This is a genomic window from Mesorhizobium sp. M4B.F.Ca.ET.143.01.1.1 (assembly GCF_004792275.1).
Taxonomy (GTDB): domain Bacteria; phylum Pseudomonadota; class Alphaproteobacteria; order Rhizobiales; family Rhizobiaceae; genus Mesorhizobium; species Mesorhizobium abyssinicae.
This window is the reverse complement of sequence record NZ_SRSR01000001.1, coordinates 785,789-837,074: the sequence shown is the minus strand read 5'-3', so window position 1 is coordinate 837,074 and position 51,286 is coordinate 785,789. Positions and strand designations below refer to the sequence as shown.

52 protein-coding genes, 1 tRNA gene and 1 pseudogene (1 of these 54 only partly in view) are annotated in these 51,286 nt (G+C 65.9%); 22 read left to right on the top strand and 32 right to left on the bottom strand.

The annotated features are described in order from the left end of the window. Nucleotides 1-157 precede the first annotated feature (157 nt). Nucleotides 158-234: transfer RNA gene (locus tag EN786_RS04060), tRNA-Met, on the top strand. Here EN786_RS04060 and EN786_RS04055 read toward each other — a convergent pair. Then, nucleotides 205-471, bottom strand: coding sequence for a hypothetical protein (locus tag EN786_RS04055; protein WP_127309405.1), 267 nt, complete (start codon nucleotides 469-471; stop codon nucleotides 205-207). The two genes, EN786_RS04060 and EN786_RS04055, sit on opposite strands and share 30 nt — an antisense overlap. Before the next feature lie 123 nt (nucleotides 472-594). On the opposite strand from EN786_RS04055, the pseudogene EN786_RS39425 reads away from it, so the two are divergent. Both EN786_RS39425 and EN786_RS39420 read left to right on the top strand, forming a co-directional pair. Continuing rightward, nucleotides 595-1,131 (top strand): annotated as a pseudogene (locus EN786_RS39425) (DUF763 domain-containing protein). 66 nt (nucleotides 1,132-1,197) lie between these two features. Then, nucleotides 1,198-1,785: a DUF763 domain-containing protein gene (locus EN786_RS39420; protein WP_348627058.1), complete on the top strand. Its 588-nt coding sequence runs from the start codon at nucleotides 1,198-1,200 to the stop codon at nucleotides 1,783-1,785. Nucleotides 1,786-1,791: 6 nt separating this feature from the next. On the opposite strand, the gene EN786_RS04045 is transcribed toward EN786_RS39420, so the two are convergent. Both EN786_RS04045 and EN786_RS04040 read right to left on the bottom strand, forming a co-directional pair. Continuing rightward, nucleotides 1,792-2,235, bottom strand: a complete 444-nt coding sequence (locus tag EN786_RS04045; protein WP_127283188.1) for a PPC domain-containing DNA-binding protein — start codon at nucleotides 2,233-2,235, stop codon at nucleotides 1,792-1,794. Between the two features lie 82 nt (nucleotides 2,236-2,317). After that, nucleotides 2,318-4,030: an HAD family hydrolase gene (locus EN786_RS04040; RefSeq protein WP_127309404.1), complete on the bottom strand. Its 1,713-nt coding sequence runs from the start codon at nucleotides 4,028-4,030 to the stop codon at nucleotides 2,318-2,320. 158 nt (nucleotides 4,031-4,188) lie between these two features. On the opposite strand from EN786_RS04040, the gene EN786_RS04035 reads away from it, so the two are divergent. Further along, nucleotides 4,189-4,596: a DUF427 domain-containing protein gene (locus EN786_RS04035; protein WP_127309403.1), complete on the top strand. Its 408-nt coding sequence runs from the start codon at nucleotides 4,189-4,191 to the stop codon at nucleotides 4,594-4,596. A 23-nt stretch (nucleotides 4,597-4,619) separates the two neighbouring features. On the opposite strand, the gene EN786_RS04030 is transcribed toward EN786_RS04035, so the two are convergent. The 3 genes from EN786_RS04030 to ftsZ all read right to left on the bottom strand — a co-directional run bounded on the left by EN786_RS04030 (nucleotide 4,620) and on the right by ftsZ (nucleotide 7,242). After that, nucleotides 4,620-5,837 carry an FAD-binding oxidoreductase gene (locus EN786_RS04030; RefSeq protein WP_127283185.1) on the bottom strand — a complete coding sequence of 406 codons (1,218 nt, stop codon included), beginning with the start codon at nucleotides 5,835-5,837 and terminating at the stop codon, nucleotides 4,620-4,622. A gap of 94 nt (nucleotides 5,838-5,931) precedes the next feature. Continuing rightward, nucleotides 5,932-6,096 carry a DUF3309 family protein gene (locus EN786_RS04025; RefSeq protein ID WP_127283184.1) on the bottom strand — a complete coding sequence of 55 codons (165 nt, stop codon included), beginning with the start codon at nucleotides 6,094-6,096 and terminating at the stop codon, nucleotides 5,932-5,934. 165 nt (nucleotides 6,097-6,261) lie between these two features. After that, on the bottom strand, nucleotides 6,262-7,242 hold the full coding sequence (ftsZ, locus tag EN786_RS04020; protein ID WP_135907987.1) for a cell division protein FtsZ: 981 nt from the start codon (nucleotides 7,240-7,242) through the stop codon (nucleotides 6,262-6,264). Between the two features lie 268 nt (nucleotides 7,243-7,510). Here ftsZ and EN786_RS04015 point away from each other — a divergent pair, with 268 nt between their 5' ends. Continuing rightward, nucleotides 7,511-8,152, top strand: coding sequence for a ThuA domain-containing protein (locus EN786_RS04015; protein WP_127311162.1), 642 nt, complete (start codon nucleotides 7,511-7,513; stop codon nucleotides 8,150-8,152). A 120-nt stretch (nucleotides 8,153-8,272) separates the two neighbouring features. On the opposite strand, the gene EN786_RS04010 is transcribed toward EN786_RS04015, so the two are convergent. After that, nucleotides 8,273-8,623 (bottom strand): hypothetical protein, encoded by a 351-nt coding sequence (locus tag EN786_RS04010; protein ID WP_127311161.1) that lies wholly within the window; start codon nucleotides 8,621-8,623, stop codon nucleotides 8,273-8,275. A gap of 291 nt (nucleotides 8,624-8,914) precedes the next feature. Next, entirely contained in the window at nucleotides 8,915-9,784 is an 870-nt protein-coding gene (locus EN786_RS04005; RefSeq protein WP_127311160.1) for an aldose 1-epimerase, read from the bottom strand. Nucleotides 9,785-9,882: 98 nt separating this feature from the next. Between EN786_RS04005 and EN786_RS04000 the strand changes: the two genes are divergently transcribed. The 6 genes from EN786_RS04000 to EN786_RS03975 all read left to right on the top strand — a co-directional run bounded on the left by EN786_RS04000 (nucleotide 9,883) and on the right by EN786_RS03975 (nucleotide 16,301). Continuing rightward, a complete protein-coding gene (locus EN786_RS04000) occupies nucleotides 9,883-10,626 on the top strand; it encodes a FadR/GntR family transcriptional regulator (RefSeq protein ID WP_127311159.1) in 744 nt (247 codons plus the stop codon). Between the two features lie 89 nt (nucleotides 10,627-10,715). Continuing rightward, on the top strand, nucleotides 10,716-11,879 hold the full coding sequence (gene dgoD, locus EN786_RS03995; RefSeq protein ID WP_245478386.1) for a galactonate dehydratase: 1,164 nt from the start codon (nucleotides 10,716-10,718) through the stop codon (nucleotides 11,877-11,879). 2 nt (nucleotides 11,880-11,881) lie between these two features. Further along, complete coding sequence (locus tag EN786_RS03990) at nucleotides 11,882-12,658, top strand: SDR family oxidoreductase (protein ID WP_127287215.1); 777 nt, start codon at nucleotides 11,882-11,884, stop codon at nucleotides 12,656-12,658. A gap of 82 nt (nucleotides 12,659-12,740) precedes the next feature. Next, nucleotides 12,741-13,733, top strand: coding sequence for a substrate-binding domain-containing protein (locus tag EN786_RS03985; protein ID WP_245478385.1), 993 nt, complete (start codon nucleotides 12,741-12,743; stop codon nucleotides 13,731-13,733). 61 nt (nucleotides 13,734-13,794) lie between these two features. Continuing rightward, nucleotides 13,795-15,315: a sugar ABC transporter ATP-binding protein gene (locus EN786_RS03980; protein WP_135907985.1), complete on the top strand. Its 1,521-nt coding sequence runs from the start codon at nucleotides 13,795-13,797 to the stop codon at nucleotides 15,313-15,315. Then, on the top strand, nucleotides 15,312-16,301 hold the full coding sequence (locus tag EN786_RS03975; RefSeq protein WP_245478376.1) for an ABC transporter permease: 990 nt from the start codon (nucleotides 15,312-15,314) through the stop codon (nucleotides 16,299-16,301). The genes EN786_RS03980 and EN786_RS03975 overlap by 4 nt, the downstream gene beginning before the upstream one ends. Before the next feature lie 131 nt (nucleotides 16,302-16,432). Here the strand turns inward: EN786_RS03975 and EN786_RS03970 are convergent, their stop codons facing one another. From EN786_RS03970 to EN786_RS03960, 3 genes are all read right to left on the bottom strand, one after another. Then, the gene (locus EN786_RS03970; protein WP_127286170.1) at nucleotides 16,433-17,788 is read right to left on the bottom strand and encodes a glutamine synthetase family protein; all 1,356 of its coding nucleotides are present in this window, start codon (nucleotides 17,786-17,788) and stop codon (nucleotides 16,433-16,435) included. A 255-nt stretch (nucleotides 17,789-18,043) separates the two neighbouring features. Then, nucleotides 18,044-18,742, bottom strand: coding sequence for a GntR family transcriptional regulator (locus tag EN786_RS03965; protein WP_127286171.1), 699 nt, complete (start codon nucleotides 18,740-18,742; stop codon nucleotides 18,044-18,046). A 154-nt stretch (nucleotides 18,743-18,896) separates the two neighbouring features. Continuing rightward, complete coding sequence (locus tag EN786_RS03960) at nucleotides 18,897-19,679, bottom strand: SDR family oxidoreductase (RefSeq protein WP_127311059.1); 783 nt, start codon at nucleotides 19,677-19,679, stop codon at nucleotides 18,897-18,899. Between the two features lie 176 nt (nucleotides 19,680-19,855). Here EN786_RS03960 and uxuA point away from each other — a divergent pair, with 176 nt between their 5' ends. Continuing rightward, entirely contained in the window at nucleotides 19,856-21,040 is a 1,185-nt protein-coding gene (gene uxuA, locus EN786_RS03955; RefSeq protein WP_127311058.1) for a mannonate dehydratase, read from the top strand. 66 nt (nucleotides 21,041-21,106) lie between these two features. On the opposite strand, the gene atzF is transcribed toward uxuA, so the two are convergent. From atzF to EN786_RS03915, 8 genes are all read right to left on the bottom strand, one after another. Further along, nucleotides 21,107-22,939 carry an allophanate hydrolase gene (gene atzF, locus EN786_RS03950; protein ID WP_127311057.1) on the bottom strand — a complete coding sequence of 611 codons (1,833 nt, stop codon included), beginning with the start codon at nucleotides 22,937-22,939 and terminating at the stop codon, nucleotides 21,107-21,109. Then, nucleotides 22,936-23,286 (bottom strand): cupin domain-containing protein, encoded by a 351-nt coding sequence (locus EN786_RS03945; RefSeq protein WP_127311056.1) that lies wholly within the window; start codon nucleotides 23,284-23,286, stop codon nucleotides 22,936-22,938. Before EN786_RS03945 ends, atzF begins: the two co-directional genes overlap by 4 nt. Then, complete coding sequence (locus EN786_RS03940) at nucleotides 23,279-23,947, bottom strand: isochorismatase family cysteine hydrolase (protein WP_127392737.1); 669 nt, start codon at nucleotides 23,945-23,947, stop codon at nucleotides 23,279-23,281. Before EN786_RS03940 ends, EN786_RS03945 begins: the two co-directional genes overlap by 8 nt. Then, the gene (locus EN786_RS03935; RefSeq protein WP_128347026.1) at nucleotides 23,947-25,476 is read right to left on the bottom strand and encodes an ABC transporter ATP-binding protein; all 1,530 of its coding nucleotides are present in this window, start codon (nucleotides 25,474-25,476) and stop codon (nucleotides 23,947-23,949) included. The genes EN786_RS03940 and EN786_RS03935 overlap by 1 nt, the downstream gene beginning before the upstream one ends. Nucleotides 25,477-25,486: 10 nt before the next feature. Continuing rightward, on the bottom strand, nucleotides 25,487-26,188 hold the full coding sequence (locus EN786_RS03930) for an isochorismatase family cysteine hydrolase (RefSeq protein ID WP_127285559.1): 702 nt from the start codon (nucleotides 26,186-26,188) through the stop codon (nucleotides 25,487-25,489). A 40-nt stretch (nucleotides 26,189-26,228) separates the two neighbouring features. After that, nucleotides 26,229-27,155: an ABC transporter permease gene (locus EN786_RS03925; protein ID WP_127310458.1), complete on the bottom strand. Its 927-nt coding sequence runs from the start codon at nucleotides 27,153-27,155 to the stop codon at nucleotides 26,229-26,231. Then, nucleotides 27,155-28,279 (bottom strand): ABC transporter permease, encoded by a 1,125-nt coding sequence (locus tag EN786_RS03920; RefSeq protein WP_127285557.1) that lies wholly within the window; start codon nucleotides 28,277-28,279, stop codon nucleotides 27,155-27,157. The genes EN786_RS03925 and EN786_RS03920 overlap by 1 nt, the downstream gene beginning before the upstream one ends. 77 nt (nucleotides 28,280-28,356) lie before the next feature. Continuing rightward, nucleotides 28,357-29,484 carry a BMP family ABC transporter substrate-binding protein gene (locus EN786_RS03915; protein WP_127310460.1) on the bottom strand — a complete coding sequence of 376 codons (1,128 nt, stop codon included), beginning with the start codon at nucleotides 29,482-29,484 and terminating at the stop codon, nucleotides 28,357-28,359. A gap of 337 nt (nucleotides 29,485-29,821) precedes the next feature. Here EN786_RS03915 and EN786_RS03910 point away from each other — a divergent pair, with 337 nt between their 5' ends. Then, entirely contained in the window at nucleotides 29,822-30,475 is a 654-nt protein-coding gene (locus tag EN786_RS03910) for a GntR family transcriptional regulator (protein WP_245478297.1), read from the top strand. On the opposite strand, the gene EN786_RS03905 is transcribed toward EN786_RS03910, so the two are convergent. Then, entirely contained in the window at nucleotides 30,453-31,265 is an 813-nt protein-coding gene (locus EN786_RS03905; protein WP_127310461.1) for a LuxR C-terminal-related transcriptional regulator, read from the bottom strand. The two genes, EN786_RS03910 and EN786_RS03905, sit on opposite strands and share 23 nt — an antisense overlap. 110 nt (nucleotides 31,266-31,375) lie before the next feature. Here EN786_RS03905 and EN786_RS03900 point away from each other — a divergent pair, with 110 nt between their 5' ends. The 5 genes from EN786_RS03900 to EN786_RS03880 all read left to right on the top strand — a co-directional run bounded on the left by EN786_RS03900 (nucleotide 31,376) and on the right by EN786_RS03880 (nucleotide 36,175). Continuing rightward, nucleotides 31,376-32,512 carry an ABC transporter ATP-binding protein gene (locus EN786_RS03900; RefSeq protein WP_127310462.1) on the top strand — a complete coding sequence of 379 codons (1,137 nt, stop codon included), beginning with the start codon at nucleotides 31,376-31,378 and terminating at the stop codon, nucleotides 32,510-32,512. Next, nucleotides 32,493-33,656 carry a spermidine/putrescine ABC transporter substrate-binding protein gene (locus EN786_RS03895; RefSeq protein WP_135907983.1) on the top strand — a complete coding sequence of 388 codons (1,164 nt, stop codon included), beginning with the start codon at nucleotides 32,493-32,495 and terminating at the stop codon, nucleotides 33,654-33,656. Before EN786_RS03900 ends, EN786_RS03895 begins: the two co-directional genes overlap by 20 nt. A 77-nt stretch (nucleotides 33,657-33,733) precedes the next feature. Beyond that, nucleotides 33,734-34,597, top strand: a complete 864-nt coding sequence (locus tag EN786_RS03890; protein ID WP_127310467.1) for an ABC transporter permease — start codon at nucleotides 33,734-33,736, stop codon at nucleotides 34,595-34,597. Then, on the top strand, nucleotides 34,597-35,403 hold the full coding sequence (locus tag EN786_RS03885) for an ABC transporter permease (RefSeq protein WP_127310464.1): 807 nt from the start codon (nucleotides 34,597-34,599) through the stop codon (nucleotides 35,401-35,403). Before EN786_RS03890 ends, EN786_RS03885 begins: the two co-directional genes overlap by 1 nt. A gap of 10 nt (nucleotides 35,404-35,413) precedes the next feature. After that, on the top strand, nucleotides 35,414-36,175 hold the full coding sequence (locus EN786_RS03880) for a glucose 1-dehydrogenase (protein WP_127310465.1): 762 nt from the start codon (nucleotides 35,414-35,416) through the stop codon (nucleotides 36,173-36,175). Between the two features lie 24 nt (nucleotides 36,176-36,199). On the opposite strand, the gene EN786_RS03875 is transcribed toward EN786_RS03880, so the two are convergent. From EN786_RS03875 to EN786_RS03830, 9 genes are all read right to left on the bottom strand, one after another. Continuing rightward, nucleotides 36,200-37,708, bottom strand: coding sequence for an aldehyde dehydrogenase family protein (locus tag EN786_RS03875; protein WP_128275806.1), 1,509 nt, complete (start codon nucleotides 37,706-37,708; stop codon nucleotides 36,200-36,202). Nucleotides 37,709-37,864: 156 nt separating this feature from the next. Continuing rightward, complete coding sequence (locus EN786_RS03870) at nucleotides 37,865-38,209, bottom strand: cupin domain-containing protein (RefSeq protein WP_127285932.1); 345 nt, start codon at nucleotides 38,207-38,209, stop codon at nucleotides 37,865-37,867. A 28-nt stretch (nucleotides 38,210-38,237) separates the two neighbouring features. Further along, nucleotides 38,238-38,579 carry a cupin domain-containing protein gene (locus EN786_RS03865; protein WP_127312211.1) on the bottom strand — a complete coding sequence of 114 codons (342 nt, stop codon included), beginning with the start codon at nucleotides 38,577-38,579 and terminating at the stop codon, nucleotides 38,238-38,240. Between the two features lie 14 nt (nucleotides 38,580-38,593). After that, complete coding sequence (locus tag EN786_RS03860; protein ID WP_127312210.1) at nucleotides 38,594-38,944, bottom strand: cupin domain-containing protein; 351 nt, start codon at nucleotides 38,942-38,944, stop codon at nucleotides 38,594-38,596. Continuing rightward, nucleotides 38,941-40,215 (bottom strand): glycosyltransferase, encoded by a 1,275-nt coding sequence (locus tag EN786_RS03855; RefSeq protein ID WP_128275805.1) that lies wholly within the window; start codon nucleotides 40,213-40,215, stop codon nucleotides 38,941-38,943. The genes EN786_RS03860 and EN786_RS03855 overlap by 4 nt, the downstream gene beginning before the upstream one ends. Before the next feature lie 14 nt (nucleotides 40,216-40,229). After that, nucleotides 40,230-41,303, bottom strand: coding sequence for an ABC transporter ATP-binding protein (locus tag EN786_RS03850; protein ID WP_127312111.1), 1,074 nt, complete (start codon nucleotides 41,301-41,303; stop codon nucleotides 40,230-40,232). Further along, a complete protein-coding gene (locus tag EN786_RS03845; RefSeq protein ID WP_127394250.1) occupies nucleotides 41,300-42,091 on the bottom strand; it encodes an ABC transporter permease in 792 nt (263 codons plus the stop codon). Before EN786_RS03845 ends, EN786_RS03850 begins: the two co-directional genes overlap by 4 nt. 183 nt (nucleotides 42,092-42,274) lie before the next feature. Then, on the bottom strand, nucleotides 42,275-43,117 hold the full coding sequence (locus EN786_RS03835) for an ABC transporter permease (RefSeq protein WP_127312151.1): 843 nt from the start codon (nucleotides 43,115-43,117) through the stop codon (nucleotides 42,275-42,277). A 101-nt stretch (nucleotides 43,118-43,218) separates the two neighbouring features. Further along, nucleotides 43,219-44,280, bottom strand: a complete 1,062-nt coding sequence (locus tag EN786_RS03830) for a spermidine/putrescine ABC transporter substrate-binding protein (protein ID WP_127285925.1) — start codon at nucleotides 44,278-44,280, stop codon at nucleotides 43,219-43,221. Between the two features lie 228 nt (nucleotides 44,281-44,508). On the opposite strand from EN786_RS03830, the gene EN786_RS03825 reads away from it, so the two are divergent. From EN786_RS03825 to EN786_RS03810, 4 genes are read left to right on the top strand one after another with little or no spacing between them, the layout of a single operon-like run. After that, nucleotides 44,509-45,447: a GntR family transcriptional regulator gene (locus EN786_RS03825; protein ID WP_135907981.1), complete on the top strand. Its 939-nt coding sequence runs from the start codon at nucleotides 44,509-44,511 to the stop codon at nucleotides 45,445-45,447. Between the two features lie 12 nt (nucleotides 45,448-45,459). Next, entirely contained in the window at nucleotides 45,460-46,743 is a 1,284-nt protein-coding gene (locus tag EN786_RS03820; protein WP_128274198.1) for a glycosyltransferase, read from the top strand. A gap of 4 nt (nucleotides 46,744-46,747) precedes the next feature. Continuing rightward, on the top strand, nucleotides 46,748-48,133 hold the full coding sequence (locus EN786_RS03815; RefSeq protein WP_127311873.1) for a glutamine synthetase family protein: 1,386 nt from the start codon (nucleotides 46,748-46,750) through the stop codon (nucleotides 48,131-48,133). A 2-nt stretch (nucleotides 48,134-48,135) separates the two neighbouring features. Continuing rightward, entirely contained in the window at nucleotides 48,136-49,437 is a 1,302-nt protein-coding gene (locus tag EN786_RS03810) for an FAD-binding oxidoreductase (RefSeq protein ID WP_127311874.1), read from the top strand. Nucleotides 49,438-49,461: 24 nt separating this feature from the next. Here the strand turns inward: EN786_RS03810 and EN786_RS03805 are convergent, their stop codons facing one another. The 3 genes in view from EN786_RS03805 to EN786_RS03795 are tightly spaced (each overlapping or abutting the next) and all read right to left on the bottom strand, a layout consistent with a single transcriptional unit that may run on beyond the window. Continuing rightward, entirely contained in the window at nucleotides 49,462-49,968 is a 507-nt protein-coding gene (locus tag EN786_RS03805) for an L-2-amino-thiazoline-4-carboxylic acid hydrolase (RefSeq protein ID WP_127393018.1), read from the bottom strand. After that, nucleotides 49,965-50,744 carry an ATP-binding cassette domain-containing protein gene (locus tag EN786_RS03800; RefSeq protein WP_127312005.1) on the bottom strand — a complete coding sequence of 260 codons (780 nt, stop codon included), beginning with the start codon at nucleotides 50,742-50,744 and terminating at the stop codon, nucleotides 49,965-49,967. Before EN786_RS03800 ends, EN786_RS03805 begins: the two co-directional genes overlap by 4 nt. Continuing rightward, nucleotides 50,741-51,286, bottom strand: partial view of an ABC transporter ATP-binding protein gene (locus EN786_RS03795; protein ID WP_187331320.1) — the 3' portion only. 462 nt of this gene lie beyond the right edge of the window; 546 of the gene's 1,008 nt are visible here — the last part of the coding sequence; its start codon lies beyond the right edge, outside the window; the stop codon is at nucleotides 50,741-50,743. Before EN786_RS03795 ends, EN786_RS03800 begins: the two co-directional genes overlap by 4 nt.

Genomic DNA, 51,286 nt, shown 5'->3' with positions numbered 1-51,286 from the left:
TGAGCGACATGCATGAGGCCCGCCAAACGGGAGCCCGGGCCGCGCAAGCGGCCCTTTCATTTGGCAGACCTCTTGATTCCGGTAAGCTAAAACTTACCTCTAAGGACGCAAGCCAACGCTTGCTCGTAGTCGCAAGCAAACGCTTGCTCGTAGTTGACGCGGGGTGGAGCAGCCCGGTAGCTCGTCAGGCTCATAACCTGAAGGTCACAGGTTCAAATCCTGTCCCCGCAACCAAATCAAAAGGCCCGCTTGGCTCCTCGCCAGCGGGCCTTTTGCTTTGGCAGCCAACCATGGTCGCCCTACCCGCCAACCCGCTGGCTGCGGCGTCAAGAAAGTCGAGCGCTGAACGGCGCCGATGATCTTGACGCCGCGGGCTACCGAACCGATCTTCACAAAGCCCTTTTGGGCTACGGCCGTCGTCAGTTTTGCCGTCCCTTGCGTGATGATCGAACCGGCGGCCGCCGTATGCATTCCTGACCGGAGCGAAGGCGCAGAAGCCTGCCGCGTATCTGGAGAAACTTGGTGGCCCAGCGATCGGGAAGTGCGGATCTTCCGCTGCACGGCGGGCGCGTGCCGAAATGGCTCGGCGATCGCATGACCCGGCTTGGCGCCGTCATGTGCGAGGCGATCGTCCATCACTACGGCCGCGACGAATTGCTGCGCCGCCTGGCGCATCCGTTCTGGTTCCAGTCCTTCGGCGCCGTCATGGGCATGGACTGGCATTCGTCCGGGATCACCACCAGCGTTGTCGGCGCCCTGAAGCGCGGTCTGTCGCCGCTTTCCGGCGAGCTCGGCATCCACGTCTGTGGCGGCCGTGGCGCGCACTCGCGCAAGACCCCGCAGGAGCTTGCCAGCATCGGCGAGCGCGTCGGCTTCGATGGCCACAGGCTGGCGACCGCCAGCCGGCTGGTCGCCAAGGTCGACAGCGCCGCGGTGCAGGACGGATTCGATCTCTACCTGCACGGCTCATCGTTACCGATGACGGCAACTGGGTCGTCGTGCAACAGGGCATGAACGGCGATAGCCGGGTGGCGCGCCGCTATCACTGGCTGTCCGAAGGCCTGAAAAGCTTCGTCGACCAGCCGCATGCCGCGATCGAGGGCGCCAACCAAGGGGAGATCGTCAACCTGACCGACCGGCGGGCCGATGCCTCGCGACAGCGGCAACTGGAGCTTCTGCACAATCTCGGACCGGATCGTGAGCGAGCTTTCGGCGCTGGAGCGTGGCGCGCCGCCGCCGCCAGCGCAGCCGCTGCTGCCGCATCTGGTGATGCCGGCGCACCATGATGTGCGCGAAAGCGATGTCGTCATGCGCCGCCTGCACGGCAACATCGCGGCGGCGGCCGATCGCGGTCCGGAGGATTTTGCCGGGCTGCTGCTGGTGCCCGGCGTCGGCGCCCGCACGGTGCGGGCCCTTGCGCTGGTGGCCGAGGTTCTGCACGGCGCGCCATGCCGGTTTTCCGATCCCGGACGCTTTTCCCTGGCGCATGGCGGCAAGGATCGGCACCCGTTCCCGGTGCCGCTCAAGGTCTATGATGAAACGATCGGCGTGCTGAAGTCGGCGATGCAAAAGGCGAGGCTGGGTCGGGAGGAGGAGATCGGCGCCCTGAAGCGGCTGGACGACCAGTCCCGTCAGGTCGAACGCTACGTCACCGGTCCCAGTTTGAAAGAGATCGTCGCCGGCGAGTTCGACCAGTCGCACCTGCTTGGCGGCCGCAGCGTGTTCGGCTGGGAGAAACCGCCAGAGGCGACGACCGGCAAGCCCGCCAAGGAAGAACAGGGCTGAAAGTCCTCATGCGTCAAGGTCGATGAGGGCGATGCCAAGTTCCGGGCGTGTCCTGCGCCGCAAGTGGCCAGGCGTTTCGACCAGCGTGACCTCCAGCGTCGGCCGCACGAACCCGTTCAGCAGATGTCCGCCGCGCGTCGTGCCGTCCGCCAGGCCGAGCACGGCGTGGACGTGGAGGCTTGGCCTGCCGTCGTCGCCCTGAGCGATATCGCCGATTGCGCTCAGCACTTCGCACTGTTCCAGCACCGGAATCCTGCGGTATTCGGTCTTTTCAAAGTCGAACCATCCGACGGTCGCCCTTTCGAAGGCGCCGATGGCGGTCAGCGAGGCGCTGCCGATATCGTGATCGGCGGCAAACGCCGTCAGTGCCGAGAAGGCCTCTTCACCCATGTCCAGGACCACGATGAAGGTCCTCTGTTCGGCACTTTCGGCAACGAGTTGGGATTTCATCCTGAGCCTCCTGGCGGCTTTCTTTTTCTGTTGGTCGACCGTGTATGACCGTTGGCGGCAACTCGGCGGTCGCGCCCCCGCGCTACTGTACCGGAGCGGTGGCGGGGGCCGTGTAGCGCCGGCGCACCGCGTCGAGCACGCGCTTGCGGCTTTCCTGCGCCGACAGCGTCTTGTCCTTCTCCGCGGTCTCGGTTTCGCGGGCGAGGTCCTTGTCCCTGATCTGATGGCGGAACCATTCCGAGTAGTCGCCGGCGCGCAGATGATGCTCCCAGGTCTTGTCGTCGATGCCCTCGGCCATCTGGGCGAAGATAATCAGATTGTGCGCCCTGAGGTTCATGGCATCGTCCGGGCCCCTGAAATAGAAGCTGCCGGCCTCGTCGAGTTGCCCCTCGGCATATTTGCGGCTGTGCCGTTTGAGCGACTGGCGCGGCTCGATCGCCTTGACCGACATCGGCTTCTTGCCATTGCGCGGCCGCCAGAACAGCACGCGGTCACCCTTTTGCGACGACATCGCGCCCGGCTCTTCAACGCCGGTCTCGTGACAGAATGTCCGCACGACGCTCTTCGCCTTTGGGCCAAGCGCGATGACCGCTGTCACCAGGCGCAAGGCATCGGTCGAGATCGCTTCCGGATGGACGGTGATGAGCACCGTGCCCGGCAATTCCAGCGACAGCACGGCGCGCGTGTCGTCGCGGCGTTTCGGCAGGAGATGATGGGCTTCGTCGATGACCAGCCAGTGCGGCCTCGCCGTGCGGTAGCGGAAGCTGCCGAGGCCTGGCAGCAGGTCGGCGAAGAAGTCGGGCCGTTCGTTGACCCGCAACGCCAGCCCATTGACCACCACATTGGTGTCCGGCTTCTCGATCAGGTCGAGCAGCTGTTCCTTCGTCGGCACACTCGACCCGTCGCCGAGCTTGACCGCACCTTGCAGGCCGTCATAGTCGCCTTCCGGGTCGAAGATGCAGAACTGATAGCCGGTCTCGACGAAGCGCTCGGTCAGGGCGGTGGCCAGCGTGGATTTGCCGATGCCGGAACTGCCGGCGATCAGGACAGTGTCGGTCGGCGACAGATAGACGTCCTTGCCGCCGGACGTACCAAGCAGGATGCCGTCGCGGGGCCTTTTGACGAGCCCGCGATCGTGCTTGATCAATTTGCCGATCAGTTCCTCCACGCCCTTGCCGCGTGCGCCGCGCGTGACGAGATCGGCGGTGTTCTTGACCGCCGGCAGCGCATTGTCGACAGCAACGCTGCAGCCACAGGCCTGCAGGAAGGCATGATCGTTTTCCGCGTCGCCGACCCCCACCGCGTTGCGCGGCGACAGGCGAAGATCGCCAAGCGCGGCGGCGAGCCCGGTCGCCTTGTTGATGCCGCTCGGCAGGATCATCACCGCGCCCTTGTTGAAGATGATCTCCAGTTCCAGCCCGAGTTCCTTGATGACGTCGAGCACCGTGGCCTGGTGCGGCTCCCAGGTGGCGACGATGGAGCGCCCGACGGAAAGCGGTTTCACGCCGCGCTTCTTCAGCCCGGCGACGAGATCGGCCGACGGCGATGGCGATATCGTGCGCTCCTCCTCGCTGGCGGGCGTGTAGACCAGCGCTCCGTTTTCGGCGACGACCTTGTCGAACAATGCGAGTTCCGGAAAAACCCGCTTGAGGTCGGGCAACTCGCGTCCCGTCACCAGGATCAGTTTGCGGCCGGTCTTCTTCAACTGCTCGAGCGCCGACAGCGTCTTTTTGGTGACGATGCCATCGTGCGCCAGTGTGCCGTCATAGTCCGTCGCCAGGGCAATGAAATACATCCTCTGAGCCTCCATTGCTCGACGTGGATGGCTGTCTGTTAGCCTGAAGAAGGAACAACGCCTGTGGGACGAAAAGGTTTTGCGCCAATTGCGCGCGGAGCCGGAACTGCCGTGGCTGAGCGACGTTTCCAACGCACATCAGGTCAAGGAGTTCGACAATGCAAACCCCTGTCGCCAGTCCAACCTATCCTGCCGCCGCGCTTGCCATCATGCCCTTTGACGGCACGGTGACAGTCAGGTTCTCGGACGCCGTGGTGGCGTCCAGCGAGCGGGCGAAGGTGCTCCATGAAGGCGGAGGCGATCCGGTCTTCTACATACCGTTCGAAGACATCTATTTCGAACTTTTCGAGAAGACGAACACCACCACAAGCTCGCCCTTGGGCACGGCAAGTTACTGGCGCGTCCATGCCGTCGGCGGATCGGCCGACGATTTCATGTGGGCCTATGAGACGCCCGAAACAGCCGCTTTGGCCATCGCCCGTCACGGCGCCTTCGACCCGGACAAGGCGCGCATCGATGCCGACCCGGCAGAGGACGTACGGCATACGCCGCGCATCCCCGGATAATCTCCAGACGGGTCCGATGGGGCCTATCCGTGCGCCGGGAATGCAAACAGATCTGTATCGATGTCCTCGAGGCCGTCAATCGCCGATGAAACCATCTCGGAAGCGAGCTGCGAGAAGGTGATGCCATTGCCGCCATAGCCCATCACGGCGTGAATGCGCGGGTGGCGGGGCAGGGCGCCGATATAGGGCAGGCCGGAGGTTGTGGTTCCGAAGGAGCCGGTCCACGAGAATTCCGGCCTGGTGTCCAGCTTCGGCAACAAGCGGCCCAGTTTTGCCGCCAGGCGCTTGGACTTTTTGGCGATCAACGCATCGCGATGCTCCTCATCGGTGAAATCCTCGTCCTCGCCGCCGCAGATGACGCGGCCATCCGCCGTCGTGCGGATGTAAAGGTAAGGCTCCGACGCCTCCCAAAGCAAAGCGGCGCCTGGCCATATGTCTTTTGGCTGGCGCGCTGTGGCGATTGCCCAGGTCGAAACGATGCTGTGCGCGGTGGCCGGGATGATGTCGGTCAACTCATAGCCGGTGGCGAGCACCAGATGTCGCGCGGTGATCGTCGGACCACCGCCGGTTTTGACAACGACCTCGTCGCGATCGCTCCTGATCTCGTCCGCCTCCACAGGGGCATAAAGGCGCGCCTTGCGCCCCACCGCGCTGAGCAGGAGCCCGGCGGTTAGCTTGCGCGGGTCGAGCGCAATGTTGTCGTGGCTGAGGATGGCAGCCGCGCGATCGATGCCGAAACTATCCGACAGAGCCCTGCGGGTAAGATAGGTCGCGGCGATCCCGGCCTGCCGGCGGGCATCGCTTTCGTCGCGCAGCTGCGCCGGCGCGAGCAGATTGCCGGCAAGATAGAGTGACGGCAAGCGTGCCGGGTTGCAGGTTATGCCGAGTTCGGCAATCCGCCCGCGAAGATTGACCACGGCCAGGCGCGAGCGCCGCCACGCGCGCACGGCGTCGATCTTGCCCTTGATCGCGGCAAGTTTGATCAGCGGTTGATCAAGTTCAAATTGCACCAGCGCCGTCGTCGCCGAGGTCGATCCCAGAAGCGGGCCGCGCCGATCGATGCAGACCACGCCATGGCCCGCGCGCGCCAGTGCGTCCGCCATCATGGCGCCGCTGATGCCCATGCCGACGACCAGCACCTCGGCCTTTATGTCTCGCGTCAACTTTCCTGTGGGCACCGGCGGCGCGCGATAGGCGAACCAGACCGGCCGGCCGCTTCTGAGGTCGAGTTTGCGGACCAATGCTCCCTCCGCGCTATCCGACGGCGGCTCGCCACAGACAAAAGCCCGCCGATCGCTGCTCGATCAGCGGGCAATGCCAGGTCTGCCGGCGTCGCTACAGACGGCCGAGGACAACCAGGATGATGACGATCAGCAAGACCAGCCCAAGGCCGCCGCCGCCGTAGTAGCCGGTGCCGTAAAACGGTCCGCCGCCAAGGCCACTGAAGCCGCCAAGCAAGATGAGAATCAGTAGAATGATAAGAATTGTGCCGAGACCCATGGGAGTTTCCTCTCCTGTTTGCGCTGCGGTGCATCCCGCAACGCCGACTGTTGATCAGAGTATCAACTCGAAGAGGGCTTTCCTGTTCCGGCAAACGCCGCCGGACGTATCGCTTGGGTAGGGCCGGGCAATAGGCCTGTTGTGACAAAAATCGGCGTGAAGCCCCTACATCGGCAGCTCAGGTCCCTGTCGCAATCCCGTTGCGACGACCGAGACCCTGAATTTCCCGGCGAGCGCCCGGTCGAATATGGCGCCGACGATGATATCGGCATCAGCGTCGACCTCTTCGCGGATGCGGGTGGCGGCCTCGTCGACCTCGAACAGCGTCATGTCCGTGCCGCCCGAGATCGAGACAAGGACGCCCCTGGCACCGATCATGGACGCTTCGTCGAGCAGCGGGTTTGCAATCGCCGCCTCCGCGGCGTTCTTGGCCCGCCCTTCACCCGTGGCTTCCCCGGTCCCCATCATTGCGCGGCCCATGTCGCGCATCACCGACTTCACATCGGCGAAGTCGAGATTGATCAGGCCCTCCTTGACGATGAGGTCGGTGATGCAGCCGACGCCCGAGTAAAGGACCCGATCCGCCATGGCAAAAGCGTCGGCGAACGTCGTCTTGGCGTCGGCGACCCTGAACAGGTTCTGGTTCGGGATGACGATTACCGTATCGGCGCATTCGCGAAGCCGCTCGATGCCTTCCTGGGCCGATTGCATCCGCCGCTTGCCCTGGAAGCTGAACGGTTTGGTGACGACCGCCACCGTCAGGATGCCGGCCGCGCGCGCGGCATTCGCGATGACGGGAGCAGCGCCGGTGCCGGTTCCGCCTCCCATGCCCGCGGTCACAAAGCACATATGCGTTCCCGCAAGGTGATCCATGATTTCGTCGATCGATTCTTCAGCGGCGGCACGGCCGACTTCGGGCAGCGAACCGGCGCCCAGGCCCTCTGTGATACGGGCTCCCAACTGGATCAGCCTCGGTGCCTTGGACATGGTGAGCGCCTGCGCATCGGTATTGGCGACGATGAACTCGGCGCCCTGCAGGTTCTCGGCAATCATGTTGTTGATCGCGTTTCCGCCGCCGCCGCCAACACCGACGACCGTTATCTTCGGCCTCATTTCCGAGATTGCTGGCCTTGTCGCGGTGTTCATCGCCGTATCTCCTTGAAATGCACCTGGCGCTTGGATCGACGAAAAATCTTCCAGTCGGCGCGACGTTTGAGCGCGCCAATGTGCAAGAATCAGGTTCTATCGCTCCGGCAAATGGAATCAGAGCGTGGACTTGGCCGCAAGACAAATGCGCCTATGGTCGTCGCTCACCCGCGGGCTCTGCCGTGCGCATGTGGCCTGCGGATCACTGTGCGGTCATATTACCCGGATCCGGGGACACCCGGGCAGATTGCGAAGACAGGAGTGAAGGATGCGGCAGGCACTGATCGTTTGGGGCGGCTGGGAAGGCCACGAGCCGGAACTCGGCGCGCGCGCCGTCAAGGCCATGCTCGAGGAAGAGGGATTTGCCGTTCGCGTCGAGACCTCGACCGCGGCATTCGCCGATCCCGCAATCGCCCACCTCAGCCTGATCGTGCCGATCTACACCATGTCCAAGCTGAGCAAGGCCGAGGAGTCCAACCTCGTCAGCGCAATCGCGGGAGGCGTCGGCCTTGGCGGTTACCATGGCGGCATGGGCGATGCGTTCCGCGAATCGACCGATTACCAATTCATGTGCGGCGGCCAGTGGGTCGCCCATCCCGGCAACATCATCGACTACCAGGTCGACATCGTCCGCCGCGACGATCCGATCATGAGCGGCATCGACGATTTCCCCTACCGCTCCGAGCAGTACTACATGCATGTCGACCCGTCGAACGAGGTGCTGGCGACCACCACGTTCACGGGCGCGCACGCCCCTTGGATCGACGGCGTCGTCATGCCGGTGGTCTGGAAGCGCCGGCACGGCAAGGGCCGCGTGTTCTACTCGTCGCTGGGGCATGTGGCCAAGGAGTTCGAGGTGCCGCAGATGCGGACCATCCTGCGCCGTGGGCTGGCCTGGGCAGCGCGCTGAGACCCATGACAGGCAGCGGGGCCGGTATGGTACGACCGGTCCCGCTTTCTTTGTCTTGCAGCCCCTGTGCCGCCGCAGGCGCGTCAGGTTGCTGACGGCCTCACGCGGCACGCAAAGGCTTCATCTTGCTGCAAATCGGACACCGCCGTCGTCGCGAAGGCGATCCACGCACAGGGCGCGAAGGACGAGCGCGGCGTCTGCATAGGTGATCGACCTTTCGCCGCCGGCGGGCAACATGCCGCCGACGGTGTCCAGGACATCGGCCTCGATGCGCCAAGGCAGGATGTCGGTGCAGGTCCGCATGCGGCCGAAGACCGAGCTGATCGGGATCAAATGGCCTTCGAACTCGACTTGCGGTTCGTCCGTGCCCGGAGTCCAGGCCTGGTAGGCTTCCAGAGCCTCGTCGAAGGCGCCATGCAGCTGGATTGGGGCATGGCCCTCGTGCAGTGCGGGCAGCAGGCGTGTGGTCATCGGTCTCCTCCTCGATCGCGGCAGCAATGCCTGCCGTCCAACGCCCCCGCGCCCATGATGAATTGATCGGTCTGCTACACCGGCCTGACGGTGGTGGGATCTGGAACGATCTCCGGAAATGTCTGCGTCATCGTCATCTCCTGATCATACGAACACGAATGGCGAAAAAGTCAGGCACTTGGACGGGCAGTATGACCTGCTCCGGAATAAATGTCTATAAAGTTTGTAGACATTCGTTAGACAGAGCTAAGATGAACGCCACCGCTTCGCTTGTCGAGGAGCCGGCGCGTGTCACTCCACGATGAACCGGCACGAGCCGGCCAACGTCTCGTTCGGTTCGAGCGCGACCAGCCCGCCGAGATCGGCTCGATGATGCGCGTCGACGCTGTGGGTCATCGGCTCGAAGCAGAACCAGTCATGGCGATAGAGCGCGTCGAAGGCTGCATCCGAAACGAAGATCATGCAGCGCGAGAATTGCGCATCGGCCTCGATCCGCAGACGCGATCCGGTCTCCGGCCACATTATGGTCGCCGCACCGTTCCAGCCTTCGAACTCGGTGTTCATCCAGGTCCCGGGCAGCCGGCGGCCGCCGGAAAAATCCATGCCGCCGCGCGCAGGATGGCTCTTCTGCGGCAGGAAAGCCGCGTCCTGCTCCCAGTAGCGTTCGGCGGTGAAGTCGACGATGGTGGCCGGCGTCATCGGCAGGAACGGATGCAGGCCGAGCCCGTAGGGCAGGCGCCGGCGCGCGCGGTTGGTCACCGAAAGGCTGACGGACAGCATGTTGTCGGAGAGGGCAAAACGCTGCTCCGCGCGGTAGGCGTAGGGTCCATCCTTGCCGGCATGACCGTAGGCGATGGTCAGCTCGTGATGGTCGTGAGCGATGGTCCGCCAATGGCCAAGCCAGGCGTCGCCGTGAATGTAGTGCGGGTCGCTCGCAGTGTTCGGTTGCAGACGATGGGTCGCTCCGTCGAAGACAAAGTCGTTGCCGCGCAGCCGGTTGCCGAACGGGATCAGCGGAAAACACACATCCGCTTCCACTGCTCCGCGGTGGAAAACGGGAACCGGACCGCTCGCCGCGTGGCGGTCGAAGCGATGGATCGCGCCGCCGGCAAGATCGACCGAAAGCGCCAGCGTGTCATTGGAGATCTGCAGCATGCCCATTGCGGAGCCCGATATAGATCGTATGAATGAAAGATTTACATAAGACCTAGCCTCTCATACAACAGCTTGCAACGGCGCTCTATCGGGAGAGGATCTGCGTGGAAACCATAGCTCCTACAGATGCACTCGGCTGGATGCCATCGGTCGACCAGACCGGCGCCAGCGTGCACAACGCCGTGGTCAGCGTGCTCGGCAGCCGCATCCTGGGCGGAGAATACGCGCCGGGAGACGCCCTGCCGCGCGAAGAGGAACTGTGCGCCATGCTGGGCGTCAGCCGCACTTCGGTCCGGGAAGCGGTCAAGGTCCTGTCGGCGAAGGGCCTTGTCGAAGCGAGGCGCCGCGCCGGCGTGCGCGTGCTGGCGCGCGACAATTGGCGGCTGCTCGATCCGGTGGTGCTCGGCTGGCACCCGTCCATCCAGGACGACGAGGAACTGGTTTCCGGCCTGCTCGAGGCGCGCAGGATCTTCGAGCCCGCCGCGGCGGAGCTTGCGGCCAGGCGCGCCACGGCAGCCGACCTCGCCGAAATCGAGCGCGCCGTGGTCGGCATGCGCGACAACATCCCGAATGATCTCAATGCAGTCTGCCAGGCGGACCTGGCCTTCCACAAGGGCGTGATCGCCGCCAGCCACAATGTCGTGCTGAAGGGGCTGGTCGGCATGCTGGAGGCCGCCTTGCGCGCCACCTTCCTCGTCACCAATCCGCTGATGGAAGCGCAGTCGCGCGCGCTCTCGGCGCATGTCGCGGTGCTGGAAGCGATCCGCATCCGCGACACGGCCGGCGCCCGCGCGGCCATGAATCGACTGCTCGACATCGCCGCCGACGATCTTCACGCCAAGGGCTGAGATTTCCGCCTTGACGCCATTTTAGATCATATGATAACTCAATTTCATATGATCTAAGTGTCGCCTGGGAGGAGTAGCGCTTGAGAATCGTGGCGATCACCACGCGCGTCGTGAACGCGGACATGCGCAACTGGGTGTTCGTGCGTATCGAGACCGACCAGCCCGGCCTCTATGGCTGGGGCGAGGCGACGCTGGAGTGGAAGACCCAGGCCGTCGTCGGCGCCGTCAACGACCTGGCGCCGCTTCTGATCGGGCGCGATCCGCGCGACATCGAGCAGGCGGTGCGCATCCTCAAGAAGCATTCGTTCTGGCGGCTCGGCGTGATCGGCATGTCGGCCGTCTCCGGCATCGAGCTGGCGCTGTGGGACATTTTCGGCAAGTGGCTTGGCCAGCCGGTCTGGCGGCTGCTCGGCGGCAAGGTGCGCGACCGGGTCAAGGTCTACACCCACCTCGGCCTCGGCGACATGCGCGCCGTGTACGAGACGCTCGACGCCGAGCCGCTGGTGAAGCGCGCCTCCGAAGTGGTGGCCAAGGGCTATCGCGCGCTGAAGGCCGTCTTCATCCCCTACAGCCACTACCACGCGCCGCTCACCGAGGTCGAAAAGGTCGGCCGGCTGATGGAGGCGCTGCGTAAGACGGTCGGTCCCGAGGTCGAGATCATGGTCGATTTCCACGGTCGCCCCGCCTCGGCCTCGACCGCGCTCGCCTATATCGACGTGCTTGCGCCATACCGGCCGATGTTCATCGAGGAGCCGCTGCCGCCCGGCGAGACCGGCGCACTGACGCAGCTCGCCGCCAAGTCGCGCGTGCCGATCGCCACCGGCGAGCGGCTCATCGACCGTGCCGAATTCGACGATCTGTTCCGGGCAAGGGCGGTCGACATCGTGCAGCCAGACATCTGCCATTGCGGCGGCCTGCTCGAGGCGAAGAAGATCGCGGCGATGGCCGAGGCGGTATCGGTCGGCGTGGCGCCGCACAATCCGCTCGGTCCGATCGCCGGTGCGGCGGCGCTGCATTTCGCCGTCTCCACGCCCAACCATCTGATCCAGGAAGAGATGGTCGGCGCGGTGCCCTGGTATTTCGAGGTGGTGAAGGGGCCGATCCGCATGGTCGACGGCTGCTGGCAGGTCCCGGAAGCGCCGGGGCTCGGCATCGAGGTTGACGAGGCGGTCGCTGCCCGGCACCCCTACAAGCCTGAGGTCATGCACACCACCAACGCCGTGCTTTCCGACGGCACCATCGTGGACTGGTGACCATGGCCGGGCGTCTCAAAGACAAGGTGGTGATCATCACCGGCGCCGGGCGTGGCATCGGCGAGGCGACGGCGCGCGCCATGGCCGCCGAAGGGGCGGTGATCGTCGTCGCGGAAAAGGACGCGGCGACCGGAAAGAGCGTCGCAGCGTCGCTTGCCGACTGCGGCGTGAAGGCGCTGTTCGTTGAAACCGATGTCGCGGACGCCGGCTCTTGCGAGACGACGGCCGAGCAGGCACTCCGCGCCTTCGGCCGCATCGACGTGCTGGTCGCCAATGCCGGCATCAACGTGTTCCACGAGCCGCTGGAAACCACCGAAGACGAATGGCGGCGCTGCTTTGCCGTCGATCTCGACGGCGTCTGGTATTCGGCGCGCGCGGTGCTGCCGGCGATGCGCGACCAGAAACAGGGTTCGATCGTCGCGATCGCGTCCTGTCATTCCTTCGCGATCATCCCGTCGACCTTTCCCTATCCGGTCGCCAAGCACGGGCTGCTCGGCCTGGTGCGGTCGCTCGGCATCCAATACGCGGCCGAGGGCATCCGCGTGAACGCGATTGCGCCCGGCTACATCGAGACGCAGATCGCGGTCGACTACTGGAACACATTCCCAGACCCGCAGGCCGAGCGCCAGCGCACCTACGATTTGCATCCGCCGCGCCGCATCGGCCGGCCGGAGGAAGTGGCCATGACCGCCGTCTTCCTCGGCTCCGACGAGGCGCCGTTCATCAACGCGGCCTGCATCGTCATCGATGGCGGGCGCTCGGTTCTCTACCACGAATGAGGTTTCGCGCCGGCGGCCGGTCGCCGGGAACGTCTTCAAGCAAAATGGGGTCTCGCCGGCCGGGATCCAGAGGGAGGAAACCATGAAACCAATGATCAAGGCATGCCTTGCGGTGGCCGCGACCGCAGCCGTCGCTCTGACGGTCCACGGCGCGGGCGCGCAGGACAAGATGAAGTTCGGCTACATCAACAAGATGGGCGATCACCCGTGGTTCGTCCGCGAGGTGCAGGGCGCCAAGGACAAGGCCAAAGAGCTCGGCGTCGATCTCCTGGTGCAGGATGTCCAGTTCGACGCCAACCTCGCCGTCACCACCTTCGACACCTATGTCGGCGACGGCGTCAAAGGCATTGCCGTGGTGGTGCCTGACCGTTCGCTCGGCCCGGTCGTCGCCGACAAGGCCAAGGCCGCCAAGATCGGACTGATCGCGGTCGACGACGACATCGCCTTTGCCGACGGCAGCCCGGTCGCCTATGTCGGCATGAACGCGCTCAACATCGGCAAGCAGGTCGGCGGCGAGATCGCCCGCATCGTCAAGGCCGAGGGCTGGGACAAGGACCTTTCCAAGGTGCGCGTCGGCTCGATCGAGGACCAGAAGGCCGATACCTGCATGCGCCGCAACAAGGGCGCCGAGGAAGCGCTCGTCGCGGCGATCCCGGAGATCAAGTCGCGCATCCTGTCGATCCCCTACGACAACACCATGGTCAACTCGATCGACGTGGTGTCGACGACGCTGACGGCCAATCCGGACGCCGAGAAGTGGATCTTCTACTCCTGCAACGACGACGGCGTGCTCGGCGGTGTGCGCGCCACCGAGAATGCCGGCATGAAGCCGGAGAACGTCATCGGCATCGGCATCGACGGCTCGCGCTCCTGCGAGGCCTTCGGCTCCGGCAAGCCCACCGGCTTCCGCGGCACGATGTGGCTGGACAGCGCCAAGCATGGCGCCGCGGCGATCCAGGCGCTCTATGACCAAGCCACTGGCAAGGAAATGCAGAAGGACTATTTCCAGGACGCGACGCTGATCAGCGGCGAGAACTTCGCCAAGTTCAAGGACACGCTCGGTTGCAAGTCCTAGGCTTCCTTCCGGCCTCATTGTCGGCCTCGGGGCGCGCGGCCTCACAGGGAGCCGCGCGCCGATGACCGTGCCCGTCGTTTCCGTCGAGGGCGTCAGCAAGCGCTTCGGCGCGGTGCAGGCGCTGCGCGACGTCTCCGTTGCCTTCCATGCCGGCGAGATCACCGCTTTGATCGGCGAGAACGGCGCCGGCAAGTCCACGCTGATGCGCGTGCTGGAGGGCGAGCATCGCCCGGACAGCGGTCGCGTTCTGGTCGATGGTCAGCCGGTCCAGCTCAACTCGCCACGCGCAGCACACGGCTCGGGCATCCGGGTCATCCACCAGGAGCCGGAGATCATCCCGGAGCTGACGGTGGCGGAAAACATCTTCATCGGCGACATCAAGGCGCGGGGCGGGATTTTTCTCGACCGCACGGATCTGGAGCGGCGCAGCCTCGAGCTGCTCAACACCTTCGGCGTGGTCGACGTGCTGTCACCCGGGCAACGCTGCCATGGCCTGAGCCCGGCGCTCAGGCAACTGATCGAGATCATGCGCGCGCTGCGCCCAGGGGCGCGGCTGCTCGCCTTCGACGAGCCGACCTCGTCGCTCACGGAGGATGAGGCGCAGCGGCTGTTCCGGGTCATCCGGCGGCTGAAGGCCGATGGCGTCGCGGTGATCTACATCTCGCACCGGCTGCGCGAGATCATCGAGCTTGCCGACCGTTGCGTGGTGATGCGCGACGGCAGCCGCGTCGCCGACGAGCCGATCGCAGAGCTCGACGAGCAGCGCATGGTGCGGCTGATGGTGGGCAGGCCGGTGAGCGATCTGTTCAACCGCAAGGAGCGCACGCTCGGACCGGTGCGGCTGGCGCTCAACGATGTCACGACACGGCGTGTCCAGGGGATCAGCTTCGAGGTGAGGGCGGGCGAGATTGTCGGGCTGGGCGGCCTGGTCGGCGCCGGGCGCACGGAAGTCGCGCGCGCCATCGTCGGCCTCGATCCGCTGCAGTCGGGGCAGATGGCGGCCGGCGGCCAACCTTACCGGCCGCGCGAGCCTTCGGATGCCGTGGCCGCAGGTATCGGGCTGGTGCCGGAAGACCGGAAGCAGGAGGCGCTGCTTCTGATGCAGGCGGTGCGCGACAATGTCAGCCTGGTGGTGCCCGACAAGGTGTCGCGCTACGGCTTCTTCAGCCGCCGCCGCGAGCGCGCGCTGGTCGCCCATCACGTCGCCGAGCTCAGGGTCAAGACGCCGTCGATCGAACAGGCGGTGGGAAAACTTTCCGGCGGCAACCAGCAGAAGGTCGTGTTCGCCCGCTGGCAGGCGCGCGGGCCGGCGGTGCTCATCCTCGACGAGCCGACGCGCGGCATCGACGTCGGCGCCAAGGCGGAGATCTACAGGTTGATCGAAAGCCTGGCCGACCGGGGCCTCGCCATCCTGCTCATCTCCTCCGAAATGCCGGAGCTGCTCGGCCTCGCCGACCGCGTGCTGGTCATGCAGGGCGGACGCATCAGCGGCGAGCTGCCTTGGCAGGAGGCGAGCGAGGAGGCCGTGCTGGCGCTGGCCATGCGCTCGGGGAAAGAGACAATCGAAAGGAGGGTATCGTGACCGATACTGCGACGGCCGGCCGCGAGCGCGTGCCGGCAACCCTGCTTGGCCGCATCGGCGCGCAGAACATCAGCCTGCTGATCGCGCTGGTGGTGCTGTTGGCGATTTTTGGCGCGCTGAGGCCGGACGTCTTCTTCACACCGCGCAACCTGATCAACATCGGCCTCGCGGTCACCCTCCTCGGCATCCTCGCCATGGCGCAGACGGTCGTCATCGTCTCCGGCGGGCTCGACATATCGGTCGGATCGATCGTCGGCCTGAGCACCATGGTGCTTGCCGTCGCCGCGCAGGAAACCGGTTCCATACCGATCGGCATTCTGGCCGGCCTGCTTGCCGGCCTGCTGGCGGGCGCGATCAACGGGTTGATCATCGTCTACGGTCCGGTCAACGCGGTGATCGCCACGCTCGGAACGATGTCGGCCTTCCGCGGCCTCGCCTATCTGATGAACAACGGCAACTCGATCCCGATCACCGGCGACAGTCTGCGGGCGCTGGGCATCGGCACGCTCTTCGGCCTGCCCTTCGCCATCTGGCTGCTGATCGCGGCGATGGCGGCGTTCATCGTCTTCACCCGCGAGACGGTCGTCGGCCGCAACATCTACGCGCTCGGCGGCAATCCGACGGTGGCGCGGCTGGCCGGGATCCCGATCCGCCGCTACCAGATCTCTATCTATGCGATGAGCGGGTTCGCGGCGGCAGTGGCCGGCCTGGTGCTTGCCAGCCGCACCATGTCCGGCCAGCCTGCCTCCGGCAGCCAGGGGCTGGAGCTGGAAGCGATCACCGCCGCGATCCTCGGCGGCTGCGCGCTGCAGGGCGGCAAGGGCACGATCGTCGGCGCCATGCTTGGCGTGCTGATCATCGGCGTGCTCAACAACGGCATGATCCTGACCAGCGTTCCGACCTTCTATCAGCTGCTCGCCAAGGGCGCGCTGCTGATCCTGGCGGTCATCGTCCAGGAACGCCAGCGGGCGCGGACCGGAGAGTGAGCTGACTAGAGCAGTTCACCGTTTCACGGATACGGCGGCCTGCTCTAACTCATTGTTTTGATGCAATTCCGGACGGAAGGCTACGGCGAAGCCGCCGAGCCCAACCGTTTCACATTTTTCCTGGAATTGCTCTAGACGCTCTCCAGATAGGTCTCGATCTCGAAGTCGCTGACATTGAGCGCGAAGGTGTTCAATTCCTGGCGCTTGCAGGCGACGAAGGACTGGCGCAGCGTAGCCGGGAAGATCTCGGCGACGAGCGGCCCGCTTTCGAAGCTGGCAATGGCCGAGGCCCAGTCCGGCGGCAGCTTCGCCAGCGTGAGCCCTTGTCCCTCGCCGCCGGTCGGTTCGCCGGGCGACAGTTCCTTTTCGATCCCGACGAGCGCCGCGCCAAGGATAGCCGCCAGCACCAGGTAGGGATTGGCGTCGGCGCCGGACACGCGGTGCTCGATGCGGCGCGCCGCGGCGGGGCCGCCGGGAATGCGGATCGCCACCATGCGGTTCTCGTAGCCCCACGCAACCGCGGTCGGCGCGTAGGAGCGCGGGCGCAGCCGGCGGTAGGAATTGAAGTGCGGCGCGAACACCAGCGTGCTCTCGGCCATCGCCGCGAGCAGGCCGCCCACCGCGTGGCGCATGGTGTCGGAGCCCTGGTCGCTGCCGTCGTCGAAAATGTTGCGGCCGTCGCGATCGATGACGCTGAAATGGACGTGGAAACCGTTGCCGGCGCGCTCGCCATAAGGCTTGGCCATGAAGCAAGCGGCAAAGCCGTGCTTGCGGGCGATGCCCTTGACGGTGCGCTTGAAGAGCACGGCGTCGTCGGCGGCGCGCAAGGCATCCGGCACATGGTTGAGGTTGATCTCGAACTGGCCGACCCCGTTCTCGGCGATCGCGGTGTCGACGGGGATGCCCTGCATGCGGCAGGCCTCGTAGACGTCATGGATGAAGGCCTCGAAATCGTCGATCTCGTCGATCGAGAGCGCGGCATCGGAATCGAGGCGCCGGCCGGTGATCGGCGAGACAGGCCCGACGGGCCGCTGCGATGTCGGGTCGACGAGGTAGAATTCGAGCTCGGTCGCGGTGACCGGCGTCAGGCCGAGCGCGGCGTAGCGGTCGAGGATGCGGGCGAGCGCGCGGCGCGGGTCGCCGAGATAGGGCGCGCCGTTTTCATCGGCGAGCCACAGCGGCAGAAGCGCCGTCGGATGCGCCGTCCAGTTGACGGGCAGGATGCCGCGCCCGGTCCACTGGCAAAGCCCATCGGCGTCGCCGGTCGAGAAGACCTGCGCATTGCCTTCGATATCCTCGCCCCAGATGTCGAGCCCGATCAGTGAGTAGGGCATGCGCAGCTTGCCTTCGAGCGCCTTGCGCGCCTGCTCGACGGGAATGCGCTTGCCGCGCATGATGCCGTTGAGATCGCACACCGCGGCCCTCAGGCTCTGGATGTCCTCCCTGCTTTCAAGCCAGTTCAAAACGTCGGCAATTGCATCGCTCAATTTCCAGCCCCTTGGTTCTTTCTGTAGCCATCGCGGCTACGATATCCATTTTTCAGCTTGTGAGTTCATGAAGGTCGCCATGGATGCTTCCAGGCAATTTTCCTTCATTTTTTCAATTTGCTAGCTGGGATATCGGGGGGCATTTCAGGTCCATATTGTGCGATCTGCGATCGCAACATAGCTGGATGACGCAGGAAAGCCAAGCCGGGATTTGGCGAGGCCTTCGGCGCGCGCTCGAATGGCCCTGCGGTCTGCCTAGTGGCGTAGTTCCGGAAACTTCACCTGGCCGAGGATGTGTGTCGCCCCCTCGTCGATGTCGCGCACGATGGCCGCGCGGGCCCGTTCGCCGTCGCCGGCCTCGATCGCCGCGACGACTTCCTCGTGATAGTCGATGCCGAGAATGCCGGCGAGGCCGTCCTCGAAGCCGATCGCCAGGTTCCTCAGAAACGGGCCGACCTGCATCCACACCGTCTCGATCAGGAAGATCATCTGCTCGTTCCCGCAGTGGCGGTAGATCGAGAATTTGAAGTCGTGGTTCTTGCGCAGATAGTCGTCGATGTCACCGCTGCGGGCGGCTTGGGTGAGCTCGGTGCAATGGCGGCGGATGGCGCGCAGGTTGTTGCCGTTGATGCGGTTGGTGGCGAGCCCGGTGGCCGTACCTTCCAGGATCGTGCGCACGGCGGTCAGTTGCTGGAAGCGCTCGGCGGAGATCAGCGGCACCTCGACGCTGCCGTTCGGCATCGGGCTCAGCGCCCGCAGCGCCTGCAGCCGGGTGAAGGCGCTGCGCACCGGCATGTCGCTGGTGCCGAGCTCCTTGGCGAGCTTGCGCGAGGTCAGCTTCTGGCCGGGCTGCAACTGGCCCGACATCAGTGCGCGCACGAGCTCCAGATAGACTTTCTCATGCAGCGGAACGGTATCGACAGCGGTCAGCCCGAATTGCGATTTGTCGGCCATTGGCGATGCGTTGCTTCACTCGTCCTGAAATCTGCCCGGTCGCTCTGTCGGCGGGCCGGATGCGTTACGGGCTTTCGAACCACGATAGACGGTTAAAGCGCGCCGCCGCAAGTGCGGGCGGCGGCGGCCATCCGTCCCGTTGCCGTCGATGCCCTCATCTCACGCCAATGCCGGCCAGCAGGCCGCCATCGATCCTGTAGTCGGCGCCGGTGCAGAAGCTTGCCTTGGACGAGCACAGGAAGGCGATGAGTTCGGCCACTTCCTCCGGCTCGCCGATGCGGCCGAGCGGGTGCGCCTCGCCGAAGCGCCTGAAGGCGGCCTCGATGTCGGCGTTCGGGTCGTCGCCGCGCGCGGCCCTTTCGAGGATCGGCGTGCGGACCGACCCCGGGCTGACCGAATTCACGCGGATGCCCTGGCGGGCATAGTCGAGCGCCAGCGAGCGCGTCAGCGTGTGGATGGCGCCCTTGGTGGTGGCATAGGCGGCGACGTTCTGCTGGCAGGCAGTGCCTTGCACCGAGGCGACGTTGACGATGGCGCCGCCGCCGCGCTTGATCATCTCGGGGATGCCGTAGTGGGCGGTGAGGTAGATGGAACCGACATTGACGGACATCGCCCGGTTCCAGGTCTCGAAATCGGTGCTGGTGGCGGTGCCGTAGGGGTGGACGGCCGCGGAGTTGACGATGACGTCCAGCCCGCCGAAGCGGCCGACACCGTCGGCGATCGCCTGGGCGACCTGGTCCGGCACGGACACATCGACAGTCGCCACCAGCGCGGCGGCGCCGTTGCGGTCGAATTCGGCCTGCATCGCCGCATTGGCGTGCTCGTCGATGCCGAGCGCGATGATCGCCGCCCCGCCCGCCGCCAGGCGCCTGGCGCTTGCCAGGCCGATGCCGGTCGTTCCGGTCACCAGTGCGACCTTGCCGTCGAAATCCTTCATTGCCGACACTCCGTGATTGTCCGCCGGGAATTGCCGGCGCGCGACGCCGTTGCCGACCCTCATAATGCGCTGGATGACGAGCGACAAGAACGCGCGTCCCGTCGACTGTGGCTGCCCGATTTGACTCGCCGTCAGGGCCGACAATAAGGTCCGCCGGAATCAGGAAAGAGGCACCCATGGAACAATGCTGGCGCTGGTACGGGCCGGACGATCCGGTCACGCTCGACCATATCAAACAGGCCGGAGCGACCGGCATCGTGACGGCCTTGCACAACATCTATGACGGCAGCGCCTGGCCGCTGGACGCCATCCTCGAGCGCAAGCGCCTCGTCGAGGCGGGCGGGCTCACCTGGTCGGTGGTGGAAAGCATTCCCGTCCACAACTCGATCAAGATCGGTTCTGCGGAGCGGCAGCGCTATGCCGGCTGGTACAAGGACACGATCAGGGCGCTGGCCAAGGCCGGCATCTCCACCATCTGCTACAATTTCATGCCGGTGGTCGACTGGACGCGCACCGATCTCATGCACCGGCTGCCGACCACCGGCTACGCGTTGCGTTTCGATGCGATCGACTTCGCCGCCTATGACGTCTTCGTGCTGAAGCGAAAGAATGCCGAGGCGAGCTACAACCAGGCACGCCTCAAGGAAGCGGAAGCGCGGCTGAAATCGCTCAGCGACGAGCAGATCGAAAAGGTCGAGCTCAACCTGATCGCCGGCCTGCCGGCCACCGAGCGCAAGTACAATCGCGAGACGATGCGCGAGGCGCTCGCCGATTACGACGCGATCGGCCCGGCGGAACTGCGCGCCAACCTGGCCTGGTTCCTGAAGGAGATCATCCCGGTCGCCGAGGAGGTCGGGGCGCGCATGTGCATCCACCCGGACGATCCGCCCTTCTCGCTGTTCGGGCTGCCGCGGGTCGTCTCCACCGCCGCCGACGCGCGCTTCATCCTGGAGACGGTCGACAACCCGGCCAACGGCCTGACCTTCTGCACCGGCTCCTACGGCGTGCGCGCCGACAACGATCTTGTCGCAATGGTCGGGGAATTCGCGCCAAGGATCCATTTTGCGCATCTGCGCAACGTGACGCGCGAGGCGGACGGCTCCTTCTACGAGGCCGAGCATCTGGAGGGCTCGACCGACATGGCGGCGGTCATCCTGGCGCTAATGAAGGAGGAGGCGCGCCGGCGCAAGGAAGGCCGGTCCGACTGGCGCATCCCGATGCGTCCGGACCATGGCCATCTGCTTGCCGACGACATCGGCAAGACCAGGATCAACCCCGGCTATTCGCTGATCGGGCGGCTCAAGGGCCTTGCCGAATTGCGCGGCATCATGCGGGCGGTGGAGCGGTTCGAACTGGCCTGAGGCTGCTCCCCCGAACCCTTCAGCGAGGCGGGCCTTGAACCCTGCCGATCCGGCTGGCCCCTCCGTTCATCTGGAGGGAACGCTTTCCAGTTGCCGCCGCGCCTCGTGGGTCCTGGCGACGAAATTGCGCCAGCCGCCATAGGCGGAGATGTCCGTCGCAGCCAGCAGGCCGGCGGTTTCGGCCAGGAACCCTTTCGCCGATGTGCCGTCGTTGAGCTCGATGGTGCCGATGCCGAGCGGCGGCGGAATGGCGGCGACGAAACGGCCGAAGGCATCGGCGCAAAGCCGCCAGACCTCGACCTCGATCGCGGCGCCGCCGCTGCCGACCCGGATGAGCCCCGGTTTGGGTGTGGTCTGGCCGGCAAGCTCATAGAGCTTGTAAGAAGAGCTGGTCCGCGCCGCCCTGCAGAAGCGCGCGCCGGCCTCCTTCAGCTGGCCGTTGAGCGGCATTCCCGAAAGATGCGCGCCAACCACCACCAACTCGATCGTGCCGTCCTCGGCCGATGCGCCGACAGGCTGTGCGCTCGACTGCCGCCAACCGGTCGCGCCGAGGGCGAGGCCGCTCGCCGAGTGGAGGTCGCGCGCGACGGATGCCGCAAGGCCGTCTCGTCCGGCAGTCGCCAGCAGGGTCACGCTCATCGGCAGACCGTCGTCGCGCGTGCCGGTGGGCACGGCGATGCCGCACATGTCGAGCAGATTGACGAAATTGGTGTAGGTGCCGAGCCGGCTGTTGGTGGCGATCGGATCGGCAAGCACGGCATCGACGGTGTAGTGGGTCGGCGCGGTCGGCACGCAGAACAGGTCTACGGAGGCGATCACCGGGGCGAGCCGGGCCTTGTAGGCCTGCAAGGCATAGAAGCCGCGGAAGGCGTCGGCCGCCGACAGGTTTCGGGCGCCGCCGATGATCTTGCGCGTCACCGGATGGAGCGCTGCTTCATTCACCTCGAAGAAATCGCGGATCGCCGCATAGCGCTCCGCCACCCAGGCGCCTTCGTAGAGCAGATCGGCGGTGGCGTAGAAGTCGCCGAACGGGATCTCGACAAGCCGGCAACCGAGCCGCGACAGCATGGCAAGCGAGGCCTCGAAGCCGGCCTGCATCGCCGTATCGCCGAAGAATTTCAGGTCGGCTTTTACCGGGATGCCGACGTTCAGTACCGGGGCGTGCGCCACGAGCGGCTGGACGGCGATGTCACGCGAATACGGATCGGTTGCGTCGCGCGCGGCGGCGATGGAGAATACCGCGTAGGCGTCGTCGACGGTCAGCGCGAAGACCGACACGCAGTCGAGCGTCCGGCAGGCCGGCACGACGCCGGCCGTCGACAGTGCGCCGACGGTCGGCTTCAGTCCGACGATGCTGTTGAGGCCGGCCGGAATGCGGCCCGAGCCGGCGGTATCGGTGCCGAGTGCGAAGGAGACGATGCCGCGCGCCGTCGCCACCGCCGAGCCGGAGGAGGAGCCGCCCGGCACCAGCTTCAGATCGATCGCATTCCTCGGGATCGGCCATGGCGTGCGCACGCCGACGAGGCCGGTGGCGAACTGGTCGAGATTGGTCTTGCCCACGACCAGGGCGCCCGCAGCCTTGAGCCTCGCCACCACGGTTGCGTCGCTTGCGGGCGTGTAGGCAAATTCGGCGCAGGCGGCCGTGGTCGGCATGCCGGCGACATCGATATTGTCCTTGACGGCGAAGGGGATGCCCCAGAGCGGCATGGCCACGGGGTCGAACGGGCAGAGCGCTTCGGCCTCAGCCAGCATCTCGGCTCTCGTCGCAAGGTGGATGAAGATGCCGGGGTCGGCGGCCGCCGCGATGCGGGTCAGCACCGTATCGATCACCTCGGCGATGCCGATGCCGGCTTGGTAGGCCGCGTGCAGGCTGCCGATATCGAAATGGATGTCGCTCATCTCGTCTCCCCCAGAATGATCACCGGCAGGTCCCACTGGATCAGGACGACGCAACCGTCCTTCGTCCACACCGAATGCTCGGTGCCGACCGGATTGAGGATCACGCTGCCCGCCGGATAGTCGCCGTTCTCGTCGCTCTGGGTGCCTTCCAGCACGACGATGGTTTCCAGCCCGACATGACGGTGGCGTGGCACGCCGGCGCCCGGCTGGTATTTGAGGACCGCGACCGACGGCTCGACCGGCCCGCCCTTGAGCAGCCAGTGCACGCCGATGCCGTCGCGGAAAGGCTCGAACGCCAGATCGCGCCAGCCGCCGTCAAGCAGGCCGGCAAAACTGAGATTAGGCATTCGCAATCCCCTCGAGCACCTGATCGGTCGTCGCCGTCCAGCCGATGATCGCGCCTTGCGCCCTGATCATGGCGAGCGCGGCCGCCTTGAACTCGGGAAAATAGCTTTCCGTCGCATCCTCCGCGACCAGGCATTCATAGCCGCGGTCGTTGGCCTCGCGCATCGTCGTCTGCACGCAAACCTCGGTGGTGACGCCGGCAAAGACCAGTTGGCGGGCGCCTAGCCGCTTCAGGTCGTCGCCGAGGCCGGTCGCGTAGAAGGCGCCCTTGCCGGGCTTCTCGATGACGATCTCGCCGGGCAATGGCGCGAGTTCGTCGAGGATCGCCGTGCCGGGCTCGCCGGCGATCAGCACGCGTCCCATCGGTCCGACATCGCCGATGCGGATCGTCGGCTTGCCGCGGTCGCGCTTGGCGGGCGGCAGGTCCGACAAGTCGGGCCTGTGGCACTCCATGGTGTGAATCACCGGCAGGCCGGCGGCGCGAAAGCCCTCGATCAGCTTCTTCACGGTCGGCACGATCGCCACCACCCGGCCGACGTCATTGCCGAGGCTGGCGCCGAAGCCGCCCGACTCGGCGAAGTCGCGCTGCATGTCGATGACGATGAGCGCCGTCGTCTCGGGCCTGAAGGCAAAGGCGAAAGGCTGCGCCGCGATTTCCGCCATCAGTGATGCCCCGCCATGTGCTCGCCGATCGTCTGCACGCTCGCCTGCGCGATCGGCGTCTCGTAGACGAGCGCGCCGTCGGACATGACGAGGATGCGGTCGGAAAGCTCCAGCAACTCGTCGAGGTCCTCCGACATCAGCAGCACCGCGGCGCCCGCGTTGCGTGCCTTCATGATGCGGGCGCGGATCTCGGCGACGGCGGAGAAGTCGAGCCCGAAGCAGGGGTTGGAGACGATCAGCAGATCGACCTCGCCCGTCAGTTCGCGGGCGAGCACCGCGCGCTGCACGTTGCCGCCCGACAGCGAGGCGATCGGCGAGGAGAGCGATGCGGTCTTGACCTTGAACTGCTCGACCAGGCGGGCGCTGAAGGATTTGATGGCGCCAGCGCTGATCCAGCTCACCGGCCTGCCGCTGCCGTCGACGTCGAAGGTGCGGAAGGCGATGTTCTCGGCGACCGTCATCCTTGGCGCGCAGGCATTCTTCAGCGGTTCCTCCGGGATCAGGCGCACATTGAGCGCGCGCGCCTCGGCGCGCGTCGCCGCATAGGCCGTTCCTCGAACCATGACTTCGCCCTGGTCGCGGGCACGCTGGCCCGCCAGCACCTCCAGGAACTCCTTCTGGCCGTTGCCGGAGATGCCGGCGATGCCGACGATCTCGCCGGAGCGCACGCCGAGGTCGGCGATGTCGATCGATTTGAGACCGGTGCGGTCCAGTGCTTTCAGCGCTTTCACCTTGAGCACAATCTCGGCGTCCGCCCTGGGCTCGAGACGGCTGTCGAGTGCAGCGATCGGCTGGTCGCCGATCATCATCGCCGCCATCTCCCTGTGGGAAAGGTCTGACACTTTGCCGGTCCCGGTGAGCCTGCCCTTGCGCAGCACTGTGATGTCGTCGGCGAATGCAGTGACCTCGTGGAATTTGTGGGAGATCATCAGCACGGTGAGATCGCCGGCCTTCGTCATGCCGCGCACCAGGCCAAGCACTTCCTGCGCCTCGCCCGGGGTGAGCACGGATGTCGGCTCGTCCAGCACCAGGAAATTGCGGCCGAGGTAAAGCTGCTTGATGATCTCCAGCTTCTGTTTCTCGCCGGCGGCAAGCTCGGCCACCTTGACGTCGAGCGGCAGTTTGAACGGCATGCGCTCCATGAAGGCGGCGAGCGCGCCGCGCTCCTTGCGCCAGTCAATGACGCCGGGCACCTTTTCTCGCGAGATGACCAGGTTCTCGGCGCCGGTCAGCGAAGGCACCAGCGTGAAATGCTGGTAGACCATGCCGAGGCCCAGCGCCGAAGCATCCCTGGGGCTGGCGATCGCGACCTCCCGGCCGTCGACCAGCATGTCGCCCGACGTCGGGCGGTAGAAACCCATCATGCATTTGACCAGCGTCGACTTGCCGGCGCCGTTCTCGCCGAGCAGAGCATGGAAGGAACCTGCCGGCACCTTGATCGAGACGTCGTCGAGTGCAGTGAAGGCGCCGAAACGCATGGTCATGCCGATGGTCTCGACGCCGATCGCCTTTCTGTGAGTTCCGCTCATCGCCGGTTCCTCACGGCAGCTGGGCGACGAGCGCGGCGGAATTCGACACCGCGCCGAACACACCGCCCTGCATCTTGATCATCTTGATCGCCGCCAGATGGTTGCCGTGGTCGGTGGCTCCGCAGCAATCCTCCAGCATCACGCATTCGAAGCCGCGATCGTTGGCCTCGCGCATGGTGGTGTGAACGCAGACGTCGGTGGTGATGCCGGTAAGCACGATGTTGGCGATGCCGCGCTGGTTGAGGATCAGCTCGAGATCGGTTGCGCAGAACGAGCCCTTGCCCGGCTTGTCGATGATCGGCTCGCCCTCGGCCGGATAGAGGTCGGGGATGATGTCCCAGCCCGGCTCGCCGCGCACCAGGATGCGTCCGCAAGGACCGGGGTCGCCGATGCCGGCATTGATGCGGCGCGAGCGCCAGCGCTTGTTGGCGGGCAGGTCGGCGAGGTCGGGACGATGGCCCTCGCGCGTGTGGATGATGGTGTAGCCCTTGGCCCGCATCGCCGAGAGCACCGCCTTGATCGGCTCGATCGGCGCCCTGACCAGCGACAGGTCATAGCCCATGTGGTCGACATAGCCGCCCGGCCCGCAGAAATCGGTCTGCATGTCGATGATGATCAACGCCGTGTTGTCCGGCCTCAGGTCGCCATTGTAGGGCCAGGGATAGGGATCGGCGTCGATGTAGCGCTGGGTGATCTCGGCTCTGGCGTTCATGGCAAAAACTCCGGTCTCGCGAGCGGTTCCTGGGATGCGGTCACTTGGTGATCGACAGTTCGCCGGGCGCGCCGGCGAGTGTGCGGCTCGGAGACGAGGTGGCGATCATGATGACAAGGGTGAGGATGTAGGGCGCGGCGTAGAACAGGTAGTAGCCTTGCGTGACGCCCACCGACTGCAGCGCCGGCCCGAGGGCGCCGGCGCCGCCGAACAGCAGCGCGGCGGCAAAGCAGCCGAGCGGGTTCCAGCGCGCGAAGATGACCAGCGCCACCGCCATCAGCCCCTGGCCCGACGAGATGCGCTCGGTCCAGCTGCCGGGATAGTAGAGCGACAGATAGGCGCCGCCGATGCCGGCCAGCGCGCCGCCGGCGCCGGTGGCCAGCAGGCGCACCGTGTTCGGGTTGAGGCCCATGGCGCGCGCGGCATCGGCGCTGTCGCCGACGACACGCACGATCAGGCCGACACGGGTGTTGCGGAAGGCCCACCAGAGCAAGACGGCAAGCGCCGCGCCGATCAGGAACAGCACGTTGACGTTGAGCGCCGCCTGCACCTGCGGAATGCTCGACCAGGCGCCGAACGGGATCGCCGGCAGGTCGGGCGCCGAGGGCTGGATGAAAGGCTTGCCGAAGAAGAAGGCTAGCCCGGAGCCGAACAGCATCAGGGCGATGCCGATGGCGATGTCGTTGACCTTCGGGAACTTGCAGATCCAGCCGTGGAAGAGGCCGAAGCAGAGGCCGGCGAAGGCAGCGGCCAAAAGGCCGAGCCAGGGCGAACCGGTCACTACCGCCACTGCGTAGGCGCTCATGGCGCCGAACACCAGCGTGCCTTCGAGGCCGAGATTGATGCGGCCGGAACGCTCGGTGATGGCTTCGCCCAGTGAGACGAAGATGAAGGGCGTGGACACGCGGATGGCGCCGCCCAGCATGGCGAGCGGCACGCCCCACAGCCCGATGTCGGTCGTCTCCATCAGGTGCTCCTCTGCCACAGGTCGGGGTTGAAGAGCTTGAAGCGGCCGTAGAAGGTCTCGCTGAACAGGATGACGATGAAGAGCATGCCCTGCAGCACCAGCACGGTCGCGTCGGGCAGGTCCATGCGGCGCTGGATCAGGCCGCCGGAGGCGTCGATGCCGCCAAGCAGGATGGCGACCGGGATGATGGCGAGCGGATTGTGGCGGGCAAGGAAGGCGACGAGGATGCCGGTGTAGCCGTAGCCGGCGGCAAGCGAGCCATTCGCGCTGCCTTGCACGGCTGCGACCTCCAGCATGCCGGCAAGGCCGGCGAAGCCGCCGGCAAGCGCGGTGAAGCCGACGATCAGCGGCCCGACCGCAAGCCCCTGCACCTGCGCTGCCCTGACATTGCCGCCGGCGATGCGGGCGGCAAAGCCCCAGCGGGTCTTCTCGATCAGCAGCCAGGAGAGCACGCAGGCGAGGATGCCGACGCCGAGCCCCCAATGCACCTCCATGCCCGGAATGTTGCCGATGCGGTAGATGTCGGCGAGCGGCTGGGTCGACGGCTTGTTGAGCGAGGCCGGATCGCGCAGCGGTCCTTCCACCAGGTGGTTCATCAGGGCGATGGCAATATAGGCCATCAGCAGGCTGGAGATGGTCTCGTTGACGGCGCGGTAATGGCGGAGCGCGCCGACGGCACCAATCCAGATGCCGCCGGCGACCACACCCCCCACGCCCATGAGGAGGATGACGAGAAAAGACGGCGCGCCGTTCAGCGCCACGCCGATGGCGGCGGCCGCGACGCCGCCGAGCACGATCGCGCCCTCGCCGCCGATGACGACCAGCCCGAGGCGCGCCGGCAGCGCCACGCAGAGCGCCGCGAGCAAGAGCGGCGCGCCGCGCGACAGCGAGTTCTGGATCGAGAACCAGGAGCCGAAGCCGCCCCGCCACATCGTCTCGTAGAGCTGGAGCGGCGACTTGCCGACCAGCGCGACAAACAGGCTGAACAGCACCATGCCGACGACCAGCGCCGCCAGTGGGATGACGAAGGCCTCCGCCCGCCTGGCAATCCATTCGAGCGCCGCCCGATATCCCCTGGCGCCGAGAAGGGCCGGCACGCCGGCGCTGCTCACGGTGTCCGTCATCGTCCCGTCTCCACTCGTCGTTGTTCCATGCGTGTCGCCCAAAACCGCTGCGCACTTTTGGGCGACACGCCGTCGGCTCAGGCGGTCGAGCCGACGACGCCCTCGACGAGATAGTCCATGCTTTCGAGCTCGATGGCGGTCTCGACGAAAGCCTGGCCTTCGGTGGCGACGACGACGCCCTTGTTGCTCTTCAGCGGACCCTTGATGACGGAGAAGCCGCCCTTCATCATTTCGGCCAGCGTGCCGTCGAACTGCTTGCGGGCCGCTTCGCTGACGGCTGGGCCGAGCGGGCTCATCTTGACGAAGCCGTCGGCCAGGCCGCCGCGGGTGAAATTGGGCAGCGGGGTGCCGGCGATGAGGTCGTCGACGAACATCTTGTAGACCTTGGCCCAGTTCCACTCCGCTCCGGTCAGGTATTTCTCCGGCGCAAGCGGGCTCTGGTTGGCGTGATAGCCGCAGACGAAGGCGCCGCGGCCGGCGGCCGTCTCGACCACCACCTTGGGACTGTCGACATGGCAGGTGATGACGTCGGCGCCCTGGTCGACCAGCGCGTTGGTGGCCTCGGCCTCTTTGACCGCCAGCGACCATTCGCCGGTGAAGATCACCTGGCAGGTGATCGTCGGATCGACCGAGCGAGCGCCGAGCAGGAAGGAATTGATGTTGAGGAGGACCTGCGGGATCGGCTTGGCGGCGACGAAGCCGAGCTTCTTCGACTTTGAGGTGTGACCGGCGACGACGCCGTTGAGGTACTGGCCCATGCCGATATAGCCGAAATAGGAACCGGCGTTCATCGGGTGCTTGTCCTTGTTCCACATGCCGCCGCAATGGCGGAACTGAACGTCGGGGAACTTCGCGCACATGGCGAGCATATGCGGATCGAAATAGCCGAAGGAGGTCGGGAAGATCAGCGAGGCGCCGTCGAGGTTGATCATCGATTCCATCGTCTTCTGGACGTCGACCGTCTCGGGAACGTTCTCCTCCTCGACAACGGAAATGCCCTCGATGCTCTTCAGCGTGGCGGCGCCTTCGGCATGCGCCTGGTTGTAGCCGTAGTCGTCCTTCGGGCCGACATAGATGAAGCCGACGGTCGCCGAGGCGGCGAACGCCCTGCGGATCGGAAAGGCCGCCGAGGCCAGACCGAGCGCCGCTCCGGCGGCGGAGGTCCTGAGCAGATCGCGGCGGCTAAGCATGAGTCTCTCGGTCATATCGATGCTCCCCTTTTTGGACCCCATCTCTGGGTCGGTTGCTGTCTTCTGGAAAAGTGCATGCAATCACCGTGCCAGTTTCAAACCTTGCTTTTTCGCAATAAAATCAATGTGTGGGTTTAGTGGCTCTGCATAAACGCAAGGCAAGTGCATGCACTTTTTGCCTGATAAATGACCAGTTTGACATTGCGGTTAAAATCTAGGCATACAGGTGCAGCCTTGAGTCGAAATTCAGCCTGGGAGCCGTCCACCTCGCGGGCCTGCCTGCAACAAACTGGACGGAGGAGACGTGTCGGCAAAGCGCAGCTTGGTCAGGTCGGGCACGACCGTGGATCAGATGGTGAGGGCGATCGCGGACCGCATTGTCACCGGCTATCTGCGCCCCGGCGAAAGGCTCGACGAGGTCTCGCTCGCGGCCCGTTTCGAGGTCTCCCGCACGCCCGTCCGCGAGGCGCTCGGCCATCTGAGCGCCATGGGGCTTGTCGAGAGGCGGCCCAACCGCGGCGCCATCGTCGCCGTGGTGACGCAGGAACATCTCGCCTCGATGTTCGAGAGCATGGCCGAACTGGAGGCGATCTGCGCGCGCTTTTCGGCCGAGCGCATGACGGGGGGCGAGCGCCGGGCGCTCGAGATGGAGCACCAGGCGTCGGCGCGCCTGGTGCAGCTCGGCGCGGAAGAGGATTACGAATACTTCAACACCGAGTTCCACAGCCGGCTTTATCGCGGCGCCCACAACGCGCATATCCAGGATCTGACGGTGACGACCCGCAGCCGGCTGGCGCCGTTCCGCCGCGCGCAGTTCATGCTGCCCGGCCGGTTGGCCAAATCCTGGCAGGAACACGATCTGATCGTCACCGCGATCATGCGCGGCGACGGGGCGGCGGCGGGCAAGGCGGCGAGGGATCATGTCTCGATCGTCAGCGAGGCGAGCGCGGTGTTCGCGGCCGTAGAGCCGGTGACCTCCGTGCTCAGCCGATCTGCGCGTCAATGATCTCGACGAAGCGCGCGAAGAGGCCGGCCTGCGATTTGATCTTGAGCTTGCGGTAGATGTTGCGGCGGTGGACCTTGACGGTTCCCGGCACGATCCTCAGCGCCCGGGCGATCGATTCCGTCGAGTGGCCCTGAAGCACGAGGTCGACCACCTGCTTTTCGCGTGAGGTGAGCGACAGGCTCTTCCAGATATGCGCGCGGTCGAACTCGCTGGGAACAGCCGCCGCCTCGTCGCGCGGTGTCGTCGCCGGCTCGTCGGCCGGCAGGCCAGGCCAGCGCAGCCTGACCAGGCTGATCACCGCCGGCGCCATGTCGCGCAGCAGCCTGGCGTCGGCGGTGCCGAACGGACCCGAGGCGCGCAGCCGCATCAGCGACAGCACCAGCGCGTCCTTGCCCTGCAGCGGGACGAAGAAGCCGACCTCCTCGGCTAGCTTGGTCTGGCTGTAGTAGGAGCGATAGTATTCGCTGGCATAGAAGCGGTCCGGCGCCAGCTCTCGCATGCGCCAGAAGCCTTCCTTGCGCTCGACCGCCGCGTGATGGAACGGGTCGAGCAGATAGGGGCCCTCCTGATAGAGCGCGACGAAGACGTGGCTCTCGGCCGGTGAGAAGGTCTCGAAGAGCAGCGGCGGGCGGGCAGCCCCGCGATAGCCGAAGACGACACAGTGATCGAAGCCGACATGGCCGCGCAGCCAGCCGACCATGGCGCGGCCGAAATGATCGCCGCCGGCCTCGCGCGTCGCGGCGATGACGGCGCCGAGCCCGTTGTAGTCATCGCTGCGGGAAACGGCCATTCATACCCCTCTAAACGATAAAATAGATCAAATATACCACCTGCGAGGTATATACTAGCCGGCATTGGCTCTGGTAGCGTTTCGAAATCAACTCGCCCTGGAGCCCGCCTTTGACTGCAGTGCCCGATATCGAGTTTCGCGCGGTCACCAAGCGCTATGGCGCGGTCACGGCGGTCGGCGGCATCGACCTTGCCGTCCCGCCATCGGCCTTTGTCGCCTTGCTCGGGCCGTCCGGATGCGGCAAGACGACTTGCTTGCGCATGATCGGCGGCTTCGAGCAGCCGAGCCAAGGCCAGGTGCTGATCCGCGGCCGCGACATGGCCGGCACGCCGCCCTACCGGCGCCCGGTCAACATGGTGTTCCAGCAATACGCGCTGTTTCCGCATCTCGATGTCGAGGACAACATCGCCTACGGACTGCGCCAGGCGAGGCCCAGGCTGTCGTCGCGCGAGATCAGCCAGAGGGCGGGCGAGGCGCTCGCCATGGTGCGGCTCGCCGGCTATGGCCGCCGCAAGATCCACGAGCTTTCCGGCGGCCAGCAGCAGCGCGTGGCGCTGGCACGCGCATTGGTCAACAAGCCGGCGGTGCTGTTGCTCGACGAGCCGCTGGCCGCGCTCGACAAGAAGCTGCGCACCGACATGCAGATCGAGCTGCAGAACCTCCAGCGCGAGATCGGCATCACTTTCGTTCTGGTCACGCACGACCAGGAGGAAGCGCTGTCGATGAGCGACCTCGTCTGCGTCATGAATGGCGGGCGCATCGTCCAGCTCGGACAGCCGAACGAGATCTACGACGAGCCGGCCGACCTGTTCGTCGCCGATTTCGTCGGCAAGACCAATCTGTTGAGCGGCACGGTGGCGGGCCTGTCGGGCGAGCTCGTCGATGTCGCACTCGCCGATGGCACGGTGATCGCGGCGCGCAAACGGGCGCCGCTCAAGCGAGGCGAGGCGGTGTCGGTGTCGCTGCGGCCCGAGACGCTCAGCCTCGGCGCGGCCGGAAGCGGCAGCCTGAAGGGCATCGTGCGTAACCGCATCTTCCTGGGCTCGACCGCCGAATATGCGATCGAGGTCGAGGGCATCGGATCACTGCTCGCCAAGGCCGATCACCAGATCGGCCGCGACAACCTCTTCAAGCCGGGCGAACCCGTCGCCATCGGCTTTGCCGCCGGGGCGCCGCTGGCGTTTCCGCAACCCAAGAACAACGGGACCAACCAGAGGGAAAACCACCATGTCGAAATCCTATCGTGACGGACTGCCGATAAGCCCCGAGAAATTCGTCGACCAGCTGATGCGCCTGAAGCGCGGCTCGATCGGCCGGCGCGAATTCCTCGGCCTCACCGGCCTTGGCGTCGCCACCGCGGTGATGGCGCGCGAGCTCGGCATCATGCCGACGCCGGCCTACGCCGCCGAAAACCTCGGCGACCGCATGTCGATCGCCACCTGGCCGAACTATCACGACCCGGCGACGTTCGAGAGCTTCAAGGCCGAGACGGGCGTTGCCGTCGAGGTCAACGTCTTCGGCTCGAACGAGGAGATGCTGGCCAAGCTGCAGGCCGGCGGCTCGGGCTGGAGCCTGTTCGTGCCGACCAACTACACGATCTCGACTTACAAGAAGCTCGACATCATCGAAGCGCTCGACATGGCCAAGCTCGGCAATTTCGACAGTTCGCAGGAGGATCCGCGCTTTACCTCGGAAGGCACAATCGACGGGACGATCTACGCCGTGCCGAAGAACTGGGGCACGACCGGCATCGCGATCAACACCAAGAAGCTGACCAAGCCGATGACGAGCTGGAAGGAGTTCTGGGACACCGCCATGGCGGAAGGCGACGGCCGCACCATGGTGCATGATTATCAGCTCACCACGATCGGCAATGCGCTGAAATATTACGGCTATTCGTTCAACTCGCTGAAGCAGGACGAGCTCGCCAAGGCCGAGGAACTGCTGCTCAAGGTCAAGCCGCATCTGTTCGCGGTGTCGAGTGACTATCAGCCGTCGATGCGCGCCGGCGATGCCTGGATGACGATGTGCTGGACCAATGACGGGGCGCAGCTCAACCGCGATATTCCCGAAATCGCCTATGTTCTGGGCAAGGAAGGCGGCGAGATCTGGACCGACTTCTACGCCATCCCGAAGGACGCGCCGAACAAGCCTGCCGGATATGCGCTGCTCAACTACCTGATGAACCCGAAGGTGGCGGTGAAGGAGCATCTGGCCAACGGCGCGCCCTCGACCGACGCGCGGGTCAACGCGCTGCTGCCGAAGGAGGTGCTGGACAATCCGATCCTCTATCCGGCGGCGGACCTGTTGAAGCCGCTGGAGTTCGGCGCCGCCGCGACGCTCACCGATCCGGGGCGCGCCGAGCTGATGGCGCGCTTCAAGTCGGCTTGAGCGGAACCGGCCACAAACCCGATCCAGGCAACGCGACCGGCGGGCAATTGCCCGCCGGCACCGAAGCGGCTTTTTCGATGCGCGGCACCCTTCTTCGCAAAAACCTCATGACCGCGCTGCTGCTGGCGCCGGCGACGCTGTGGCTGGTGGTATTCCTGGTCCTGCCGTTCGTCGCCATCGCTATCTTCAGCGTCGGCGAGCGGGCGCCCGAGGGAGGCTACCAGGCAGCTTTCACGCTTGCGCAATACGCCAACCTGCCGGCGCGGGCGACCGCGTTCTGGAACACGATGGTACTGGCGCCGGTCGGCGCCTTCGCCTGCCTGCTCGTCGCCTATCCGGTGGCCTACTATCTGGCGCTGCGCGCGCCGGAGCGCTGGCGGCTGATCCTGCTGGCGCTCGTCGTCATCCCGTTCTGGACCAGCCTTTTGATGCGCACCTATGCCTGGATGTATGTGCTGGGCGGACGCGGCATTCCGGCCCTGCTCGCCTATGTCGGCATCGAGGACGTCCGGCTGATCAACACGCCGGGCGCGGTGCTGCTCGGCATCGTCTACGGCTATCTGCCGCTGATGATCCTGCCGATCTATGTCAGCCTGGAGCGGCTCGACCGGCGGCTGCTGGAAGCCTCCGCCGATCTCGGCGCGACGCCGCTGTCGACCTTCCTCGGTGTCACGCTCCGGCTGTCGCTGCCCGGCGTGATGACCGGCTTCTCGCTGGTGATGATCCTCCTGCTCGGCGAATATCTGATCCCGACTCTGCTCGGCGGCGGCAAGGTGTTCTTTATCGGCAACGCGCTGGTCGACCTGTTCCTGCAGTCGCGCAACTGGCCGTTCGGTTCGGCCATCGCCATCACGCTGGTGCTGGTTTCGGTCGTGGTGCTGATTGCCGCCAACCGCATCTCGGCCCGGCTGTCGGGCGCGCGCCGGGTGGACCTGATCTGATGCGCGCCTTCGTCGTTGCCGTTTTTGCCTTCCTCTACCTGCCAATCGCGCTGGTGGTGCTGTTCTCCTTCAACGCCGGCCACCATGCCAGCGAGTTCACCGGCTTCTCGACGCAATGGTACGGCAAGGCGCTGTCCAACCCGTTCCTGGTCGAGGCGCTGAAGAACAGCCTGTTCATCGCCACCACCAGCGCGCTTTTGGCGGCGGTCGCGGGCACCGCCGCCGCGCTCGGCCTGCAGCGCGTCGGGGCGCGGACGCGGGCTGTCTTCGACGGGCTATTGGGCGCCGCGATCGTCGTTCCCGGCGTCGTCATCGGCATCTCGACGCTGGTGGCGCTCGTGCAGCTGTTCGGCGTCGTCAATCCGTTCCTCGCCGAGTTGTGGCCGGGCGACCAGCCGCCGCGCCTGGCGCTCGGTTACGGCTCGATCATCGCCGCGCATGGCCTGTTCTCGATGGCGCTGGTGGCGATGATCGTCGGCACGCGCCTTGGCAGTCTCGACCGCAACCTGGTCGAGGCGTCGAGCGATCTCTACGCCACGCCGCTGACGACGTTCCGCTCGATCGTGCTGCCGCAGATCATGCCTGCGGTGATCGCCGGCTTCCTGCTCGCCTTCACCTTCTCGTTCGACGACTTCATCATCGCCTTCTTCGTCGCCGGCGCGCAGACGACGCTGCCGATCTATGTCTTCGCCTCGATACGCCGCGGCGTGACGCCGGAAATCAACGCCGTCGCGACCATCGTGCTCGTCGCATCGGTCCTGCTCGTGGTGCTTGCCCAGTGGCAGCTGCGCCGAAGAAAACAGTGAAAGACCGATCATGATCCTGAAAGACCGCATCGCCGTCGTGACCGGAGCCGGGTCCGGCATCGGGCGCGCCGGCGCCACGATCATGGGCAGGGAAGGGGCGACAGTGGTGATCGCCGACCGCGATCGGGCCGCCGGCGAGGCCGTCGCCTCCGACATCCGCCAAGCCGGCGGCCGGGCCGAAGCGGTCGCGACCGATGTCGGCGACGATGCCGCGGTCGAGGCGCTCATCTCCGGCACGCTCGGCAGGCATGGCCGGATCGACATCCTGCACAGCCATGCCGGCATCCAGGTCGGCGGCTCGCTCATCGAAGTCGGCGTCGACGGCATGGATGCCTCGTGGCGCATCAATGTGCGGGCGCAGTTCCTCGCGGCCAAGACGGTCATGCCGACGATGATCGCGCAGGGCGGCGGCGTCATCCTCAACACCGCCTCGAATTCAGGGGTCTTCTACGACCGCGAGATGATCGCCTATGCGACGTCGAAACATGCCGTCGTGGCGATGACAAGGCAGATGTCGCTCGACTACGCCCGCCACAATGTCCGCATCAACGCGCTTTGTCCGGGCTGGGTCGACACGCCGTTCAACGAGCCGTTCATCGCCCAGATGGGCGGGCGCGAAGCGATCGAAAACTATGTCCGGACCAAGATCCCGATGGGGCGCTGGGCAAGCGCCGACGAGATCGCCGAAGCGATCCTGTTCCTCGTCTCCGACCGCTCGTCCTTCATGACCGGGCAGGCGCTGGTGGTCGACGGCGGCGAAAGCGTCGGCTGAGCGAGGGCGTCCCCCCGGCTCGCCTTACACGTGCTTGCGGCCGCCGGTGTCGCGAAACCAGCTGTCCGGGTAAGGGTACCACCAGCCCTGGATCTCGGGTTTGTGGTCGATGATCACCATCTTCGAGCGGCGGAAGGCGTCGAGCCCCTGGCGGCCGAGCTCGCGGCCGAGGCCGGAAGCCTTCCAGCCGCCGAAGGGCAGCGCGTCGTTGTCGATCAGCGGATTGTTGACCCAGACCATGCCGGCCTCGAGCCGTTCGGCCGCCTCGTGCGCTTCGGCGAGATCGGTGGTGAACACCGAGGCGCCGAGACCGAAGGGGCTGTCATTGGCAAGCCTGATCGCCTCGTCGAAATCCTTCACGCGGCAGATCGCGGCGACCGGCCCGAAACATTCCTCGCGCACGATGGCCATCTCCGGGGTGACGCCGGTGAGGATCGTCGGCTCGTAGAACCAGCCGGTGTTGTGCGCCGGGGGGATGCGTCCGCCGGTTACCGCCCTGGCGCCGTTGCGAACCGCGTCGTCGACCAGGCGCATGACCTTGGCGCGTGCGGCTTCGCTGACCAGCGGGCCGATCTCGGTCCTGTCCAGGCCGTTACCGATCCTCAGCGCGCGGGTCTTTGCGGCGAACAGATCGACGAAGCGGTCGTGCACGGCATCGACGACGAAGAAGCGCTCGGCCGAGGTGCAGACCTGGCCGGTCAGGTGGAAGGCGGCGGTGACGGAGCCGGCCGCCGCGACGTCGAGCGGAGCGTGCTGCGAGATGATCAGCGGATCGCTGCCGCCGGCCTCGATGACGCAAGGCTTCATGCGCTCGGCGCACGCCACCGCGACGGCCTTGCCGGCGGCAACCGAGCCGGTGAAGGCGACCGCATGGGTGCGGTCGGAGGCGATCAGCGCCTGCGCGGTGGCGGCTCCGCCGGGCAGGCAGGAGACGAGGCCTTCTGGCAGCGAACGGAACACCGTCATGTAGTCGAGCGTCGACAGCGTCGTCGCCTCGGCCGGTTTGATCACGCAGGCATTGCCGGCGGCGAGCGAGGCCGCCACCGTCCAGCACATCAGCAGGATCGGGAAGTTGTAGGGCATGATGTGGACGGAGACGCCGTAGGGCTCGTAGCGCGCATACTGGAAGGAACCCGCCTGCGTCGTGCCGGCGACCTTGCCGGCCTCGTCGCGCGCCATCTCGGCATAATAGCGAAAGATCGGCGCGCAATTGGCGATCTCGCCGATCGCTTCCGGATAGGGCTTGCCCATCTCGCGCACCATCAGCTCGGCGCAGCGGGTAAAGTCCGCCGCCTCGATGGCATTGGCCACCGCGTGCAAATGTTTGGCGCGGCTCTTGGCGTCGAGTCTTTTCCACGCCGCCTGCGCCCTTGTCGCGGCGGTCAGTGCGACATCGATCTCGCCGTCGCTGGCCGAAGCGATGGCACCGACCGTCTCCAGCGTTGCCGGATCGATCACCGGTTTTTGCGCACCGGTGGTCGGCCGGTAGTCCGGGTTGACGAAGTATACCGGACGGTCGGGCGAGAACTGCATCGTATCCTCCTGGCGGAGCCCTTTTGAGAATTCGCCCTGCCGAGGCAGATGGCGCGGCTTTCGAGCACCGGGGCGCAGCGGACATTCAGGTCCGTGAGCACCGGAAGCGCAGAAAGTCGCGTCAGGTGTCCGGCAGGGTGGAATTATCAAGAAGGCTCAGCGGATCATGTAGACCTTCTTGATAGTTTCATGGACGGTGCAGACGCCTTTCCAGTCCTGCGGGAAGAACGCCGCCGTGTCAGGCTCGATCTCGATCACCTCGCCGGATTCATGCACATAGGTGCAGCGTCCCTCGAGGAAGTGGCAGAACTCGTCGCGGGTGACGTGGCAGTGCCATTTGCCCGGCGTGCAGACCCATAGGCCGCATTCCGAGCGGCCTTCCGGCCCCTTGTAGAGCAGCTTGCCGGAGGTGTGGGACTGGCCCTCGATCATCGTCGGGATGACGCCCCAGTCGACGAGGTCGACAATAGTGAGCGGCGATTGCATGGTCGGCGTGGTCATCGATCTTATCCTGGATTTCGTTGGCTGCTTACCGGCACATGAAGGCCTTGGTCAGCGTTTCGGTGATTTCGGAAGTGCCGGTCCAGCCGGCTGGGAAGAAGACCAGTGTCCCGGCCGCGACCGGGATCGCCTCGCCATTCTCGTGGATGTAGCTGCCGCGCCCGGACAGGAAATGACAGAACTCGTCGACGGCGAAGGTGATGTGGCGCGTGCCGGGCGTGCAGGACCACAGCCCGCATTCGCTCGATCCGTCCGCACGCTGGAACAGGACCTTGCCCGACGCACGCGGCGACCCGGCGATCGGGTTGGCGCCGGCGCCCCAGTCGTCCAGTTCCACGGTCGAGGCCTTCGGCCAGTGCGGTGTCGGCATGTCAAGTTCCTCGCTCAGGCCAGCATGTAGACGTTGCGCATGGTCTCATGCACGGTGCATTCGCCGCTCCAGCCGGCCGGGAACAGCACCACCGTCCCGGCTGTCACCTCTATCACCTCGCTGTCGTCGGATTTGTAGGTGGCGCGACCTGAAACGAAGTGGCAGAGCTCGTCGCGCGGGATCTTGAGCCGCCAGCGTCCCGGCGTGCACACCCAGATGCCGGATTCCGGCTGGTTGTTCGGACCCTTGTGCACCAGCCTGCCGGTCGAGTGCGAAGCGCCTTCCAGCGCGTCAGGCTGCGCGCCCCAGTCGACGAGATCGGCGCGGGTCGAGGCCTGATAAAGGTGCGGGGCGGAGGAGGTCACAGCAACTGCTCCAGCAGCCCGGCAGCCTTCTCGGGGCCGTTCTGCGACTGCATCTGCGCCGATGCCTTGGCGAGCTTGGCCTTGATCGCCGGATCGGTGAGGCAGGCCTCGATCTTCGCGATCAGCTCGGCATCGCTCCAGTCGTAGCGCGGGATGCCGAAACCGCAGCCGATCTCGCCGACGCGGGTGGCATTGTCGTGACCGTCCCAGACATAGGGCATGATGATCGCCGGCTTGCCGAAATAGAGGCACTCGGTGAAGGAGTTGTTGCCGCCATGGTGGATCACCGCGTCGACCTGCGGGATCACCGAAGGTTGCGGGAACCAGCCGTCGACGATGACGTTGCCGGGCACGTCGGTGTACTGGTCTTTGTAGCCGCCGACATTGACCAGCGCCCGGTAGCGCGTCTTGCCGAGCGCAGCGATGATGCGCTTCAGAAGGTCGACGTCGCCGGCCCCCAGGCTGCCGAACGAGACGTAGAGCAGCGGCCCGTCATTGTTCCTGGCGAAGGTCGGTATTGCGTAGGGCTTTTCTTGCCGCACGCAGCCCTCGAGATACTGGAATTTCGCCGGGTCGAGCGGGTGCCGGCGTTTGAACTTCGCCGCTTGCGGATAGAGCAGCAGGTTGAGATAGGGCGAGGCCTCAAAGAACTGGCCGATCGGGTAGGGCGCCTCGCCATTGGCGGCGAGGAAGGCGTTGAAGTCGTCATGGATCGGCTTGATCACCGCGTTGAAATGGTCGCGGTAGCGCTTGTGGCCGGCGTGGTCGTCCTCGGCGCAACCGGAAAGATGCGGCGGGATGTCCTCGTCCTCGATCTCGTTCTCCGAGCAGGAGATGACCCGCACCCACGGCTTGCCATACTGCTTGATCGCCGGAAACAGGATGACGTTGTCGACCGAGATGACGTCGGGCTTGATGGCGGCGAGCACGCCGGGCAGATCCTTCTGCGCCCATTTGGCGCTGTCGACGATCGCCGTCCAGCAATCCTTCACGTAGTTGTCGACCTGGTCGTAGGGCGATTTGCGGAAGTTCGGGATGTGGCCGTTGATGAAGTCCTCCCAGAATTTGGCCATCTGCTCCGGCGGCATCGGCTCGGAGAGGTTCACCGGATGCGCCTCGAAGCCGTAGCCCTTGTAGACGTCGACAAAGCCCGGATCGGACAGGAACACCGCCCTGTGGCCGCGCGCCTCGACCGCCTGGGCGATGCCGACGGAATTGAGCGCCGGTCCAAAGGCCGCTTCCGGGAAAAACGCGATGGTCTTCTGCGCCATGGTTTCAATCTCCATCAATCTGCGAAAATTCTGACATCGGCGGCGTCCCAGCCGAGCTCGATCCGGTCGCCGGCGGCAACCGGCCGGCGGTCGGCGGCATCGGCGGTGACGCGCACCAGGAACGGCTTTTGCGAAAGAGCGGTGCGGACATGCACCTGCAGGTCGAGGCCCTGATAGGCGAGCGCCTCGACCGTGCCGGCAACGCGGTTGGCGGTGTCGGGCGACGGAAACAGCCGGATGCGTTCGGGCCGCACAGCCGCGACAGCCGAGGCGCCCGACGAAAGTGTCGCCGGAACCTTGCCGGTGATCTTCGTGCCATTCGTCGCCTGGACGCCGTTGCCGTCAACACGACCGGGAACAAAATTCATCACGCCGATGAAGTCGGCGACGAAGCGGTCGGAAGGATGCTCGTAGATCGCGTGCGGCGTGTCGCATTGCAGCAGCCTGCCATCCTTCAGCACCGCCATGCGGTCGGCCATGACCAGCGATTCCTCCTGGTCGTGGGTGACGATGACAAAGGTGATGCCAACCTCGTGCTGCAGGCGCTTCAATTCGAGCTGCATGGCGCCGCGCAGTTTCTTGTCGAGCGCGCCGAGCGGCTCGTCGAGCAACAGCAGGCGCGGCCGCTTGACCAGAGCGCGGGCGAGCGCGACGCGCTGCTTCTGGCCGCCAGACAATTGCTCCGGCTTGCGGTCGGCGAAAGGCACGAGCTCGGTCGTCGCCAGGATGGCGTCGACGCGGCTGCGGATCTCGGCCGCCGGCAGGCGCTCCATTTCGAGGCCGTAGGAGACGTTGGCCCTGACGCTCATGTGCGGAAACAGCGCATAGGACTGGAACATCAGGTTGACCGGCCGCTTGTTGGGCGGCGTGCGGGCGATGTCGCGGCCGTCGAGCAGGATCTGGCCGTCGCTCGGCGTCTCGAAGCCGGCCAGCATGCGCAGCAGCGTGGTCTTGCCGCAGCCGGAGGGACCGAGCAGGGCGAAGAACTCATTCTCGCGGATGTCGAGCGAAATGCCGTCGACGGCCCTCACGCGGCCGAAATTCTTCGACACGCGATCGATCCGGAGCAGCGTGCGCGGTTCGCTCATTGGCCGATGACCCCACGATTGAGCCGCTGCGAAAGGGTGAGCGCGGTGATCGAGACCGCCATGACGATGGTCGCCAGGGCGTTGATCTCCGGCGTGATGCCGAAGCGGATCATCGAATAGATCTGCATTGGCAGCGTGGTCGAGGCGCGCCCGGCCCCGGCGGTGAAGAAGGCGATGATGAACTCGTCGACCGAGAGCGTGAAGGCGAGCAGCGCGCCGGCGACCACCGCCGGCAGGATCACCGGCAGCGTCACCCGCCGGAAGGTGGTGAGCGCGGAGGCTCCGAGATCGGCGGAGGCCTCGACGATCGACCAGTCGAAGCTCTTCAGCCGCGCGCGTACCACCGAGCAGACGAAGGCGAGGTTGAAGACGACATGGGCGAGAATGATGGTGTGCAGGCCCATGGTGACATCAAGCATGGAGAAGAACGACAGCAGCGCGATGGCGAGCACGATGTCGGGGATGATCATCGGCGCGAAGATCAGTGCCTCGAGACCCTTGCCGTACTGCCGGCGCATCTCGATGCCGATCGCCAGCAGCGTGCCGAGCAGCGTGGCGATGGCGGTCGAAACCAGCGCCACGATCAGGGTGTTCAGCGCTGCCTGCAGGATCGCCGTATTGCCGGCGAGCGAGGCGTACCATTTCAGCGAAAACCCGGACCATGCCGTCGGCAGTCCGCCCGCATTGAAGGAGAGCGCCACCAGGACGGCGATCGGGATGTAGAGGAAGGCGAAGACGAGGACGAGGATCGTCCGCAGGCCGAGAAGGCGGGCAGGCGATGACGTCATGGCTGCCCTCCGACGGTCAGGAGGCGAGTGGCCGGACAGCCTCCTTCCCCCCGTTTACGAGGAGAAGATGCCGGCAGGCCGATGAGGGGCAGCGCTGAGCGTCGCAAAGGCTGGCGCCGCCCCTCATCCGCCCCTTCGGGGCACCTTCTCCCCGTGAACGGGGAGACAGAAGCAAGGCAGCGCTCAGCCATCGGCGCCTCCCTCGGCTTCCCTGGTTCGGCCGGCGGCGCGGTCGGCAAGCAAAGCCTGCGCCATCAGCACCGCGAGCATGATGGCGATCAGCGCCATTGCGAGAGCGGCGCCGAACGGCCAGTCATTTGCGGTCAGGAACTGGTCGTAGACCAGGTTGCCGATCATCTGGAAGCGGCCGCCGCCGAGCAGAGCGGGGGTGACGAAATTGCCGATCGACAGCACGAAGACGAAGACCGCGCCGGCGGCGATGCCCGGCACCGTCAGGGGCAGGATGACGCGGCGAAAGGTGGTCAGCGCCGAAGCGCCGAGGTCGCGCGAGGCCTCCGCCAGCTCCGGGTTGAGGCGCGACAGCGGCGCGTAGCAGGCGAGGATGACGAAGGGCAGGTAGTTGTAGACCAGGCCGGCGATGACGGCGCCCTCGGTGTAGAGCATCGACGGCGGCTCGCCGGTGTAGCCGATCCAGCGCAGCAACTGGGTGACGAGGCCTTCGCGGTTGAGCAGCACGATCCAGGCATAGGTGCGGATCAGATAGTTCGACCAGAACGGCAGCACGGCGAAGAACAGGAAGACCGGCTGCAGCCGGCGGGGCGCTGCTGATATCGCATAGGCAGCGGCGTAGCCGATGATGACCGCGATCAGCGTTGCGGTGCCGGCGATGCGCGCCGAATTGAGGAAGATGCCGGCATAGAGCGGGTCGAGGACCTGGCTGAAATTCTCCAGCGTGAAAGTGTATTCGATGCCGCCATAGATGCCGCGCCGGAAGAAGGCGAGCGCCAGCACCAGCGCGCATGGCACCACCATGAGCGCGGTCAGCCAGGCCAAAGCCGGCGCCATCAGCAGGTTGGAGCGAAGTCTGGTCTGGGACAATTTTCGATACCGCTCAGCGGCCGACGGCGACAGCCCGCCATCGGCCATTGTCTCTGGGCTGCAAGCGCCTACTGCGCGGCCTTGATCTCGCTGACGATCTTGGAATAGTCGCGCTGGGCGTCACCGACGTCGCGCAACTGCTCGAACTTGACGAGGTCGGCCACCGGCATCGCCATGTTGGGGAATTTGGCCAGGAAGTCGGCCGGCAGGCTCTCCATCGCCGGCTTGTTCGGCACCTTGTAGTCGATGTTCTGGGCCGCCCATGCGTGGTTCTTGGCGTCGAGCATGAAGTTGATGAACTTGAAGGCGGCGTCCTTGTGCTCGGAAGCCTTCATCACCACCATCGTGTCGACCCAGAGGTCCGAGCCTTCCTTCGGGATGACGTATTTGATCTCGGGTTTCTCGGCGATGCCGTAGTTGCACCAGCCGTCCCAGGCCTGCACCAGCAGCGCCTCGCCGGACACCAGCTTCGAATAGAAGGTGGTGTCGTCATAGGCGAGCAGGGTCTTCTTGGCCGAGATCAGCAGGTCCTTGACCTCGGCCATCTTGGCCGGATCGGTCTCGTTGACGGAGAAACCCTTGTCGAGCTGGCCGGCGGCGAGCAGCCAGCGGTCGGTCGCCAGCATGGTGGTCTTGCCCTTGAGGTCGTCGGAAGGCGCCAGCAGGTCGCTCCAGCTGGTCGGCGCGGCCTTGACCAGGTCCGAACGATAGCAGAGGCCGGTCGTGCCCCAGGTGTAGGGCACCGAGAAGGCGTTGCCGACATCGTGCGGCAGCTTGGTCGCTTCTGGATAGAGATTGGCGAGGTTGGGGACCTGGGCATGGTCGATCGGCTCGGTCAGGCCGAGCTTGTTCAGCACCTCGGCGAAGGGCGAGGAGACGAAGACCACGTCATAGCCCTTGCCGCCGGAGGCAACGAGCTTGCCCATGATCTCCTCATTGGTGGCGTGGACCACGACCTCGCCGGCAACACCGGTCGCGCTCTTGAAGGCGGCCATGGCGTCGGGCGCCATGTAGCCGTCCCAGTTGGAGATGACGAGGTCGGCGGCGGCCGCCGGCGCCGAAAGCGCCAGAGCGAAGCCGAGCGCGATTGAAGACGTTCTGAACGAACGATGCCGCAGGGCGGTGGTCATGACAGTCTCCCATTCCGGTTGGTCAAATTCGTTGGCGGACCGGCATTCGCGGTTCCCGCCGCGGCTCGATCCTGTTCCCCGGTCTTTTGTTGCCGATTGCAGTGACAGTACTATTGCAGAAAAAAGTACGTCAATCCATAATTTGGCAGGCGGCTCCGGAATCTGGCCGATTGCCTCGGCGGGGACGATCGGCCAAACCGGGGTCGCACCGATCCACGAGAACAAGTCATGCAAGCGGCAGCCAGGCGACCTCGCACCAACCATCTCGATCTCGCGCAGCGCATCCTGGACGTTGCCAGGCAGCGCGGCTTCGCGCCCGGCGCCCACCTTCCCGAGCAACAGATCGCCTCGCTCTGCAGCGTTTCGCGGACTCCGGTGCGGGCGGCGCTGCGCCTGCTCACCGAACAGGGCGTGGTGCGCTGGGAAGCAGCCACAGGCTACCGCCTCGCCATCGACCTCGCGGCGCAAAGGGCTGTCGCCACCGAATTGCCGAATGCGGAGGAAGACGAACTGGCCGAGGCGATCCTGCGCGACCGCTCGGCGCGGCGGCTGGACCAGACGGTAACCGTCAGCGGGCTGATGCGGCGCTACGATGCGGAACGCAAGACGGTACTAAAAGCGCTTCAGAGACTGACTGAAGAGAATCTCGTCGACCGCGCGCCGGGCCAGTCCTGGCTGTTTCGCCGGGCGCCCGACGATCCCGAGGCGCAGGGCGAGAGCTACGACTTCCGGCTGCTGCTGGAACCCCCCGCCATATTGACGCCGGGCTTCAGCCTCGACGGCGCGCGGGCGGCGGCGCTTCGGCAGGGCATGGAGGCGCTGATGGCGCAGCCCGATGCGGCCTTCGACACCAGGGAATTCCAACGGCTGGACATCGAGTTCCACGGCATGATCGCCGACGGCTCGGCCAACCGGTTCATCACCGACGCGCTGTCCGATCATCTCCGGTTACGCCGGCTGCCCGGCATCTATGCGGGCGTCAACGTGTTCCGGCTCAAGCAGTCGCTGCGCGAGCACCTCACCATACTCGACCATCTGGAAAGCTGGCAGTATGAGGTTGCCGCCGATCTGTTGCGTGTGCATCTCAGGCTGTCGCGCAGCCAGCGGCCACGGGCGGCGAGCCGCGGCGCGCCGGCGCTGTTCGGCATGATCAGCCGGCCGGATTGACCGAGGACCATCGTGACGCGCAAAGCCAGCCCGACCATAGCGCTGTTTCCCGAAGCGAGCTTCGGCGCGGCGCTCAATTGCGTCGGCATCGCGCAGGCCTTGCGAGCCAGGGGCGCCCGGCCGGTCTTCATCTGCCATGCCGGCTTCTCCGGCGTCTTTGCCGATTACGGCTTTCAGGAATACCAGCTGCCGACCAACGACCCGCTGAGCGACAGCGAGCGGCAGAGCTACTGGCAGGCTTTCGTGCGCCGACACCTGCCGCATTTCCGGCTGAGCCCGGTCGACCAGCTCGAAACCTATGTCGCGCCGACATGGCAGGCGATCGTCGACACGGCGGCCCAGGCCGAGGCGCCGCTCAGGCAATTGCTGGCGCGGCTGAAGCCCGACGCCGTCGTGCTCGACAATGTCATCATGTTTCCGGCGATCGCCGGCGCAAGCTGCCCGTGGGTGCGCGTCGTCTCCTGCGCCGAGACGGAATTGCCCGACGCCGAGGTGCCGCCCTATCTTTCCGGCCTTGCGGCCGACGACCCCGGGCGCGCCGCCTTCGAGGCGCGCTATCTCGCGGCGGTCGCCCCGGCGCATGAACGGTTCAACCGGCTGCGCGCCGATTCAGGCCTCGCGCCGCTGCCGAGGGGCCTGTTCCTGGAGGCATCGCCCGATCTCAACCTGCTGCTGACGCCGGCCATCGTGCGCCGCGAACGCGCCGAGCCGCTCGACCCCGCGCGCTTCACCTATCTCGAGGGCTGCGTCCGCTCCGAGGGGCCGTTCGAGGTGCCGGTCTTTCCGCGCAACGGCGGGCCGCTGGTCTATCTCAGCTTCGGCAGCCTGGGCGCCATGGATGTCGGGCTGATCCAGCGCATGCTTGCCGTCTTCGACCGGCTGCCGGCACGCTTCATCGTCAATGTCGGCGGCCTGCGCGATGCCTATCGCGCGGTGCCCGACAATGTCTATCTCGGCGCCTGGTTCCCACAGCCCTCGGTGGTGGCGAAATCGGACCTCTTCATCCATCACGGCGGCAACAATAGTTTCTGCGAGGCGCTTCGCTTCGGCGTGCCGTCGCTGATCATGCCCTATTGCTGGGACGGACACGACAATGCGCGGCGCGCCGAGGAGACCGGCGTCGGCAACCATATCGGCCGCGATGGCTGGACCGAAGGAGTACTGGAGCGAGCGATCCTCGGCCTGCTGGCCGACGATGCGATGCGCGCCCGCCTGAAGGACAATGCAGCGCAGATGGCGCTGAAGCCCGGAACGGATGTGGCCGCCGAAGCGATCCTCTCTTTGATACGGACATGACCAAATGCCTGAAAACCACCTGACGACCCTGCCGCCGACGAGCGGCGCCAACGATCCGAAAAGCTGGCTGGCCGCGCACGCGATCAGCGAAGTCGAATGCCTGGTGCCCGACATGAACGGCGTGCTGCGCGGCAAGGCGCTGCCGGCGGCGAAATTCCTGAAGGCGCTGGAAGACCGCGCGCTCTATCTGCCGAGCAGCGCCTTCCTGGTCAGCATTGACGGCCGCTATTCCGGCTCGATCGACGAAGGCTTCGCCTATTCGGACCCGGACATGCGCATGGTGCCGGATGTCTCGACACTTTGCCTGGCGCCCGGCGGCGGGCCTGGCAAGGCCTATGTCTTTGCCGATGCCTTCCACATGGACGACCGCCCGTGGATGGCCTCGCCGCGTCACGTCCTGCGGGCGGTGCTCGATCTCTATCGCCAGCGCGGCTGGCGGGCGGTGGTGGCGCCGGAGCTCGAATTCTATCTCACCGCGCCAAATCCCGATCCGGACCAGCCGCTGACCGCCCCGGCCGGGCGCAACGGCCGCGCCGAAAGCGTGCAGCATCCCTACGACATGGCGGCGCTGGAGGAGTTCGAGCCGGTGATCCAGCGCATCTACGCGCATGCGGCGGCCGCGGAGCTGCCGCTCGATACGCTGATCCATGAGTCGGGCACGGCGCAACTGGAAATCAACTTCCTGCATGGCGATGCGCTGGCGCTGGCCGACAAGGTGCTGTTGTTCAAGCGCCTGACCAGGCAGGCGGCTCAGGCGAGCGGCATGCACGCCACCTTCATGGCCAAGCCGATCGCGGCGCAGGCCGGCTCCTCGATGCATCTGCACATGTCCATTGTCGACGAGGCTGGCAACACGCTGTTTGCCGGCGGCGACGATGCCGACACCGCGATGTTCGGCCACTTCATCGGCGGCTTGCAGAGATATGTTCCGGAAATCATGCCGCTGTTTGCGCCGAACGTGAATTCGTACCGGCGCATTCGTCCGAACCACAGCGCGCCGGCCAATATCGAATGGTCGCACGACAACCGCTCCTGCGGCCTGCGCGTGCCGGCGGGCGGCCGCGCCGCGCGGCGGGTGGAGAACCGGCTGCCGGGGGCCGATGCCAATCCCTATCTGGCGATCGCCGGCTCGCTGCTCGCGGGCTATCTCGGCGTGGAGGAGAAGATCGCGCGCTCGGCGGAAGCGTCGGGCAATGCCTACAAGATCAAGAGCACGCTGCCGAAGACCATGGAGGAGGCGCTCGACCGTTTCACCGCCTGCGCGCCGGTGCGGGCGCTGCTCGGCGAGGATTTCTTCCAGACCTATCTGCGCGTCAAGAGCGTCGAGCTCGACCTGTTCCAGAGCGTCGTGACGTCCTGGGAACGCGACCACCTTTTGCTCAAGGTGTGACCATGGTTTCCAGTTCGACGGGTTTCAATTCCGGTCTCGATATCGGCAAATCCTACTATGTCGCCACCGCCATTCCGGCGCCGGATCATCCGGCGCTCATCGGCGATGTCGAGGCCGACCTTGTGGTCGTCGGCGGCGGCTGCACCGGGCTGTCGGCGGCGCTCCACGCCGCCGAACGCGGGCTGAAAGTGGTGCTGCTCGAAGGCGGCAAGATCGGCTGGGGCGCATCGGGCCGCAATGGCGGCCAGATGATCCCCGGCTTGCGCAAGGGCGCCAAGGGCCTGGTCAAGGCCTTCGGACCGGAACGGGCGAAGGCGCTGTTCGACCTCGCCTTCGAGGCGCGCGGGCTGGTGCTCGACATCATCGAGCGCCACGCCATCGACTGCGACCTCAGGCTCAGCGGCCATCTGGTCGGCGCGGTGAACAGTTCCGACCTCAAGGACCTGGAAGACGAGGCCGAGTGCCTGGCCCGCGTGATGAATTTCCGCGACGTCGAGATCCTGTCGGCGGCGGAAGCGCGCGGCAAAGTCGACACGCCCTATCACGGCGCCATGTACGAGCCGCTCGGCGGCCACATGCATCCGCTGAACTACACGCTTGGGCTTGCCCGCGCAGCCATCGCAGCCGGTGTCACCATCCACGAGAATTCGGTCGCCGTGCGGCTGGAGCGGGAGCCTTCGATCAGGGTCTCGACGGCGACAGGATCGGTGCGGGCGAAGCATGTCGTACTGGCGGGCGACGCGCTGCTGCAAGGACTGGAGCCGCGCGTCAACAGCCGCATCATGCCGGTCGGCAACTACATCGTCGCCACCGAGCCGCTGGAGGGCAAGCGCAATGTGATCCCGGCCAACGTCGCGGTGTCCGACACGCGCTTCGTGGTCAACTACTACCGGATGTCGGCGGATGGGCGGCTGCTGTTCGGCGGCGGCGAGCGCTACACGCCGTCGCCGCCGGCCGACATTGCCGGCTTCGTGCGGCCGCATATGGAACAGACCTTCCCGCAACTGAAGGGCTGCCGCATCGACCATGCCTGGGGCGGGCTGGTGTCGGTGACGACGTCGCGCCTGCCGCATGTCGGGCACTATGGCGAGGTCTATTTCGCGCATGGCTATTCCGGCAAGGGCGTCATCCTGTCGACGCTGTCGGGCAAGCTGCTGGCCGAGGCGATCACGGGAGACGCCTCGCGGCTCGACCTGTTCTCGACGCTTAGCCCGCTGCCGTTCCCCGGCGGCACGGCGCTGCGCGGTCCGCTCTATGTGCTCGGCATGCTTTGGTATGCGATGCGCGACCGCATCAAGCACTGAGCGCGCGGGACGACGGCAAGCTGGCTAACCGGCATCCCTGTTGGTCAGCGCGATGTGGCAGCAGCCGGAGCCGTGGCCTGGCGTCCAAGTGACGTTGGCGAAGCGCACGCCGGTCGCCTCGAACAGGCCGCGGTCGAAGGCGCCGGCGATGCGGCAGAGCGTGGCGAGCTTCTCCTCGCCGACGCCGGCCTCGACCCAGGCGTCCTTCAGCGGACAGCGCTTCACCTTGAAGGCGATGTGGGTCGCGTTGCGCTCGACATCGGTCGGGTACATGCGGCCGCCATCCGGGCTGACGGCCAGAAACGCCTCGCCGATCGCCGGCGCATCGTTGGGGCCGAAATCGGCGAAAGCCGCGGCTGCGACTTCCTTGCCGCGCTGCTCGATGGTGCGGATCATGACAGCCTCGGCTCTCTCGGCGCCGAGTTCGGCCGTCAGTTCGTCGAGGAAGAGACGGTAGAGATCGGCCCGGTTGCGGAAAGCGGAATCGAGCTCGCGGGACAGTTTTTCGGCTCTGACGTCGGGGTCGGTCATGGTGCGGTGGTCCTGTTCAATCTCGGCGCCGCCGCCACCAGCGCCCTGCCGATCGCCGATTGCGGATTGCCGATGACGGCACGGGCATCGCCGCTTTCGGCGACCCGGCCGGCATCGAGGATGACGAGGCGGTGGGCGACGGCGCGGACGACGCCGAGATCGTGCGAAATGAAAAGGTAGGCGATCCGTTCCGTGGCCTGAAGGTCGAGCAACAAGTCCAGGATCCGGCCGCGCACCGATACGTCGAGCGCCGACACGGCCTCATCGAGCACGATCAGCGACGGTTTGGTGGCGATGGCGCGGGCAATGGCGACGCGCTGGCGCTGGCCGCCGGAGATCTCGTGGATGGCGCGCGGCGCGAGATCGGCGCCAAGGCCAACGCGCTCCAGCAGGGCGGCGATGCGGCGCGGGCGCTCTGTGCGCGAGGCAATGCCGTGAATGCGCAAGGGGTCGTCCAAGACACGCGCCACGGTGGCGCGCGGATTGAAGGCGGCGAGCGGATCCTGGAACACCATCTGCAGGCGCGCGCGCCTCGCACGCAGGGCAGATCCGCCCAGCGAGCGGAAGTCTGCGCCCTCGAACTGGATGGTGCCGGCGTCCGGCTCGGTCAGCCTGAGTACCAGCCGCGCGATGGTCGACTTGCCGCTGCCGGACGGGCCGGCAAGCGCCAGCGTCTCGCCGGGCTCGATCGCAAACGCAACGCCATCGACGGCGGCGACGGTTCCGCCGCCGCGACGATAGCGCTTGGTGAGACCGGAGACGGCGAGCAGGCTCATGCCGGCGCTCCGGCCTGCCGCAGCGGTCCGGCGTCGAGGCCGAGATGAGCGTCGAGCAGCGCGCGCGTGTAGGCGTGGCGCGGGGCGTTGACGATCTGCGCCGTCGTGCCGAGCTCGAGCAGTTCGCCATAGCGGAACACGGCGATGCGCTCGGCAAGCTCGGCGGCGAGCGCGATGTCATGACTGATGAACAGCAGCGTCATGCCGTCCTCGGCGACCAGCCGCCGGATGAGCGACACGATCTCGGCCTGCACGATGGTGTCGAGCGCGCTGGTCGCCTCGTCGGCGATTAGCAGTTTTGGTCCGGCAGCGATGGCGGCGGCGATGGCGACGCGCTGCTTCTGGCCACCCGAGAGTTGATGCGGATAGGCGCGCATGGAGGCGTCGGGATCGGGCAGACGGACGCGTTCGAGCAGGGTTTTGGCATGGGCGTAGGCTTGCGGCCAGGAGAGGCCGAGATGGGTCAGGGCGACTTCAGCGATCTGCTTGCCGACGGGCATGACCGGGTCGAGGCTGGAGGAGGGGTCCTGGAAGACGAAGCC

Coding starts and splice junctions, on each gene's coding strand:
- EN786_RS04055 (WP_127309405.1), bottom strand. CDS start 471: ATGCATACGGCGGCCGCCGGTTCGATCATCACGCAAGGGACGGCAAAA.
- EN786_RS03940 (WP_127392737.1), bottom strand. CDS start 23,947: ATGGCGGAAATCGCGGCGCAGCCTTTCGCCTTTGCCTTCAGGCCCGAG.
- EN786_RS03890 (WP_127310467.1), top strand. CDS start 33,734: ATGCGCGGCACCCTTCTTCGCAAAAACCTCATGACCGCGCTGCTGCTG.
- EN786_RS03815 (WP_127311873.1), top strand. CDS start 46,748: ATGCCTGAAAACCACCTGACGACCCTGCCGCCGACGAGCGGCGCCAAC.
- EN786_RS03830 (WP_127285925.1), bottom strand. CDS start 44,280: ATGACCACCGCCCTGCGGCATCGTTCGTTCAGAACGTCTTCAATCGCG.
- EN786_RS03925 (WP_127310458.1), bottom strand. CDS start 27,155: ATGGAGACGACCGACATCGGGCTGTGGGGCGTGCCGCTCGCCATGCTG.
- EN786_RS03845 (WP_127394250.1), bottom strand. CDS start 42,091: ATGACGTCATCGCCTGCCCGCCTTCTCGGCCTGCGGACGATCCTCGTC.
- EN786_RS03910 (WP_245478297.1), top strand. CDS start 29,822: ATGGTGAGGGCGATCGCGGACCGCATTGTCACCGGCTATCTGCGCCCC.
- EN786_RS03945 (WP_127311056.1), bottom strand. CDS start 23,286: ATGCCTAATCTCAGTTTTGCCGGCCTGCTTGACGGCGGCTGGCGCGAT.
- EN786_RS03810 (WP_127311874.1), top strand. CDS start 48,136: ATGGTTTCCAGTTCGACGGGTTTCAATTCCGGTCTCGATATCGGCAAA.
- EN786_RS03895 (WP_135907983.1), top strand. CDS start 32,493: ATGTCGAAATCCTATCGTGACGGACTGCCGATAAGCCCCGAGAAATTC.
- EN786_RS03990 (WP_127287215.1), top strand. CDS start 11,882: ATGGCCGGGCGTCTCAAAGACAAGGTGGTGATCATCACCGGCGCCGGG.
- EN786_RS03870 (WP_127285932.1), bottom strand. CDS start 38,209: ATGACCACGCCGACCATGCAATCGCCGCTCACTATTGTCGACCTCGTC.
- EN786_RS03980 (WP_135907985.1), top strand. CDS start 13,795: ATGACCGTGCCCGTCGTTTCCGTCGAGGGCGTCAGCAAGCGCTTCGGC.
- EN786_RS04010 (WP_127311161.1), bottom strand. CDS start 8,623: ATGACCACACGCCTGCTGCCCGCACTGCACGAGGGCCATGCCCCAATC.
- EN786_RS03920 (WP_127285557.1), bottom strand. CDS start 28,279: ATGACGGACACCGTGAGCAGCGCCGGCGTGCCGGCCCTTCTCGGCGCC.
- EN786_RS03865 (WP_127312211.1), bottom strand. CDS start 38,579: ATGCCGACACCGCACTGGCCGAAGGCCTCGACCGTGGAACTGGACGAC.
- EN786_RS03855 (WP_128275805.1), bottom strand. CDS start 40,215: ATGGCGCAGAAGACCATCGCGTTTTTCCCGGAAGCGGCCTTTGGACCG.
- EN786_RS03905 (WP_127310461.1), bottom strand. CDS start 31,265: ATGGCCGTTTCCCGCAGCGATGACTACAACGGGCTCGGCGCCGTCATC.
- EN786_RS04005 (WP_127311160.1), bottom strand. CDS start 9,784: ATGGGCATGCTGCAGATCTCCAATGACACGCTGGCGCTTTCGGTCGAT.
- EN786_RS03850 (WP_127312111.1), bottom strand. CDS start 41,303: ATGAGCGAACCGCGCACGCTGCTCCGGATCGATCGCGTGTCGAAGAAT.
- EN786_RS03805 (WP_127393018.1), bottom strand. CDS start 49,968: ATGACCGACCCCGACGTCAGAGCCGAAAAACTGTCCCGCGAGCTCGAT.
- EN786_RS04040 (WP_127309404.1), bottom strand. CDS start 4,030: ATGTATTTCATTGCCCTGGCGACGGACTATGACGGCACACTGGCGCAC.
- EN786_RS03960 (WP_127311059.1), bottom strand. CDS start 19,679: ATGAAGGATTTCGACGGCAAGGTCGCACTGGTGACCGGAACGACCGGC.
- EN786_RS03880 (WP_127310465.1), top strand. CDS start 35,414: ATGATCCTGAAAGACCGCATCGCCGTCGTGACCGGAGCCGGGTCCGGC.
- atzF (WP_127311057.1), bottom strand. CDS start 22,939: ATGAGCGACATCCATTTCGATATCGGCAGCCTGCACGCGGCCTACCAA.
- EN786_RS03825 (WP_135907981.1), top strand. CDS start 44,509: ATGCAAGCGGCAGCCAGGCGACCTCGCACCAACCATCTCGATCTCGCG.
- EN786_RS03885 (WP_127310464.1), top strand. CDS start 34,597: ATGCGCGCCTTCGTCGTTGCCGTTTTTGCCTTCCTCTACCTGCCAATC.
- EN786_RS03915 (WP_127310460.1), bottom strand. CDS start 29,484: ATGACCGAGAGACTCATGCTTAGCCGCCGCGATCTGCTCAGGACCTCC.
- EN786_RS03930 (WP_127285559.1), bottom strand. CDS start 26,188: ATGAACGCCAGAGCCGAGATCACCCAGCGCTACATCGACGCCGATCCC.
- EN786_RS03985 (WP_245478385.1), top strand. CDS start 12,741: ATGAAACCAATGATCAAGGCATGCCTTGCGGTGGCCGCGACCGCAGCC.
- EN786_RS03875 (WP_128275806.1), bottom strand. CDS start 37,708: ATGCAGTTCTCGCCCGACCGTCCGGTATACTTCGTCAACCCGGACTAC.
- EN786_RS04025 (WP_127283184.1), bottom strand. CDS start 6,096: ATGGGTCTCGGCACAATTCTTATCATTCTACTGATTCTCATCTTGCTT.
- uxuA (WP_127311058.1), top strand. CDS start 19,856: ATGGAACAATGCTGGCGCTGGTACGGGCCGGACGATCCGGTCACGCTC.
- EN786_RS04045 (WP_127283188.1), bottom strand. CDS start 2,235: ATGAAATCCCAACTCGTTGCCGAAAGTGCCGAACAGAGGACCTTCATC.
- EN786_RS03965 (WP_127286171.1), bottom strand. CDS start 18,742: ATGGCCGACAAATCGCAATTCGGGCTGACCGCTGTCGATACCGTTCCG.
- EN786_RS04035 (WP_127309403.1), top strand. CDS start 4,189: ATGCAAACCCCTGTCGCCAGTCCAACCTATCCTGCCGCCGCGCTTGCC.
- EN786_RS03800 (WP_127312005.1), bottom strand. CDS start 50,744: ATGAGCCTGCTCGCCGTCTCCGGTCTCACCAAGCGCTATCGTCGCGGC.
- EN786_RS03935 (WP_128347026.1), bottom strand. CDS start 25,476: ATGAGCGGAACTCACAGAAAGGCGATCGGCGTCGAGACCATCGGCATG.
- EN786_RS03835 (WP_127312151.1), bottom strand. CDS start 43,117: ATGGCGCCGGCTTTGGCCTGGCTGACCGCGCTCATGGTGGTGCCATGC.
- ftsZ (WP_135907987.1), bottom strand. CDS start 7,242: ATGAACACCGCGACAAGGCCAGCAATCTCGGAAATGAGGCCGAAGATA.
- EN786_RS04015 (WP_127311162.1), top strand. CDS start 7,511: ATGCGGCAGGCACTGATCGTTTGGGGCGGCTGGGAAGGCCACGAGCCG.